This is a genomic window from Virgibacillus sp. MG-45 (assembly GCF_036409425.1).
In the GTDB taxonomy this organism is placed as follows: Bacteria; Bacillota; Bacilli; order Bacillales; family Amphibacillaceae; genus LDC-1.
On record NZ_JAXOFU010000006.1, the window covers coordinates 1 to 57,671 of the forward strand.

Sequence of the window (57,671 nt, forward strand, 5' to 3'; positions counted from 1 at the left end):
TAAGCTTGTACCACCGCTAGCTTAAAAGCCAAGTCATACTTTGCCATACTAAAACCCCCCTAGAGTTAGATTTTTTGGTCTAACTCTAGGGGTTCACATCATATCAAAAACGATAATCTGCCTTTTTTGTTATTTTTATCTTGTAAAAAGTTAGATATTGATTCATTCTATCGGCTCTAAGGTAAACGCTCAGAATATAGTATCTGAGCGTTTTGTAATGGTATTGCTGTGGATTTTATTCAAGGTTACTCCATAATTTTGAAAATACATTTTTATTTATTTCAAAGTATGCACCCATGAATCCATAATAGATATACCCCTCTTTTAATAGAGTAAGTCTAACCGTAGTACCGTCTTCTAAATGAATACTTAATTCTCTATACTGTTCGTCGGTCCGTGAATTACTTATTGGGTCTGAGTTTTGAGTGCGCGGGAAAGGTTTCGCCTTGTTTAGTTCTGTAACAAAGGTATTTATTGTTTCCATATCTGTAATAGATTGATAATTATCAATACTGTTATCCCAATCACTAAATGTTCTATATTGTGCAGAAGATATATTTCCAACCATATTTAATTTACCGAAAATATCTTGGCCACTATTTATTTTAATTCCATTGAGATTCTCAAAAAACTCGACATAAATCTTTCCGTTTTGCTCTTGATATGTCATTATTCTAAAGTTTTTATCGTAACCCTTAACAGCGTATACATCTGTCTTTCCCACTGTCGATGCAAACTCTTCATCATAGGCTTCTTTTTTGCTCCATTCATCTATTGTTCCTTTTGTAGTTCCGAGCTTTTCACCTAAAATATCCTTTGCAGCTTTGGCGTCTATCTCTGACCTTGTTTGTGTATAAATTTTACCGTTATATACAATTAAGCCAATCATGTCAGCATTCATATTTCCCTCTGATAATTGAATCTCCGGGATGTTCACTCCACCATCATCAGTAATAAATGGTGTAGCTGGATGATTTGCTGTATCATTTAATCCGTTATTAAACAAAGCGAAGGCTCCGATAGATATTAGTAAAGCGGCAGCAATACCAATTACTTTTACATTATATTTTTTCTTAGTATTTTTCATTTCTTGTTTTGCTTGAGAAACGCCCAGTTTAGTCTTTTCACGCAGTTCTTTTGGGATTTCAATTTTATTCATTTCTTGTTTAATATTATTACTCATAGAAACCATCTCCTTTCAATTTAGTACGGAGCTTGTCTAAAGCTCGATATAAAATTGTTTTTGCCGTACCTAAAGGAATAGTAAGTGTTTCTGAAATCTCTTTGAAAGTTAAACCTTCGTAAAATCTTAATATAACAACACTTTTTTCTTCTTCATTTAATCCTTCAATTAAGTCTTGGACTGTCACTTTTAAATCAGTATTTTCATTGATATCTCCTGATAAATTTCTCTCGAACTCTGGCTTTAATTGAACTACTTTCTTCTGCTTTCGAAGTAAATCGAATGAGCAGTTTATTGCTATTCTTAGTAACCACGTTTTAAAGTATTTTGGCTCTTTTAGATATTTGATGGTTTTAAATGAACGATATGCTGTTTCTTGAACCACATCGAGTGCATCACTTTGATTTTTCACATATACAAAAGCTATTCGATATATATCTTGTTCATATTCCTGAAATAAAGACAAAAACGCCTTATCATTCCCTTTTTGTGCCTTCCTTACTAAATTTAACAAACAGTAGCCACCTCCTTAATTACTTTCATTTATTAGACGAACAATGTATTGATTTGGCTTTAAATTTTTAAAAATAAGTTCACTATTAACTATCTTAGATAGATTATATCAATCAAACACGTTGTCAATAATTCAAAAGTGTAGTGCTGGTGTTTTTACCATTTTTCTTTTTTAGTTATAAAAGTCATATAGAAGTTATAATGGGGTCGAAGTATCGTTAGAGCCAAAATAAAAAAGACTGGTTATGTTCATTGGAAAGGTTTTAACCTCCAAACGAACCAGTCTTTACGCATATTGAGACGCTGAATATTAGCCGAAGCGTCCATTAATATAGTCCTCTGTTCTGCGGTCAGAAGGATCATTAAAGATAACATTCGTCTTATCAAATTCTACGACTTCACCATCAAGAAAAAATGCAGTTTGATCTGAAATTCGCGCTGCCTGCTGCATATTGTGCGTTACGATAACAATTGCATAATCATCCTTTAGCTCGCGAATTAATTCTTCTACCTTTAATGTCGATTTAGGATCAAGAGCTGATGTCGGCTCATCCATCAAAATAACATCTGGCTCTATCGCTAGACAACGTGCAATACAGAGGCGTTGCTGCTGACCACCTGAAAGGCTATAAGCATTTTCGTGTAATCGATCCTTTACTTCATCCCATATATAAGCTCCACGTAAGCTTTTCTCTACAATTTCGTCAAGCACCAATTTATTTCGAATACCATGGATTTTAGGACCATATGCAACATTTTCATAAATTGATTTTGGGAATGGATTTGGTTTTTGAAACACCATACCAACTCGTGTCCGTAACTCTTCCACCTGCATGGATTTATCCAAAATACTTTTACCATTATAATTAATCGTTCCACTCGTACGAACTCCTGGTACAAGCTCAACCATTCGGTTTAATGTTTTAAGATAGGTTGATTTTCCGCATCCAGATGGACCGATGATTGCAGTTACTTCCTTTTCATGAATCGTTAAATTGATATTTTTTAATGCGTGAACCTCACCATACCAAAGGTTTAAATCTTTTGTTTCAAATACAACTTCTTTTTCTACTACTGAATCTGTTAAAATACTTGTTTTATTTTGCATCGGTTTGACCTTTTCGTTATTCACAATGGTTAAAGCACTCATTTATTTCACACTCCTTTAAGAATTTAAGAACAAGCGGTGCACATCGCTTGCAAAGCTATTAATAACGTCTTTGGAATTTGTTGCGAATTACAATTGCTGTTGCATTTAATAGGAGTAGCACCATAAGTAACACGACAATCGTTGCAGCAGCTAAATAAGCATATTCGGTAACGAGTGATGAATCTAATGTCCAGTAATAAATTTGCATCGGTAGTACCGTAAATTTATCGAAAATACTGCCCGGAAAAGGGATTAGTAAAGCAGGAATACCGATAACTACTAATGGCGCTGTTTCACCAATTGCTCTTGAAAGTGAGAGAATCGCTCCGGTTAAAATGCCTGGTAATGAGGCAGGCAGGATGATGTTTTTAATTGTTTGCCACTTCGTTGCTCCCATTCCAAGGGATGCCTCACTCAAATAGCCTGGAACAGCCCGAATAGCTTCTTGACTGGCTACAATTACGATTGGAAGAATAAGCAGGGACATCGTTAATCCGCCAGCAAGCACGATATTGCCAAAATCAAGTGCACGAACAAACACGGTCATACCTAGAATTCCATACACAATGGACGGAACCCCAGCTAAATTCGCAATATTAGTTTGAATAAAGGATTGCAGCTTCCCTTTTTTTGCATAAAGCTCCAAGTAAATGGCAGTTCCCACTCCTAAGAACATTGTTACAGGGGCAACGACGACCATGAGCCATAAGGTACCAAGGATGGCACCCATAATTCCTGCTCGTTCTGGCTGTGTTGATAGTTTCCCAGACAGAAAATCAAGATTAATCCAGCTAATTCCCTCTGAGAAAACGCGAATAATTAAAATGCTAAGCACGATAATACCGAATAGGCTAGAGAGAAAAAAGAGTCCTTTGGCGACCGTATTCATGGTGACACGTAATTGCATTCTTTTTTGAACAGTTGCACTATCCATATGCTTCATATCAATATTCCTCCCTAAACTTCCGTGAGACATAGCGAGCAAATAAGTTCATCCCAAGGGTGAAAACAAATAGCGTCATCGCAACAGCATACAAGCTGTAATAAATAGTCGATCCTGCCGGTGCATCTCCGCCAGTAACCTCGACAATATATGCAGTCATTGTTTGCATTGATTGTGTAATGTCAAATGTGAAGTTTTTTGAGCTTCCACTAGCGATCGTAACAATCATCGTTTCACCGATTGCTCTCGATATACCAAGCACGAAAGAGGCGACTATTCCTGAAAAAGCAGCAGGAACAACTACTTTTAAGGCAACCTCCAGCTTTGTTGATCCTAAAGCAAGTGCACCTTCACGCATGGCGTTAGGAACAGCATTCATTGCATCCTCTGATAGCGAAGCAATCATTGGGATAATCATAATTCCCATTACAATACCTGGACTAAGGATGTTCGTTGCTTCTAAGCCAGGAATCATTTGTCGCAATAGAGGGGTGACAAATGTAAAGGCAAAAAAACCATATACAATTGTTGGAATGCCCGCTAACACCTCTAGCATTGGCTTTAGTACTTTGCGAACTTTTTCTGATGCAAATTCACTCAAATAGATTGCAGACATTAACCCAATTGGGGCAGCGACAAGCATTGCAATCAAAGATGATATGACTGTACCTGTAATAAGAGGTAATACACCGAATTCAGGGTTTTGACTTAACGGTTTTAAAACGGTTCCAGTAAAAAATTCTATCATCGATACATCTTTAAAAAAGGAAAGGCTTTGTGTTAATAGGATATAGATAATGCCAATTGTAGTCAGGATGGAAATGCCTGCTACGAGAAATAATATAACTGGAATTGCTTTTTCAAAAGATTGCTTTGTTTTTTTGGTATGCTTATTTTCTTCGATCATTTCTCTGACATTGATAGGATGCTTTGATGGAAGCCCACTTTTTAGAAACATCAGATTTTAATTCCTTTCTTTGTCAAATTCAATCATCATGCAGTTGTTCTCTATTTAAATGGGAGTTAAACCGATTCTTAAATCGCGCATTATAAAGGCGCAATAAGATGAGAACTATGAAGTCCTCATCTTATAAATGCATTTGATTGTCAGGCTGCTCGTTTTATAGTCCTTTCAGAAAATCAATGTTTTCCTGTACCTCTGTTTCCGGAATTGGTGCAAAGCCAGTTTCCCCTGCGAACTTGTTAATGTTGTTCATTACAAACAGGGCGTAATCCTTTACCTGCGCTTTTTCTTTTGCTTGATTTACGTTCAAGTAAGTGAAGACAGGTCGTGTAAAATCTGCATATGCTCCATCCTCAGCAATGGTATCTAACGATGGCTCCACCGCGCCGTTTCCGAAGTCCACATGCACAGCTTGCAAATTGTCTTGGTTGTTTACGTAGTAACCAAACCCGAAAAATGCAATGCCGTTTTTATCTTCCGAAACAAGCTTTACAAGTGTAGAATACTCTTGCTGTAAATTCACATCACTTACAAGATCCTTTTCTTCTAAAATATTTTCATAGAAGAATTCATATGTTCCATGGTTTTCGTTTGGACCATACGTATTTATTTTTTCAGCTGGCCATTCGGGATTAATATCAGACCATTTTGTCACATTACCATCTGCTAAGAAGATTTTTTTTACATCTTCTGCTTTCAATTCTTTTGCCCAATCATTGTCTTTATTAATAACAAATGTAAGTCCGTCTAACGCAACCTTCAGCTCTTTCACATCGATGCCAAGTTCTTTTGCTTTTGCTGCTTCTTCCTCTTTTATTTGGCGAGAAGCATCGTTAAAGTCTGTGCCGTCTTCTACTAGGAATTTTTTGAATCCTGCACTTGTACCAGCACGGCTTACTTCAACAGAAACGTTTTCTTGCTCTGTTGTCATATATTCTTCAGCTATACGAGCCATTAAAGGATAAACTGTCCCCGAACCGTCGATTACGACACTTCCTTCTAGCTCTGCTGTTCCTTCTGTATTTCCTTTATCTTCTTTTGCTTCTTTCTCTGCGTCTGTCTCCTGGCAAGCTACTAATGTAACCGCAAAAATAGCAATAACAAGAAACATGAAATATTTTTTTAACTGCATTCGAATTGTCCTCCCTTTTTATAGGTAAAACTAGTTTTGAAGGTTTCCCTTCTCAATTTCTAGTATAGGAGGTGTTTATTAAGCGAGTATGAGGGTAGTGTAAAGGTTTTGTAAATTTGCCTTTCATTAAGCTTTTTCCTCTGTAACAAGGGCATAATAAAAGACCCTTTTAAAAAGGGCCTAGTATCAAATATTCGTATGAAAGGTTACCAAATTTGAAGTACATCAAGCATGACGACAATAATTAACACTGGTGCGACATAGCGAATGAGGAAAAACCACGTACGAAACAATCCGTAGCTAATTCTACTGCCTTGCTTTAACTCTTCATATAAGGCAGATTTCTTCATTTTCATAGAAACAAAAAGGGCCATCAGTAAAGCGCCAATCGGCATTAAAATGTTACTGACTAAGTAATCAGCAAAATCAAAAATGGATTTATTAAACAGCGAGATGTCACTCCAAACACCAAAAGAAAGTGCAGAAGGGATACCTACGATAAAAATAAGTAAACCAATTATCCATGCCCACTTCTTTCGTTTTTGAATGTCCCCTTTTGAGATGACCGCAACAATAATTTCCAGCATCGAAAACGCAGAGGTTAGCGCGGCAAAAAGAAAGACGATTAAAAATGCAGCAAAGAAAAACATCCCAAATGGTAGTTGACTAAAAATAGTTGGTAATACGTGAAATAATAAAACAGGTCCAGCGTCAGGCTCAAGTCCAAAAGAAAAAACAGCTGGGAAAATAGCAAGACCTGCTAAAAGTACAATCGCAATATTCATTGCTACAATGGAAAGTGCTGATCGCGGTAAACTTTGATCTTTTGGTAAATAAGAGCTGTATGTAACCATAACAGAAACACCAATACTTAATGTGAAAAACGATTGGCCCATTGCTTCTAAAATCGTTTCTGAAGTAACCTTTGAGAAATCAGGGAAGAATAGAAAGTTCATTCCTAGACCTGCGTTTTCTAAGGTAACTGCACGAACAACTAAGATAATAAATAAAATAGATAATGCCGGCATCATAATAGTACTTGTTCGTTCAATTCCTTTTTGCACGCCTTTAGCAACTACAAGAATCGTCACTACCATAAAAATAAATTGCACGGTTAAACTGAACGCTGGGTTAGCAATTTTTTCACCAAACAGTGCAGCATATCCGCTCGTATCTAATGAACTTAAGTCACCTGAGAATACCATTCCAAGATAGCCTACGACCCATCCTCCAATAACACTGTAAAAGGATAGAAGAATAAAGCATGTTACCATCCCTAATATACCGATCCAAAACCATGGTGTACCAGGTGCAATCTTTTTAAACGAACGAACAGCATCCTGCTGCCCAGTTCTTCCGATGGTGAATTCTGCAATTAATAATGGAAGGCCGAGTAATAATGTAAATAAAATAAAAATGAGGAGGAACGCTCCCCCACCGTTTTGCCCTGTAATATAAGGAAATTTCCAAATGGCACCTAATCCAATAGCTGATCCAGCAGCAGCTAAAATAAAACCAAGTCTTGTTGTGAATTGTTCACGCTGATTCAAGATAAATACTCCCTTCTTTACGTTGAGACTAACGAAATATATTATTCCAATTTTCCTTTATTGATCATGGATTGTCAATCCTGAGTATTGTTGTTTCTGAATAATGGTTCGAAATCAGAAAGGAGTTAGGACAAAACAGTAGAATTTGTTTTAAAATACACATCATACCACCGCAGCTTGAAAATGGGTTCGCATTCACCACAATCGATCGAGAAAGCCCCAAACGATCAAGAAAGTGCGACAAACGATCAAGAATCGGGGCAACTCGAGCGAGAATACCCCAAAATCGAGCGAGAAGGACCCAACACGATCAAGAAACACCCAAACTCGATCAAGAAACCGCCTCAAACGATCGAGAAAGCCCCCAAACGATCGAGGAACCGCCGCAAACGATCGAGAACACCCCAAATTCGATCGAGAAACCGCCTCAAACGATCGAGAAAGTGCGACAAACGATCAAGAATCCCCTCAACTCGAGCGAGAATACCCCAAAATCGAGCGAGAAGGACCCAACACGATCAAGAAACACCCAAACTCGATCAAGAAACATCCTCAAACGATCAAGAATCCCCTCAACTTGATCAAGAAACAGACGTGGCTTGTTTATTTTGGATGCATTTTAAATTCCAAAAAGAGATCATTATAATACGAAAGCATTTTTGGCCCTAAATTTTTATATACTTCTAGTTTTTCGGTCAGCTCTGGTGGAGGATAGAAGCGTTCATCATTTACCATTTCTTCATCCATATAGGAAAGTGCTGCTTTGTTAGGTGTTGAATATGCCACATATTCCGTGTTTTGAGCAGCGATTTCAGGATCAAGCATAAAGTTAATAAATTGATGAGCTGCCTCTATGTTCTTAGCTGTCTTTGGAATAACCATATTATCAAACCATAGATTGGAGCCTTCCTTTGGAACTACATAGTCAATTGCTTCGTTTTCCCACATAATATCGGCTGCATCGCCAGACCATAGCACAGCAATTGCTGCTTCATTATTTTGCATGAGTAACTTATTTTCATCTCCAACAATGGCTTTAATGTTCGGTGTGAGCGTCTCTAGCTTTTGTGAAGCTTCCTGTAAATGCTGTTTATTCGTATCGTTTAAGGAGTAGCCAAGACTATTTAACCCCATCCCTATGACCTCACGTGCACCATCAACGAGTAAAATTTCATTTTTTAATGCTGGATCCCATAAGTCATTCCAGCTTGAGAATGTTTTGTTGGGCAATAGCTCTGGATTAAAAGCGATTCCTACAGTCCCCCAAAAATAGGGGATGGAATATTTATTGCCTGGATCAAAAGGCAAATCCATAAAACGATCATCAATGTTATTCAGGTTTGGAAGCTTTCTGTGATCTAGTGGGATAAGGAGATCCTCTTCCCGCATTTTATCAATCATATACTCGGAAGGAACGGCGATATCATAGGTAGTTCCACCTTGCTGTATTTTTGTTAGCATTGCTTCATTGGAATCGAAGGTTTCGTAAATAACATTGACCCCTGTTTCTTTTTCAAATTGTTTAATTAGATCCATATCAATATAGTTTCCCCAGTTATAAATGGTGAGTGTATTCTCACCACTATAGCCTTGTGATTCGTTCATCGCTTGTATCGCATATAAAAGGATTGCGGACAGGATAATACCTGCTATGAAAAGCTGCAGCAGTTTTTTCATTTTCTAATCCCCACTCCTTTCATATTCGTACGTTGCGTTATGAAATAATAGACAATCACGAGTAGTATCGTGACAACAAATAAAACAGCAGATAATGCATTAATATTTAATGAAATTCCTTGCCGTGCAAGCGAGTATATTTCTACAGACAAGGTAGAAAATCCATTTCCTGTGACAAAGAAGGTAACTGCAAAATCGTCTAAGGAATACGTCAATGCCATAAAGAATCCAGCGAATATCCCTGGCGTAATATATGGTAAGACAACCTTTGTAAGTACATTCCAATTGCTTGCTCCAAGATCTTTTGCAGCATCAACTAAAGAAGGACTCATCTCCATTAGCTTTGGCAATACGAGTAGCACAACGATCGGGATACTAAATGCGATATGGGAAAGCAGGACAGAATAAAAACCAAGCTTAATCCCAGCAAAAGTAAATAAGATTAAAAATGATGCGCCAATAATAACATCTGGACTAACGATGAGCACATTATTTAACGAAAGCAGTGTATTTTTCATTCGTTTTTTATATGCGTGAATACTTAAGGCGCCAAACACACCGATTATCGTAGCGATTAAAGATGATAATAGAGCGATTACGAGTGTGTTTAAAACAATGATGAAAAGACGTGTATCATGAAAAAGCTCCTTATACCAATCTAAGGTGAATCCTTCAAAATGACTCATCGTTCCTCCGCTATTAAACGAATAAAAGATAAGGAAGAAGATTGGTGTATAAAGAATCGCAAATATAATAAATAGAAATATTTTTGCAGTAGGAGTTGATTTATGATGCATGTTACACCCCTCGCTTTCTATCGCGGGTTAAGAACATAATGAAAAACATCGCGATAATGAGAAATACAGCGATAGTCGCCCCCATGCCCCAATCCTGTGTCACAAGAAAATGCTGTTCGATTGCGGTTCCTAGTGTAATAACACGGTTTCCGGCAATTAGTCTTGTAAGCATGAATAAGGAAAGTGCAGGGATAAATACGATTTGGCAGCCAGATTTAACACCATCAATAGTTAATGGGAAAATAACTCTCCGAAATGCGGTCCACTTGGATGCGCCTAAATCGTTTGCAGCATCTAAAAGCGAAGGATTCAGTTCGTTAAGCGCATTGAATATCGGCAAAATCATAAACGGAATAAAAATATAGACTGCGACAAATATAAAGCTAAAATCGGTAAACAAAATTTGCCTTGAGCCAATTCCGATCATTTCTAGGAGGCTATTTGCCATCCCGTATTGTCCGAAAATTCCAATGAATGCATATGCCTTTAACAAAAGATTTACCCATGACGGCACAATAATAAGTAAAAGCCAAAGCTGCTTATGCTTTGTTTTTGTTAATAAATATGCAGTTGGATAAGCAAAGAGTAAGGAAATTAACGTAATTAAAAAAGCATACCAAAACGAGCTTAATGTCATTTTTAAATAAACGGGTGTAAAAAACTTTTGATAATTAATTAGTGAAAAATTTCCTTCAATATCAAAAAAGGAATAATATAAAACAAGCATGATAGGCGCGATTACGAATAACACGATCCAAAGTGTATACGGAATCATATACAGGTTGCGAGTCAGCTTATTTTCCATCCGCTTCTCCCTCCGTGTAGGCTTCTAATCGTCGATCAAATTCCTCTTCTGTTTCGCCAAGACGCATTACGTGGATTGCTTCTGGATCAAAATACAAGCCGATTTTATCACCTACGCTTGCTTTTTTTGTAGAATGAACGAGCCATTCATTCCCAGCTTCATCCGAGCCAAAGATTTCATAATGAACACCACGGAAAAGCTGCGAATCGACAGTGATTTGTAGCTTTCCTTGTTCTGGCGCTGTAATTTGCAGATCCTCAGGACGGATAACGATCTCGACAGGCTCCTGTGCACTTATTCCTTGGTCCACACATTCAAATTCGCGACCTGCGAATTGAACTAAGAAATCTCGTACCATCGTTCCCTTCGCAATATTTGATTCACCAATAAAGTCCGCCACAAAGCGATTAATAGGTTCATCATAAATATCAATTGGCGTACCACTTTGTTGGATTTTTCCTTTGTTAATAACAAAAATTTCATCGGACATTGCCAATGCTTCTTCTTGATCATGTGTGACAAAAATAAACGTAATTCCTAGTCGGCGCTGAAGCTGGCGCAGCTCGTACTGCATTTGTGTCCGCAATTTGAGGTCAAGCGCTGATAATGGTTCATCAAGTAAAATAACCTCTGGCTCATTAACGATCGCACGGGCGATTGCAACACGCTGACGTTGTCCACCAGACATTTCACTTATTTCCCGATTTTCATAACCAGCTAGATTTACAAAGCTAAGTGCTTTCTTTACTTTTTCTTCGATTACTTTATTTTTAAGCTTTTTGATTCGTAAACCAAAAGCGACATTTTCAAAAACATTTAAGTGTGGAAATAGGGCATAATCCTGAAAAACAGTGTTAACCTGACGTTTGTTGGCTGGAATATGGTTGCATTTTTTCCCATTAAAATAAATGTCACCTGAGGTTGCCTCAATAAATCCTGCGATTAAACGGAGAATTGTTGTTTTACCGCAACCAGATGGTCCGAGCAATGTATAAAATTTTCCACGCTCTATTTCAAAGCTAACATTGTCTAGTACAGGTTGGTCATCCCCAAATTTCTTCGTAACATTCGTAAATTGAATCATTGGAATTGGCTTGTTCATTTACACTCTCCCTTTTGTTTTCTGTTTAAAATGCGAACATGTTATATGAAAGCTTGCGGGCTTTCTGGAAAATAGCTTTATAGAAGCTTGTTCCCGTATTCTTTATTCATTTAAACCCGGTCTACTTGTTAGTCATATGTTGTGATGCATTTCGGAATAATTATACAAGAAATTTTACGAATTGGAATCTTTTTTTTGCAACTTCAATTTCTTCGATTAAAATTTCTTGTTAAGCGTTGGTAAAAAAGGGATAGTTGGGAATGAAATAATCCGTTTATCTTATATACTGTTACAATAAAAGAAGAACATAATGCGATGCTAAACAGGGGAGGTATTTATGAGAACAGAACAAGAGATGATGGGCTTACTTATTCGAATTGCGAAAGACGATGACCGTATTCGAGCAGTGTATATGAATGGTTCTCGAACAAATCCGAATGTGCCGAAGGATATTTTTCAAGACTACGATATCGTGTACGTAGTGACAGAAACGAGATCTTTTATTCAAGATCAAGCATGGATTCACGCCTTTGGAGAATTGCTAATGCTCCAAGAGCCTGATAAAAACGATGCTGCGCTTCATAAGAACGATAATAATAACCTGTCCACCTATGGTTATTTAATGCTTTTTACAGATGGAAATCGAATTGACCTTCACATTGAAACGGAAGACCATATGCTTCGAAACTATGGAAATGATATGCTTACTGTTCCATTAGTCGATAAGGACAATATACTCCCAGATATTCCTGCTCCCACTGATCAGGATTACTTCGTGCAACGACCGACTGAAGCAATGTATAGTAGCTGTTGTAATGATTTTTGGTGGTGTTTACAAAACGTAGCAAAGGGAATCTGGCGGGATGAATTACCTTATGCAAAGCAAATGTTTGAATGTGTCGTGCGTCATCGCTTAGATGAAATGGTTTCTTGGTGGGTTGGAAGTAACTATAACTTTGAAATATCAGTCGGAAAAATGGGAAAGTATTTTAAAACCTATTTGCCCACGGAATATTGGTCTATGTATGAAAAAACATATGCGGGATTTGAATATAACGATATGTGGGAAGCAATCTTTATTTCATGTGAATTCTTTCGTACATTGGCACAGGACTTATCAGACCAATTATCCTTCCGCTATCCAGAAAAGGATGATAGCAATATGATGAAGTATTTACAAACGGTAAGAAGACTTCCGTCTGATGCAACGGAAATCATGTAGGATGCCCAAGTTAATAAAAAACGAGCACCTCCCCCGTTTAGGAGAAGTGTGCTCGTTTATTGTTCTTGATATAAGTCATAAATATAATCGAGAAAATCACTGGAATCATATACATCAAGCTCTTCGTTATCAACGGAAACAGAAAGGATATCAATATCTTCATAATCGTCACTATTCGCAAAATGAAAAGTAACTTCATGCGTTTCTTGGTCGATTGTTAGTTCTCCGTTGAAATCAACATAGTCTGTTTTATCAACTGTTTGAATAAAGGTCCATTCTCCTTTATCAAAAACAACTTCAAACATATCATGTAAATTAATATTTTCTTCTTCATCATATACTGCATATTGAACCTCATCGATAGGACTAACATTTAATGGAATGAACTGGGTCGGTATAACATATGCACCAATGAGAATAAGGAATGAGAAAAGCACACCAAGCCAGCTGGCCCCACCCTTTTTCTTATAAATGGTTAAGCGATTCTCATAGTTAGGAGTTGTGGCACGCGTTTTTTTTACGTGTCGTATGGCATGCTTTTTATAAAGCTTATTACCGAAAAAGCCAATAAGCACGAATGTGACAACGCTAATTACTTGGTCGACCGGATCATTTTCAAATGCTAGTAGGTTTGCTAAGTTATATGTATATCCACTTAAGTATAATAAAAGATCCATTACCAACCACACAAGGGAAAAGAGAAACACGAATAAATACATTTTGCGGTATCCGAGCCAGAATGGGCCGAATAAAAACGCGAAAATATTAAAAGAGATACCATTACGAGTTGCTGATTTTTCCCACTTTCGCGCATAGTAGCCTTTATCATCTTGAATATAATCGTATATTTCCTCTTCTAAGGATGGATTACCTTCATATGTTTGTTCATGTGTTGTTGCACTTAGCTGTTCGTCAGTACCCTCGTTAATAAACGAATTAGCCTTGCCGCACTTTGGGCAATATTGGTTATTTCTCTCCATTTGATTTCCACATTTACTACAAAACAATGATGACACCTCACTTTAAAATAATGGTTTGTTCCTTATATCGGCATACTTTCCCAGTTGATGTAATTTCTTTAGTTACATTGTGAATGACTGAAGAATAATTGAGGAATAGTGGATTGGCAATGCCCATATTTACGTTGTTTGCATAGTCTATAGAAACGATGTAAAAAGAGGTGGAAAAGCATGACTTTATATATAAATGCCAACGATCATCCAGGTGTGTTTAAAAATGAAGCGTCCATTAAACCAAACAATCAAGACTATTTTAAAACGGATTATATGTCTGACATGATTGGGGAACAAAGAAGGCTAAACGCGTCGTTTTCTCAATCGTTTACAATGCTTCAGGAAATGTATAAAGTGCAAGAGCAGTCCTTTTCCAATCAGTGGGAAAGTATTACTCAAAAGTTGCAGCAGCTTCTTGAAAAACAAGAGAAACGTGAAAACATGGAAACAAAGGCAGTACAGCAGCTTAAGGCTTTAGATGAAAAGCAAACGGCACTTCAAGGAATCGTTCAAGCTGGTGAAGATGAAATGGCAAGGCTGCAGGAAAATATTCAAACAATTATCGATGCGGAAAAGCTCCTAGCAGATCATTTTCAACAAATGCATGCTTCAGAAGAGGATATTGTCGCTCGATTAAAGCAATTGACGAGTGATGATCGAGCAGCAAAGGAAAAACTAAACGCAGTAGAAGAACTAACGATACAACTGGATCGTAAGGTCGATTCTATACAAACACAGCAAACGACAATGGCTGAACAAATGGCAGGTCAGCAAAAAGAGCAGCAAGTAATAAGAACGGAAATGGATGAACAGCTGGCATTGCTCCAAAAAGTAGGAAGACAGGTAGAACAAATGCGATCGATTTTATACGAGCGAGCAAACTATTTAGCGGAGAAGGTAGAGGAAGGATACCAGCTAACCTCCTCTTATATATACCAACTATTTACTGGTGCAGATAAGCCGATGTCATTTGTAATGAAGGAAAAAGAAACGAAAAAAGTGCAGCAGCATAATTAACAATGAAAAATGGACGCATATGACGAAAAAAGATGCGGTGTCACACCTGCAGGGGATAAGAAAATAGAGCCTGAACATCGGTTTCTGATGGGCGGGCTCTTTTAAGCTTTCGGTGTATTATATTTACCTCGTTACAATCCTAAAAAATCTTCAAGTTGGTAATCTATTATCCCCCCAGAAGTAATCTCTTCAATTAAATGAATTAATCTCTCGCCATTAACTAAATAAATAGGCTTATCTATAACATATGAAATCGCCTGATTTGTAAAGTCACTAGTTGTTATGAAGTACCCCTTTTCAGCTTTGCAGTCCATGATAGCACTATGAAATTTCTGAATTTGCGGGCGAGTAACCTTTGACTTGGTAAGGCGCTTGCACTCCGCAATCGCAAAGAAGTTATCTTTATAGATTAATATATCTTTACCACCATCACCGGTTGGCTTTGTGACGTGTGCATCATAGCCCATCTGTTGAAATAAACCACTTATGTAGTATTCAAACTGTAAGGAAGTCCTCTTTTTCAATTGATTTAATGTGCCAAGTCGTTGAAGTTCAAGTCGCTGCATTTCCATTTCTCTAACTTTTCTTTGTTTATTTCTATATTGTTTTAACCAAATTAGCCCAGTTATCAAAACTCCAATAGAAATCCAAGTAAGCAAAGACAATGAAGAGAGCCACATCAAGAAATTATAAGCCATTGTTGCTATGAAAAGAATGGCAATGCTTATTATTAATAATTTGAGTTCTGCCTTTTTTCTACGTCTAACCATAAGCGTTCACCTCACATCTTGCAGTATGTCCTTAAAAGAATATTTCCATAAATAAATCAGAAGCTAGTTTATCGTTTCCTAAAGTTTTTGAAAGAACCGTATGAGTAAAAAAATGAACTTCGTATAATAGACTTCAATACAGATCAATTTACAAATACTTCTTGCATTCACATAAACCGCTTGATATGTTAAGAACAGCAGAGATTTAAAGGGGTTGAAGGGATGAAAGAGGAGAGAGAATGTGTGCTTTCCTTACAAAACTTAATGATGAGTTTTGCGGGAAAACAGGTGCTTAAAGGAATTGACTTAGATGTTTATCGAGGACAAATTATCGGTTATATTGGTCCAAATGGAGCGGGGAAAAGTACGACCTTAAAAATAATGCTCGGTTTAATCGAAGGCTACAATGGCACCGTCGAATTGTTCGGTCAAAACATTAGAACCGATGGACATACATACAAACGAAGAATTGGTTATGTGCCGGAAAATGCCGAGATATATGATAATTTAACAGCCTGTGAATATCTCACTTTTTTAGGGGAGCTTTATGGGTTAGAGCAGGCAGTTGCAGAAAGAAAAGCAGAGGAGCTCATGACAGCGTTTGGAATGGAGGACGTATTTCATTCTAGAATTTCCTCTTTTTCCAAGGGGATGAAACAAAAAACGTTAATCATTTCGAGTCTTTTGCACGATCCTGACTTGATCTTTCTTGATGAACCATTAAATGGTTTAGATGCAAATAGTGTTATGGTTATTAAAGATGTACTTGATAAGCTGGCAGCGAAAGGAAAAACAATCTTTTATTCCTCGCACATAATGGATGTAGTAGAGAAAATTAGCAATCGAATTGTTCTTCTCGTCGATGGGAAAATTGCTGCAGATGGATCCTTTGAGGAATTGAAAGCAGAAAGTAAGCAAGGATCGTTAGAAGGTATTTTTAAAGGATTAACTGGCTTTGAGGCGCATGCGCATACAGCTGACAACGTCGTTCGCATTGTGATGGATGGTGATGAAGGTGAATAACTTTCGTTCGCTTAAATTGCTTGATTTCTTCCAACCAATCTTTCGAGCACTAAACATTGATTATCCGCTCATGCGAAAAATGGTTGCGATGAAGTTGCTAATGGATCAACGTCGAGTTCCATCTATTTTAAGTCAGAACATGGGGAAACCAAAGAAAGCAGGAAACCAATTTCTTAAATCATTATTTATCTATGTATTTTATGGGCTAGCACTTGTCCCATTTTTGTTTTTGGGAGAAAACTATATGTTTCAAATAAGCATCATGTTCGGGATTATGATGTTTATTTTAATGACGACAATGATCTCTGATTTTTCCTCTGTACTACTTGATGTGCGAGATAAGACAATTTTACATACAAAGCCTGTAAGCAGTCGTACGATTAGTGCGGCAAAGCTTGTTCATATTACCATCTATTTAGCAACGATTACAGGTGCATTTATTTTAATCCCATCCGCAGTGATGATTGCCGTGCAAGGTATTGCTTATTTTCTTCTTTTTTTGGCAGAAGTAATGTTGCTTATTCTGTTCATTTTAGCGTTAACTGCACTCACATACATTTTTATTCTTCGCTTTTTTAGTGGTGAAAAATTAAAGGATATTATTAACTATGTTCAAATCGCGTTGTCATTAGGTATTGTCATTGGCTATCAAATCGTAGCTAGAGTTTTTGATGTTGTTGATTTAACGTTTACTTATGAATTTAGCTGGTGGCATGCTTTTATCCCGCCAATGTGGTTCGGTGCTCCATTTGAACTGCTTTTTAATCAACAGTACACGAGTGTGATTATTATCTTTTCTTTGTTAGCAGTAGCTGCTCCGGTGCTATCTATTTATGTGTATTACCGTCTAATGCCTTCTTTTGAGCGGAATTTACAAAAACTGCTGGAGGAAGAAACAAAAAACAAACGCAAAAAAAGATTATTAAGTACATTTTGGGAAAAGCTCGTGTGTCGAAGTCGAGAGGAGCGCTTCTTCTATCGTTTTTCAACGTTGATGCTAAGTAGAGAGCGTGATTTAAAGCTAAAGGTATATCCTACCCTCGGCTTGGCGGTTATTTTTCCATTTGTATTTCTCTTTAATCAGTTGAGTTTCGGAACCTACGAAGAATTGGTACAAGGTCAATCCTATCTTAATATCTATTGGAGTAATATAATTATTGGTATTGTCGTTTACATGCTACAGTTTTCCAATTCATACAAAGGTGCATGGATATTCGAAACAACTGATATGGAAGATAAATCGCTTTTTTATAGTGCTGCTTTAAAGGGATTTTTAATGACGTACTATTTGCCAATTTTTTTGACATTATCGATAATATTTACGATTGTGTTTTCAAGTCGTATTATTCCAGATTTGCTCGTCGTCTTTTTGTCGACAGTTTTGCATACGTTGATCGCCTATAAGGTTGTTAATGATGGACGTATCCCTTTCTCTAAGCCATTTGAAAGTGTGCAACAAGGAGGGAGCTCGATGAAGACGTTTTTACTCATGATTGTTGCTGGTATCTTTGCAGGTATCCATTATGCTATAACACAGCTAGATTTTGGGGTGTATGTATATTTAGCATTATTGCTTATCATGACACCACTACTGTGGAAAATAGTGTTTAAGGAAAAAGCGACAATGAAAGTGTAACAGGTGTCTGTAATAAAGAAAATCAATGAAGGAATCGCCAGGCAGTGGCGGTTCTTTTTTTAGATTAGCCTAATCTCTATATGCTTACCTATCGCTTTACATTTAAGACTATTGATAGAAAAATAGATTCACTGCTCCATAAACAAGGAATTTCATCCAGAAATGGCGAATTAGTAAAGGATAACATATTGCGATAAGTAGCATAAAAGGGTGAAGAATCGAATGAAGATATACAAAATAGATAAAGGAAATCAGCCACCGATGGAATTGCTCCTGTTAGCTGATCCTAATAAGGACTATGTTGATTGGTATATTGATCGCGGAAGCTGTTATGTGGCGATAGAAAATGAGCAAATCATTGGCGTGTATGTGTTACTTTCAACACGACCTGGAACCGTTGAGCTAATCAACATAGCAGTAGCTGAAAAAGAACAAGGAAGAGGCATTGGGCGACAACTCGTTGAGCATGCCATTCGATGTGCAGTCGAGCAAGGCTATGAAACAATGGAAATTGGAACAGGAAATTCTAGTATCGGACAGCTAGCATTATACCAAAAATGTGGGTTTAGAATCACCGGTGTAGATCGCGGTTATTTTCAAGAAAAATATGAAGCGGAAATCATTGAGAATGGGATTGTTTGTCGTGATATGATCCGATTATCGATTTCTTTAGCTAGATAAAGAGCATGAAAAAGGCTTTTTATCATAACTTAATAGGCCACCAAGTTCCAATACATTGGAACTTTACCGCTAGTAAGACGTATGTAAGAGAGGCATGTGTAGAAAAAAAGAAAAATGCTACTTAAACAGTAGATACAATGGACTATCCTAGACATAGAGATGGGGGAGTATGATGATACGAATTGGCTTTGTAAGACACGGGTGTACTGCTTGGAATAAAGAAAGAAGGGCCCAAGGGAATTCAGATATTCCGTTAGATGAAGAAGGAAAACTACAAGCAGACTGTATTGGTCAGCGTTTAGCCGCAGAGAGCTGGGAAGTAATCTACTCAAGTGATCTACAACGAGCGAAGCAAACGGCAACATTAATTGGTCAACATATAAGAGAGGCAGAAGTTCATTTAGACGCACGACTTCGAGAGGTAAACGGCGGGCTCATTGAAGGAACGACAGAAGCAGAACGAATCGAAAAATGGGGAGAAGAATGGCGTGAGAAGGATTTAGGAATAGAAGACCGAGCAGCAGTTGTGACGAGAGGTATGGCGTTTATCCAAGATGTGCTTCAAAAGCAGGAAGGAAAGCATGTGTTAGTTGTTAGTCATGGCTCATTTATCAAACATATGTTACGCACGTTATTTCCTGGCATGGATATGGAGGCTTCCTTAGATAATTGTTCGCTAACATTGGTAACCTATCAAAAGGATGCCTGGGAGTTAGAGCTACATAATTGCACGAAGCATTTTCATGAAGGAATGGTTCGTTGATTAAATAGGTAGAGGAGATTCGTAAAAAAGGTCAATGTTGTTCCTGTTGCGCGAACCGTCCATATGGTAATATTTCTCTACATAGTAAATTTAGAGAAAAGAGATAGAGTATTTGGCTTCGATAGAGGAAGAAATGGGGACTATTAGCTTTTTTTGTTAGCTTGCTTAAGAAAGCTAGCAGAGGAAAGCTGAAAAAGTGCGTGAAGCTGTGCAAAGCTTGAAAACGGGGTAGGGGTGTTTACAATGTATGGTCAAAAAACGCAGGAAACAGATAACAGTGTTATCGAATTTATAGAAAACGGGGAAAGTATTGAGCGGCGAGAGGAAGCGTATATGCTCATTGATGTATTTTCAGAGGTGACGGGATACGATCCCAAAATGTGGAGAACGGGTATTATTGGATTCGGAAAATATAATTACTATTTTCCGTCTGGACACGAGGGAGAAGCTCCGTTAGTTGGTTTTTCACCACGTAAAGCAAAGATCGGATTATATATTGAGGTAGAAGATATACAATGTGGTGAGTTATTAAAGCAATTAGGGCCGTATACGGTAGGGAAATACTGTATGTACATTAATAAGGTAGAAGACATTCATCTTGATACCTTGAAAGCTGTAGTGAAACGGTCTGTTGCAAATTTGCAAGAAAAGCATCCTCATGGAGACTGATTCCAGCAGCAATACTTATTTATAGCTTTGAATAAATGATTGGAGGAAACAAATGTATATTAAATTTCCGCAAGAGAAAAAAGAGCAAGCAATGGATAAATTAAAGGATTACTTTTATACAGAACGATCAGAAGAAATTGGGGATATAGCAGCAGAAGGAATGCTAGATTTCATCATGAAGGAGCTTGGACCCTTCTTTTACAATCAAGGTGTTCATGATGCCAAAGACGTTGTCGAACAAAAAATAGCGAGCTTAGAAGAAGATATACAAGCATTAGAACGTCCAATTTCGCGTTCGGAGCGTTGACATATAAGTGTTTATTTCTAGGAAGTAAGGAGGGGAACAATGGATTATCAGGCTTTATCCAATCGATTTATGCGTTTTGCTGAAGAGTGTAGTGGTTCGAGTACATTATATGCATTCCTTTCAAAAAACATAGCAGCAAATAAGGAGTTACTGGAACTGAGTGCACATGCTGGAAAAGGGCAGCCTATTCCCAACTTATTTTTTGGAGCGGTGCACTTTTTGCTGTTAAACGGTACGGAGCATGAATTAAGAAACTATTATGCAAGTATCGTTTCAGAGCCGAAGACAGAAACAGAAGCATTTCCAGTATTCTTCGACTTTTGTTTGCGAAATCGACAAGCAATTATTCCTTTACTTCAAACGAAAATGGTACAAACAAATGAAGTTCGTCGCTGTGCTTATCTTCTTCCCATCTTTGATTCGATTTATCGTAAAACAAATAAGCCCTTGGCATTTATTGAGATTGGAACAAGCGCGGGGCTGCAGCTGTTATGGGATAAATATCGCTATACGTATTCCTTCAATAATCAGGTTTACGGTAATGAGCAGGAATCACTCTATATTCATGCAGAGGTTCGAGGAAATGGGAAGCCAATTATTTCAGAACGCTTTCCTCCGGTAGAACGACGTATTGGTATCGATTTACATATTAATGATGTTACAGACAAAGCCTCTTATCAATGGATGTATGCATTGATTTGGCCGGAGCACCATGAAAGACGAGCAATGTTTAAACAGGCAGTATCACTTGTGAGAAAACATAAGGAGAAGCTACAGCTTATTGAAGGAAATGCCATTGACATGCTTGTGGAGTTAGTTGAGGAAATTCCTATGAACAATACCGTATGTATTTTCCACACACATGTAGCCAACCAAATCCCTAAGCAAGAGAAGGAACGATTGCTCAGTGATATCGCTCAAATTGGTGAAAGCAGAGATATCTTTCATATTTATAATAATATGTGGGATAGAAAGCTTCATCTAGATGCATTTATGAACAAAGAAGTCGAATCAAGAGTCGTGGGAGAAACAGATGGGCATGGCAGATGGTTTACATGGGAGCTAGAGGAATGGTAGTAAGCGTGTTAAACATTGGTGCTAATCGTAGCGCTATTCTCTTTGAATAAGGAATTTGATAACGGGTTATAAGGATGGTGGGGAATGTGCTAATAAAACCAAAAAAGTTGCAGCCAGGTGATCGTGTTGCGACGGTAAGTCCTTCTTGGGGAGGAGCGGGGGAGCGTACACTTAGATGGCGGTATGAACAAGGAGTAAAGAGACTAAAGAAGGTTTTTGGACTAGATGTTATTCCTATGCCGAATAGTTTGAAAGGGGAAGCATATCTTTATAAAAACCCACAAGCCCGTGCGGAAGATTTGATGACTGCGTTTAAGGATGAAAGCATCAAAGGAGTCATTGCAAATATTGGCGGAGATGATAGTATATGCTTACTTCCCTATATCGATTTTCAAGTAATACGTGAAAATCCTAAAATTTTCATGGGTTATTCTGATGTAACCATTTCACATTTGTTTTGCTATAAAGCAGGTGTTTCTTCTTTTTATGGTCCGGCAATTTTAACTGATTTTGCTGAAAACGTGGAGATGAATCCCTATACGATTGAAATGGTGAAACGGACACTTTTTTCCACTGAAGTTATTGGTGAAATTACACCTGCTAATGAGTGGACGAGCGAGCGTGTAGAATGGATAGAAGAGAACAAGCACCGTCGACGGACGATGCGGAAAAATTTAGGGTACGAGGTACTTCAAGGATCAGGTGTAGCACAAGGACATTTGATTGGTGGTTGTATTGAAGTGCTAGAGTTTGCTAAAGGAACTGAACTTTGGCCTGAGAAAGAATATTGGCAGAATAGCATACTTTTCTTTGAAACATCGGAAGAAAAACCAGAACCAAATCTTATTAGATATTGGTTGCGAAATTATGCTGTACAAGGAATTTTACAAAAAACAAAAGGAATCATTTTTGGTAAGCCACAAGATGAGAAGTATTACGAGGAATATAAAAAAGAAATCAAACAAGTAATGGTGGAATTTGATTTAGAGGATTTGCCAGTGCTTTACAATCTGAATTTTGGACATACTGAGCCAAAATTTATTTTGCCATATGGCGCAATGGCAGAAATTGATTGCAATAAGAAGACATTTAAGATTTTAGAAAGTGGAGTGGAATAGGATTCGTTGCTTTTCCGACAATTGGCTAGTTTGTTGTCGAAACAAAAACATCAGTTTGAAAGAAATTCTTGGGTAAGTACGGTGTTACATCATCCATCTGGAATATCGAGACTCCTGTGGGAGGACAGGCCTAGATAAGACCCGTAGAGCGAAGCTCGAGGAGGCTTATCAGCCGCCCGCGGAAAGCGAGTATATTTCAGATGCGACGATAAGGAGCAAAACTATTTTTCGCTTTGAAACGATCAAAGGTAGAAGGTAGCTCCCGTAAATACGTAACAAACTCCTTACGATTTAATCCTATTGACATCAAGGTGTTTTTCTGCAATAATTCTATTAATTGAAAAGGGTACCTTTAATTCAGTCCTGTGAGGCTGACAAGGGCAGCGGATATCGATTCGGATGAACAATGCGCATCGCAAAATTTAGTTGAGATATTAAATTTGCTGTGTTCTGTGCATTCATCAAAATCAGGCTTCTTGTCATCGTGACAGGAAGTCTTTTTTTGACTTCTGCAACGGTTCTTGCTCTGGTGCCACCTATCAAATTTACTGTCTCGACTGTAATATTTAGCAGCCAAGACGCCTAAATAAGAGGAGGAACCTAAAATGAAAAAGATAGATCTTGAATTTTCGCTAGAGGCTGTGCCTCATACGCATCGGAATGGTTTTTGGAAAACACTTGTAGTAATGCTAGGACTAACGTTTTTCTCAGCAAGTATGTGGTCTGGCGGTGAGCTAGGACAGGGGCTTACTTTTATGCAGTTTATCGGCATTGTATTAGCAGGAAATCTTATTCTTGGAGCATACACAGGGGCATTAGCGTACATGGCTGCCAAAACAGGTCTTTCCACGCATTTATTAGCACGGTATGCTTTTGGTGAAAAAGGCTCTTATATCTCTTCATTTCTACTTGCGTTCACACAAATTGGATGGTTTGGAGTAGGGACAGCCATGTTTGCAGTACCAGTACAGAAGGTTACTGGAATCGACATTTATGTATTAATTGGAATTGCGGGCATATTAATGACGATTACGGCATTTTTTGGGATGAAGGCATTAGCGGTTATAAGCTTTATCGCTGTACCTCTCATTTCTATTCTTGGTACAACATCCGCGTTTAAAGCAACAGAAAGCCTAGGAGGTTTTCAATCATTACTCGATTATGAACCAACCGAGGCAATTGGACTGGCTGCAGCGTTAACCATTTGTATTGGTTCATTTATTAGTGCGGGCACATTAACACCAGATTTTACGCGTTTTGCACGGACAAAGAAGTCAGCGGTTATTTCTACGGTCATCGCCTTTTTTATCGGGAATTCCTTGATGTTTCTATTCGGGGCGATCGGTTCCATTGCAACAGGGCAGGCAGATATTTCTGAAGTTATGTTTATGCAAGGCTTATTAATCCCCGCAATCATTGTGCTTGGATTAAACATTTGGACAACGAATGATAATGCATTATATGCTTCTGGCTTAGGGCTCTCTAATATTACAAAAATTCCAAAGCACAAAATTGTCGTGATAAATGGTTTAATTGGAACGATCGCAGCAATGTGGCTATATAACAATTTTGTCGGCTTTTTAACATTGCTTGGTTCAGCGCTTCCTCCAATCGGGGCGATTATTCTAGCTGACTTCTTTATCGTGCATCGTGGACAATATAAAGCATACAAAGAAATGACATTCCAATCCTTTAATTGGATGGCTTTATTTGCATGGGCTGCAGGGGTAGCTGCTAGCTTTCTGCCTGGAATCCCGCCAATTAATGCTTTAGTTGGAGCAGCCATCATTCATGTAGTTGGAACAAAGGTAATCGCAAACGTTAAAAATAAAGAAGTTGTATTATCAAACGTGGAAAAGGTGAGCAATTCATGAGAATCGTAAATGCAGTGTTGCGTGGAAAACAAGGGCGTTGGGATATTGTTCTTGAAAATGGAAAAATTGCGGCTGTATTTCCTGCAAATGGTGAGGAAAAAGAGGGAGAAGTACTTGATGTGGATGGTGCGTTGGTGCTGGCTCCGTTTATCGAACCGCATATTCATCTTGATACGACATTGACAGCTGGAGAGCCTGCATGGAATAAATCTGGGACCCTATTTGAAGGCATTCAACGGTGGTCAGAGCGAAAAGAAACATTGACATATGATGATGTAAAGCAAAGAGCTAAAAAAGCGTTAACATGGCAAATTGCCCAAGGGATTCAGCATGTTCGAACACATGTCGATGTAACAGATGCGAAGCTGACAGCCTTAAAAGCAATGCTTGAGGTAAAGGAAGAAGTGGCTCCGTTTGTTGATTTGCAAATTGTTGCCTTTCCACAGGAAGGAATTTTATCCTTTCCGAATGGCGAAGCATTGCTAGAAGAAGCGTTAAAAATGGGCGCAGATGCTGTTGGTGGAATCCCGCATTTTGAGTTCACACGCGAATATGGTGTTGATTCACTGAAAATCGCTTTTGATTTAGCAGAAAAGTATGACCGACTCGTAGATATTCATTGTGATGAAATTGATGATGAGCAATCCCGCTTTGTAGAGGTGGTTGCAGCAGAGGCATACAAACGAGGGTTGGGGAAACGGGTAACTGCCAGCCATACAACTGCAATGGGTTCTTACAATGATGCATACGCATATAAGCTGTTTCGATTGTTACAAATGTCGGACATTAATTTTGTAGCAAATCCGCTCGTAAATATCCACTTACAAGGACGTTTTGACACATACCCGAAACGACGCGGATTAACTCGTGTTAAAGAGCTGCTTCAAGCGGGAATGAATGTTTGTTTTGGTCATGATGATATTTTTGATCCATGGTATCCATTAGGAACGGGTAATATGCTTCAAGTGTTACACATGGGAATCCATGCTTCACAGCTAATGGGATATGAAGAAATTGTAAATGCAATCGATCTAGTTACAACAAACAGTGCGAAGACAATGCATATAGAACAAGCGTATGGTATCGAGGTAGGCAAGCCGGCTAACCTGATTGTATTAGATGCCGAAAATGAGTTTGAGGCGATTCGAAAACAAGCAGCTGTTCGCTATTCAATACGCAATGGTCAAGTGATTGCCACCACAAAACCAAGTGAGACAACGGTCAAGCTTCATGAAGAACAAGTAATCGATTTTAAACGTGCATAATGATTTAAAAAGGAAGCCAAGGGAGAGTGTCCTACCACCACTGGCTTCCTTTTCTATGTGGTTGTTTTATATGTACACAGCTACCAAATAATCTGCTTACGTTTTCCACTTATTGTCCATAAACTATGGGCAATAAAAAACTGTGCTGCATAGTAAGTAAGCATAATTAATGAATCCGCATATTGGAGCGGAACGACAAATTTATTCCACGCTAAAATAGAATCCGAAATGACAAACAATAGGCTGCCAATGGTTGCCCATTTATTCCTTGTCATAATGGCTGTCCAAGCCATCACCGAAATGGTAAGCATGTAAAAAATGATTGGTAATATAAGTGATTGTTGTCCTTTATCCTGGACTGCCTCGATAATTTCTCGTCCAACGAGAAAGCCATAAATTCCAATTGGAACAATGGCTAGAAAACGTCCAATGGAGAACTTCCACTGCGTTATAAAACCAGCAATATAGAATAAGTGGCCAATTAAAAAGGCAGCCAGCCCGATAATAAACCAATGGATGGTAGCATCTCCGATCATACAGATAAATAATCCAATAAGAAGTAGCCGGTGTACAGGCTTTTTATTTTCATCCATCTTTGTTGCTGCATAATAAATAATCATGAGCATCGGAACAATTTTGAAAATGAGTTTTATGGCAAAAGGTTCAGCAGGAACGATATAAATATAAACAAGTCCCATAACAGCAATTAAAATGGGGAGACGATAAAGAATCAAAAGAATCCCTCCTTTATTTATATATAGAATGAAACGTGTACTATAGTCTAATTCGATACCTTTCTATCAATTCCCTCTAAAAATAGAATGAAAGTATGATAGACATTCGTCATAAAAGTGGTAAAATTTAAGTAAGGATCGATATATTGGGGGAATTCGTATGAAGCTCTGGATTAGAAAGATATTTGTTGCTTTTGTTGCAATTGTAACATTAGGAATGTATGTACCGCCAGCGGTACTAAATACGAATGCGGATGATAATAAGGATGCATTTGCTTCCAAGTCAAACTTCAACGAGACAGCCTCTCCTGTAAAGCTTGTCCATGAAGAGCAGGAGAAATCACAACTATCAGCCGTATTAACTGATACGGATTACCATATTATCGAGCTGACAGAAAAGGCTAGAGAGCAAGCAGTTGCGAAGTTAGGACCAAAAATAGCTAATCAAGTAGAGGACGAATTTACAACACTTATTTTACCAGCAATAGAGAATGTCTTAACTACGGTATTAACAGAGAATGAAGCGGCCGCTCCTTATTTTGCGATTTCTGAGCAGCCAGCTAAAGGACATGGCGAAAAAATCTTTCATGTATATGATGTGCGGAATGAAAAAGATATAGCTAGATTCCATGTTCGTCGTGATAACCGACCACAAGAAGGGTATTGGTTTAATTTTCATTATCATTTAAGTAAGGATAATTTTGAAACGCATCATGAAATCGGGGAAATTTATTGGGATAAGAATATCCCGCCAAATTGGATGACATAAATAGTAGACCAGGGATTTAGCGATAACTCGTTATTTCCCTGGTTTTTTAATACAAGATAATTTAGTTTAATAAAGAAATTATGAAATGCTTTTCCGATGTTCTTTAAAATGGGAAAGAAATGAAACAGCCACTGAAATAAGAAAGCTTATCCAAATGGCAGTAAGATAGCTCCCAGATAGGAAAATGAGAACTCCTGTACATGAAGCAATAAATATACCATAAACAGAGAGTGGATAAATACCTGTTTTGGAATAGATAACAAAGAGCATTGGTGCGATCATAGCACTATAAAGTATACCGAATAGAAAAATAATCTGAAATATATTTTCAGGCGAAATAAGGCTCACGAGCCATAAAACAAATAAAATAATAGCAACAATAAGATAGGATTGTTTATACTTCGTATGATCACTAGTTTTTGCTTTTTGATGGATGACATTGTTAACGATAAGCACTGTTGTAGCGTGAATTTCAGCTCCAACGGTTGATGTTGCTACGACAATACAAAAAGTAATAAACAGAATCGTCAACACAGGTGTTTGCAATAGTGAAACTAGTTCAAAGAAAATCGTCCCAGCATAGTCAAAGCTTTTATTAGATAGAGAAATTAGTGCCATCGATAAAAGTGCTAGTGGGATAGTGCCAAGGATCATCCCTGTGAGACTAAATGTAGCACGAGCCTTGCGTTTCTGCATAATACTTATTCGCTGCCAGGATACGCGATCAATCATTAGCATGCCAAATGTAATTAAAAACGAAGTCGCAATAAAGGAAATACTATCATGATTTTTCCAATAGAGAAGATAGGGGTGATATAGACGGACACCAGCATATACTGATTCGATTCCTTGTTGAATGAAAAAATATACAGGGATAAGAATAATACTTGAAAAAATAATCGTTACTTTTAATGGCTCAAGTTTTAATATGCGTTTTAATCCACCTAATCCGGCATAAATAAAGCAAGCGAGATAAAACAGTGCTTGGCTAATTGCTATAGGAATCGGAAACAAAACCTCGAGCATAATATGAATACCAAAAGCTTGAATTAGCAGTGCCCCAAAGCTTGCAAATAAGATGATATGCATCATCAATCTATGACTGATTCCATTCGTCTTTTGATGGATGATATCTCCAATTGTATCAAACGTTGGATATTTTATTTGAGTTGTTCCAGCAATAAAACCAAATAGTATAAAAGCAAGTGCGCTTGTTAAAATATAACCAATAATGCCAAGTAACCCATACTTTATTAGCATTTCAGAAATGTAAATCAACATAATGATAGAAACCCATCTTGATAATAAAGTAAGCACTCCAAAAGATGCTCCAAGAGAGGTGCTACCTTTTACATAGTCCTTGTACAATTTACTCATTTTCTTCACTGCTTCCTTCGATATTCACGTGGGGTTACACCAGCTTCCTTTTTAAATAAAGAACTAAAATAGTGCTGGCTGCTAAACCCGCAATTTTCTGCTACATAAGCAATGGAACTATGCTGTTTTTCTTCTAGCATGCGTTTTGCCATTTTAATTCGAAATTTGTTCAAGTAATCGGGAAAGCTCATTTGAAGCTCTTCGTTAAACTTTCTACTTAAGTATGCATGGCTAACATGGATCTGATTCGCAATATCCGTTAATGTTAGCTTTGTTCCATAGTCTTGATGGATAAGTTCGATAGCTTGGCTAATTACATCTGAATATGCTGTTTGAGGAATGTATGGTTGGATGATTTCTATTAATTCAGATTCCACAATTGGTTTTGTAATATAATCCTCTACTTGTATACGTAATGCTTGCTGTGCGTATTCAAATGATTGAAAGGCCGTTACCATAATTACTTTTGTGTTGGATGATTTTTTTAACATTTCAGCTAGTTCTAACCCGGATCTGCCAGGTAACTGAATATCTAAAAATGCAAGATGAATCGTATTCTTTTTGATGATATTCATTGCCTCAGAAACATCCTGTACTTTATAGATTGGTTGGTTATGAAAATATGGCTGTAATAAATATTCTAATTGCTCTAATTCTAATTTTTCATCATCTACTAATAGGATGTTCATCAAAGTTACTCCTTTCTGTTAGGTGGAAGCTGTATCGGCCATTCCATGAATACCTTCGTTCCGTCTGAATTATCAAAAAGTTTTAATTGAATCGTATTGTTTGGATAAAGTAGGTGCAGTCGGTCTTTTATATTTTTTAATCCGATTCCTTTCTTCTCATCTGCCAGTTCAGGAAGCCGCTGTGTAGGCATGGAACCTTTACTGTTCCAAACCTCTAATTGAATGGTTTCTGAATAAGGCTTGATCGTAATGATTAATTGCGCTTTTCCTTCATATTTTTCAAAACTATGCTTAAAGCAGTTTTCTGTAAAGGTTTGAATAACAAAGGTTGGGATCATCATTGGTAATGTATCGGGATGGGCATCAATTGTAACGTGCAGTCGATCACCAAACCGTAGCTTCTGAATATCTAAATAGTATTTTGTGTACAATAGTTCTTCTTCGATAGTTGCTAAAGAGCTGCTAATAACATATTTACGCTTTAAAAACTTGGAAAGCGTTTCAACCGCATGAATTAGCTCTGTTTTTCGATTGAGTCTAGCTAAGCCAGTTATGATGTTCAGTGTATTAAAGAAAAAGTGTGGCTGAATTTTTTGGCTTAAAATTTCGAATTTGCTTTTTTGCAGCTCTTGTTCTAGGACGAGTTTGTTTGTTTGTGTTTCGAGTGCCTCCATCTTTTTCTCAAAAATAAATAAAAATAGTATAGTAAAAGCTCCTATGAGAGGAGCTAGTACACAAATTGTAATATATAAAGAAAGGGTTTCATGACTAATCATTTTGCAAGCTTCCCTTATTCATTTTTTTAATAATTAATTATACAGTATACCGCCTTTTAATTAAAGAGCATTTTTTCAGCATAATGACAACTTACCATATGATTCGTTTCCCCGACTTTTCTTAACTCCGGCTCCACATTTTTGCAATGATCATCTGCAAATGGACATCTCGTATGGAATCGACAGCCAGATGGCGGGTCAATCGGTGAAGGAACATCTCCCTTGATTTGAATCTTTTCTCGCTTTACATCGAGGTCAGGAATGGGAATTGCTGAAAGTAAAGCCTTTGTATAAGGATGCTGTGGATTATCAAACAAATCCTGTTTTTCAGCAATTTCTACAATCTTCCCTAAGTACATAACCATCACTCGGTCAGAGATATGTCGAACAACACTCAGATCGTGGGAAATAAATAAATAGGTTAAGCCGAATTTACGTTGTAGCTTTTTTAATAGATTTAAGATTTGGGCTTGAATTGATACGTCAAGTGCAGAAACTGCTTCGTCACATACGATGATTTTTGGATTTACGGATAACGCTCTTGCAATTCCAATACGCTGACGTTGTCCACCACTAAATTCATGTGGCAATCTTTCCAATGCATCGGCAGGAAGTCCGACAAGTGACATTAGCTCTAGCATACGGTCTTCTCGCTTCGACTTATCCAGAACTTGTTGTATTTCCATGGCTTCATTTAACATACTTCGAATCGTTTGTCTTGGGTTAAGTGATGCAAATGGATCCTGGAAAATAACTTGAATGTCGCCTCGAACTTTTTTGAGCTCTTTTTTGGAAAGCCTTGCAAGATCAACATTTTGGTATAACACTTCTCCCTCTGTAGGTTCATCTAAGCGTAAAATTGCTCTTCCAGTTGTGGATTTTCCGCACCCAGATTCTCCGACAATGCTTAAGGTTGTCCCTTTTTCTAATGTAAAAGATATATCATCAACAGCCTTTACATATTTTTTGGCTTCAAATAGCTTTTCTTTTTTTACTGGAAAGTATTGCTTTAATTGTTTTACTTCCAAAAGAGTCTTGGGTTCATTATTTTCCATTTGTTATGTCTCCCTTCCATTAGGTTACTCTTCCTGATATTCGAAACAACGTACTTGATAACGGTCATATTCGATTAATTCTGGATGCTCCTGTGAGCATGCGGCAGTTGCTATCGGGCAACGTGCAGCAAATTTACAGCCAGTATGTGAAGTAAACGGACTTGGAATACTTCCTTTCATCGCAATTAATTCGTCCTGATCCTCGTGTATTTTTGGCAAAGAATTTAAAAGCCCTTTCGTATAAGGGTGCTTTGGTCTTCGGAATAGCTCCTCTGTTGTTGATTGTTCAACAATCTCTCCTGCATACATAACAGCAACACGGTCACATGTTTCCGCAACAACACCTAAATCATGGGTAATAAATATGATTGCCATGTTTAAGTCTTGTTGTAGCTTTTTCATTAACTCAATAATTTGTGATTGGATAGTTACATCTAGTGCAGTTGTCGGCTCATCAGCAATGAGTAGTGCAGGCTTACAAGCAAGTGCCATCGCTATCATAACGCGCTGCCGCATTCCACCACTTAACTGAAATGGCTCCTGCTGGGCTCTTTTTTCTGGAGAAGGAATGCCAACTAGCCGAAGCATCTCAATGCTTTTTTCTTTTGCCTCCTTTTTGTTTAACCCCTGATGTTCACGAATCGTTTCTGCGATTTGTTCGCCAATCGAAATAACGGGGTTTAACGAGGTCATCGGTTCTTGAAAAATCATCGATATTTGATTGCCGCGTATCTTTCGCAATTGTTTTTCACTTTTGGATAGGAGCTCCTCGCCATTTAATGTAATCGAGCCATCAACAATCTTTCCAGCAGCAGGCAATAGCTGCAAAATAGAAAGGGAGGTCATGCTTTTTCCGCAACCGGATTCTCCTACAATGCCTAATGTTTCGCCTTTATATACTGTTAAATCGATTCCATCTACAACTCGACCGACACCTTTTTTTGTTATAAAATGCGTTTTTAAACCTTTAATATCTAATACTTTATCTGCAGTCATATTTCTCTTCCTTTCTAATTAATGTCAATGCGTCGGTTAAAGAACTTATATAAAATGTCAACAAACAAGTTCACAATTACAAAAACTAAGGAAGCAACAAGCACACCACCTTGAACCATTGGTATATCACGCATGCGAATGGATTCTACGATCAGGCGACCTAACCCATTAATGGCAAAAATGGATTCCACAAGAACGGTACCGCCAAGCAATGCACCAAATTGAAGACCGACCACGGTAATAACAGGAATAAGTGCATTACTGAGGGCGTGCTTATAAACGACAAGGCTACTACGGAGTCCTTTTGCTTTCGCTGTTCGAATATAGTCCTGTCTAACTACTTCGAGCATGCTTGAGCGTGTCATTCTAGCAACAATTGCTGCCCCACCAGTGCCTAAAGTGAGAGCAGGAAGGATCATATGCTTGATGCTGTCCCAGCCTGCTACTGGGAGCCATTGTAATTCAACAGAAAAGATGTACATAAGGATTAAGCCTAACCAAAAGCTAGGAAATGAAATTCCTAATAAGGCAACAACCATAACTGACATGTCTGAAAAGGAATAAGGCTTGATTGCAGAAATAATTCCTGCAGTGACTCCAAGAAGGACAGTAATTAACGTACTATAAAAGGCAAGTTCTACTGTAATTGGCAGTCGGACCATAATCTCATCTAATACGGGCTGTTGGTTTTTTAACGAAACACCAAAATCTCCTTGAATAATCCCTTTCATGTATTCTAAATATTGAACATAAAGCGGTTGATCAAGTCCATATTCTGTTCTTAAAGCCTCAACGGTTTCTTTGGAGGCGCCTTCTCCTGCAAGAACTTGCGCAGTATCTCCAGGTACCATTTGCATGATCAGAAATACAACTAAAGTAACCCCGATGATAACGGGGATTGTTTGCAACAATCTTTTAATAAAAAATAACACCATTTAAATAGCCTCCTATGATTTCATTCTCGGATCTAAAGCATCCCGTAATCCATCTCCAAATAAATTAAAGCCCATCACAAGAATGGCAATCGTGAGCCCTGGAAAAATGGCGATGTATGGGGCGCTGAATAAAAAGTCTCGCCCACTTGAAAGCATCGTTCCCCACTCTGGAGAAGGAGGTTGAGCTCCTAATCCAAGAAACGACAATCCTGCTGCAGATAAAATTGCAGTAGCAAGTCGTAATGTTCCTTGGATAATTAATGGGGATAAAATATTAGGAAGAATATGCCTAAAAATAATGATTCGATCACTTGCGCCAAGGGATCGAATCGCATCGATGTATTCAAGATTGCGAACCTCCATTGTTGATCCACGTGCAATTCGTGCAAATAATGGGATAGAAAAAACACCTACGGCAATGGTGACATTAATCAAGCTAGGACCTAATGCACTTACAATTGCCAAGGCTAATAGAATTCCAGGAAAAGCAAGCATTACATCCAAAATCCTGCTAATGATGGAGTCTGTTGTCTTTCCATAGTAACCAGCGATCAAACCCATAATAATTCCAAAAAAGGCTCCAAACAAAACGGCAGCAAAGCCAACTCCCATGGAAAGACGAGAGCCATAAATAATTCTGCTTAATATGTCCCTTCCTTTATCATCCGTCCCCATCCAATGCTCTAAAGAAGGGGCCTGTAGCTTGTTTTTTAAATCAATTGCAAAAGGATCAAACGGAGCGATAAGTGGTGCGAATAATGCGATGAAAATATAGAAAAGAATAATTAATCCACCTATTGTCGCAATCTTGTTTTTAAAAATTGTAGTTAAAAAATCAGCATACTTTTCCCTTCTCTTTTGTTTACGTAATGAATGAAGGGAAGTATGTCCTTGAAGCTCTTTTGCATCTGCTTCCATATAGTTATCCTCCTTTTTATATGTTCTACAATAGAAACGAAAAATGATTTGTAATAAATTTAAAGATAGAAGATACGGAATATATGTGCAATCGGTTTTTTCTAAATTGTCAAAATTCCACAAAATAGAGTTAAGATTTTATAAAAAAATCAGAAATTTTTCTTTTATAATATTCGATAAGGTAAAAGCCTAATAAGAAAAGGGGAGTGTATAATATGCGTCGAAAGAATGGTAGAAAGAAATTTTTTAGTTTCATTATTTTATTGATCATGCTCGTATTTACGCTACAGGCATGTTCTACTGGTAGTTCAGAAGACGAAGGAGCTGCTACAGAAAAAACCGGTGGAGCAAAAGAAGGAGGAACGTTACGCATTGTAACGTTGTCTGATGCAACCAATCTAGATCCACACTTTATTACAAACATTCCAACTGCAAATATTCTTTATCAAAAGGTTTATGAAACGCTTGTAACTTTTGATAAAGACATGAACATCGTTCCAAAGCTTGCAAAAGAGTGGAAACAGGTAAATGATACAACATGGGAGTTTTCTTTAAATGAGGGTGTAGCGTTTCATGATGGAACCCCATTTAATGCCGAGGCTGTAAAGGTAACATTTGATCGCTTGCTTGACCCAGAAACAGGATCACCACAACGAGATAAGGTAAGTATGATTAAAGAGGTAAAGGTTGTCGATGATACAACCGTGCAATTGATTTTAGACAAGCCTTATGCGCCACTACTATCTATCCTGGCAAGTCAGGAAGCAAGCATTATTAGTCCAAAGGCAATTGAAGCTGGTGGAGAATCTTTATCCAAAAATCCGGTTGGAACAGGCCCATTTACATTTGATACTTGGAATTCTGGAAAAGATATTACCTTATCAAAGAATGATGCATATTGGGGTGAAAAAGCAAAAGTCGATAAGGTTGTATTTGAAGTAGTGCCAGAGGATGCGACAAGACTTGCGATGCTAGAAACTGGAGAAGCCCATATTACTGATCAAGTACCAATTGCAGATATTGACCGTATCGACGCATCAGATAGCATGAAGCTTCATCGCATCGAAGGGCTTGCAGTTGAATATGTTGGATTTAATACAAGAGATGAACCGTTTTCTGATATTAATTTACGAAAAGCTGTAAGTCATGCGATTGAAAGAGAAGCAATCATTGATGGGATTTACAATAATGTTGGAACACTAGCTAATTCAGCGATGAGTCCGAATGTGTTTGGATATAGTGAAAATGTAAAAGCTTATGATTATGATATTAATAAAGCAAAAGAATTGATGGCAAAAAGCGGTGTGAAAGAAGGAACAAAGGTTACTTTAATTACAAGTGACCGAAAAGAACGTATTGATATGGCCGAGGTTATTCAATCACAGCTCAAAGGAATTGGCTTAGATGTCGAAATTCAAGTGTTAGAATACGGGGCTTTTATTGATGCGTTGGACAGCGGAAAAAACGATATGTTCATTAGTGGATGGGGAAATGCTACTGGTGATGGAGATTATAACCAGTACAATTTATTCCACTCTGATTCACACGGGGCTGCTGGAAACACATTCTTCTACACAAATAGTGAAGTAGATAATATTATTACCGAGGCACGTAAAACAACAAATGATGAAGAGCGAAAGAAAATGTATGAAAAAGCTCAGCAAATTGAAATGGAAAGTGCGGTTTACGTTCCTATCCGTAATTACGAACAATTAGCAGTAACGAGTAAAGATGTACAAGGCTTTTGGCTTAGTCCAGTTGGATACTTGATGATCGGATCTGCTACAGTTAAATAAATCATCTAATTAGAGGAAGGAGACTTCCTCTAATTAATTGAGAGGAGTAGTGTTCATGGGGAAATTGCTTATACAGAACGCTCGATTGGAGTGTGGATTTCAAGAATATGCGGATCGCGCAACAGCTACACTAACAGAACAAAAGGATATTCTCCTAGAAAACGGCAAAATAAAAGAAATCAGTGACCAGATCAACCCAGTTCAAGATGTAGCAACTTTAGATGTAAAAGGACAGCTTATCTTACCGAGCTTTCGAGAAATGCATATTCATATTGATAAAACATATTTTGGCGGTCCTTGGAAAGCATGTAAGCCGATTACAAATGGAATTCTCACTAGAATTGAGGAAGAAGAAAAGTTGCTTCCAAAGCAGCTAGAAGTAGCAGAAGCGCGTGCGGATTTAGTTGTAAAGCATTTGATTAATCAAGGACATACACATATTCGTACCCACTGTAATATTGATCCTGCGATAGGCTTAGAAAACTTGGCAATCACGGTTCGAGTATTAGAAAAGTATAGCGAACAAATAACATACGATATCGTTGCTTTTCCGCAGCATGGGCTTCTACGAAGTAATGTGGAGCAGCTTATGCGTGAGGCAATGAAAAAGGGAGCTACCTTAGTTGGTGGGGTTGACCCTGCAACAATTGATCGTCATCTTGATCAATCGTTAGAATTGATGTTTGATATTGCCAAGGAGGCTAAGGCAGGACTCGATATCCATTTGCATGATCCAGATACATTAGGTGCGTTTACATTTTCTAAGCTTGCTACTCTTACACATAAACATGGACTAGAAGGAAACGTAACAATTAGTCATGGGATTGCATTAGGGGATTTAGTTGGAGAAGAGTTAATAGATATGATGGAAGTTTTAAAGAAAGCAGCCATTGACGTCACAACAACTGTGCCAATAAATCGTCCAACGATTCCGATTCTCACATTGGATGAGAATGGTGTTTCTGTATCCGTTGGTCATGATAGTTTAACAGATCACTGGAGTCCATTCGGTACAGGGAATACGGTAGAAAAACTCCATATTCTTGCAGAGCGTTTTCGAATTATTGATGAAAAACGGTTAAGTCAATTATGGAAATTTGCAAGTGGAGGAATTCGCCCGTTAAATTTAGCAGGAGAACAAGTATGGCCAAAGGTTGGAGATGCTGCAAACATGGTAGTCGTTGCAGCAAGCTGCTCAGCAGAAGCTGTGGCAAGACAAGGAAAGGTGCTTCATACCATCTCTAATGGAAATGTAATATCCGACTAATTAGCAAAGGTAGGGTTGTATGATGGAAGCAAAATGGTTATTAAATGTAAAATTAGAAACCGGTTCCTATACCGATGAAGAGAATTATTCCTATACGGAAACAAATCTATTTCATTTGAGGATTGAAGCGGGGAAAATCACGGCGATCCTTGAGAAAACAGAAGAATTACCACATGATGGACTCGATCGAAAGGACATGGGAGGCTTGCTTGCTGTTCCTACTTTTAAAGAAATGCATAATCATCTTGATAAAACATATATGGGATTAGGATGGCGTTCTAGTAGACCGGTGAAAAATTTAAAGCAACGACTTAAATATGAAGCAGAAGAGTTGAAGGAACTTGCTCCGAGTACAAAGGCTCGTGCAAGTAGGATGATTGAAACGCTACTATCGAACGGTTCAACTCATATCCGCACACATATTAATATAGATCCATATATTGGATTGAAAAATTTAGAAGGAGTACTTGCTGCACTTGAAGAATATAAAGGTCGTGTTACCTCCGAAGTAATTGCTTTTCCACAACACGGCTTGCTTCGAGAAAATGTTCCAGCTCTAATGCGAGAAGCAATGCGCTCAGGAGCAACGATGGTTGGTGGATTGGATCCTGCGGGAATTGATCAAGCGGTGGAAGAATCGCTTTATACAACAATGGATATTGCTACAGAATTTAATGTGGATGTCGATATTCACTTACATGATGATGGCCATGTGGGCTGGTATACGATAGATAAATGGTTGGATATTGTAGAGGAGGCTGGCTGGAAGGGAAGAAGTGCAATAAGTCATGCTTTTTGCATTGGTCAAATCCCTACTGCGCGAGCGCATGCACTTGCAGATAGATTAAAAGAGCAGGATGTTCGCATTATGTCAACGATACCATTGACAAAGACATTACCACCAATTGAGCTATTAGATCAGCATGGTGTTCAAGTTCATTTAGGGTGTGATGGCTTTTATGATTCTTGGAGTCCGCTTGGAACGGGAGATGTTTTAGAAAAAGCAACGACCTTTTGTGAAATTTCTGGAAGAAAAGATGAGATTCAAATTGCTCAATCGTTAAAGTGGATTACCAATGGAATTACACCATTAAATGAAGCTGGGGAAAAAGTATGGCCGAACGTACAGGATCAAGCCGATTTTGTGTTTGTTGATGCCGCTTCCTCGGCAGAGATGATTGCAAGAAAGGTTCCAAGAAAAGCAGTAATGATGAATGGAGCTTTTGTTTACCCTTTATCATAAATCGTATGAAATAAACCCACAGAGGATGCTGCACACTCTCTGTGGGTTTGCTTTTTTTTGGATTTTTTGATTAGGTAATCATTCGTTTTTTTGATAAACTATTAAGCATAATCTAAAATACAAAGTTGAATATATTCTACATATAGAAGGTGAATAGATGGAAGAATTAGCATTAATAAGCATTGTAGTCATACTAGGGCTAGGAATCTTTTCACAGTGGCTTGCTTGGCGAATTCAATGGCCATCTATTGTAATTATGTCGATAGCAGGGCTGTTAATCGGACCGATATTAGGATGGATGAATCCACAAGAGGCGCTAGGAGGTTTATATAGTCCACTTATTTCCTTAGCTGTAGCAGTGATTTTATTCGAAGGAAGCTCTAGTCTAGATATTCGAGAAATCAAAGGGGTATCTAAATCGGTTTTTAGAATTGTTACGGTTGGCGCTTTTATAGCTTGGATTCTAGGATCATTAGCTGCCCACTTTATTGCGGGTTTAAACTTAGAGATTTCCTTTATTATTGGTGGTCTATTTGTTGTAACAGGCCCTACGGTTATTATTCCATTACTTCGGAATGCAAAGCTAAAACCCCGTACAGCAGCCGTGCTCAAATGGGAAGGAATTATTGTCGATCCAGCGGGTCCTTTACTTGCGCTTTTTGCATATGAGGTAATTAAAGTAATGACAAACGAACATCTCAGCATGGATTACTTGCTGCAGTTTTTTGGTGGAGCCATACTTGCTGTTATTCTCGGTTATGTTATTGGGTTGATCATAAGTATCATGGCTAGTAAAGGGATGTTTCCGGAATATTTAAAGTCGCCAATTATTTTAGCGTTTGTTTTGCTCTGCTTTACCATTGCTGAAGTGATTATGCATGAAACAGGAATGCTTGCTGTAACGGTTATGGGTCTTACATTAGGTCGGACAAGAAAATACGTCTCCTCGATCGGAAATATTAGTCACTTTGTAGAGAATATTTCTGTCATGCTTACCTCAACCGTGTTTATTCTATTAACTGCTTCTTTACCACGGGAAACCATTGCCCAAATCTTTACCCTCCCAATTCTTGGCTTTGTACTCGCGATGCTGTTCATCGTACGTCCATTATCGATTTGGCTGCCAACAATCGGCACAGAGCTTACAAGGGCAGAAAAGACCTTAATTGGTTGGATAGCGCCAAGAGGGATTGTTGCTTTGACCGTCTCGGCTTATTTCGCTACGATACTAATGAATGACGGCTACGAGGATGCTTCTTTATTAACTGCTTTAACCTTTGCTCTTGTATTTATTACCGTATGTGCACATGGTTTTTCTTTAGGGCCGATAGCGAAAAAGTTAGGACTAGCAAATAATGAACCACCTGGTGTATTAATTGTAGGTGCAAGTAGCTTTTCGATTGCCATGGCCACATATTTACAAAAAATGGGGATTCCTGTACTAATTGCTGATTCATCGGGTGGTAGACTACAACCAGCGATTGATAAAGGGGTACAAACCTACCATGGTGAAATTTTATCGGAGCACGCCCAATTTGAAGCAGACCTCACCCCCTATGAAACGATTTTAGCAATGACAGGGGATAAATCTTATAATGCGCTTGTGGTGCAATCATTTGCACCTGAATTCGGGTATCATAATACATTTTCTTTACCATCTGTTTCATATCAACAAGTTGGACAAAAGGACTTACCCGTATCTGTAAAGACACGGTTGCTATTTGATGAACAGGCAACCTTTCCAGAGTTAAATCGAAAAATAAATACAACCTATTCGTTAACGACAATTCATATTGATGATAAAGCAAAAGTGGTGCAACCTTTATTAGCGGAGTCAGATATCCCGTTATTTATTAAGAAAAAGAATGCCGTGATATCCTTTGTCACGCTGCGTAAGAAATTACCATTGGATGAAGGAGATCAACTCGTACTATTAAGAAAAGAAACGAACGACGTGCGTTTTAATTAGCGATAAAAAAGGGGCTGGGATTTGTGGAGATAAAGCATCTGCAATATTTTATTGAAGTAACAGAAGTGGCGAGCTTTACAAAAGCAGCGGAGAATTTGTATATTACCCAGCCTGCAATTAGTCGTATTATTAAATCATTAGAAGATGAGCTTGGGACACCGCTTTTTATTCGGTCTCGCAAAAAACTTGCCTTAACGGATGCTGGTCGAGTATTGTACGAACGAGCAAAGCACATTGAACAGGAATTTTTATCATTACAGGAAGAGCTGGATCATCTATTGACGTTTAAAAAGGGCCATATTCGTATTGGCATTCCGTCGATTGTTAACTCAATCTTTTTTTCAGAGCTTATTGCTTCCTTTCATAAAGTATATCCAGAGGTAACCTTTCAACTAGAGGAAGATAGCTCGAAAGGGATTGAAGAAAAAATGCTCGATGCCAAACTTGATTTTGGTGTTATTGTTTTACCAGAAACACATGATGCATTTGATTATGTATCCTTTACAGAAGAAACACTTACCTTACTTGTTCCAGCATCTCACCGTTTAACAAAAAAGGAAGCGGTCGAGCTTCGCGACTTGGAAAAAGAAAGCTTTATTCTGTTTACACAGGATTTTACGTTAAGGAATATGATTGTTAGTGCATGTCGAGATGTTGGCTTTCAACCAAAGGTGATTTCAGAGTCTTCCCAGCTTGATTTCATTGAAGAGATGGTTGCAGCGAATCTTGGAATAACACTTCTTCCAGATAGTGTTGCACAAGGGCTTTCCTCTAATGTAGAGGCTCTACCCGTAACCGATTCCTCCATTGAATGGAAGCTCGCGTTTATTTGGCGTAAGGATGCCCATCTCTCTCAAGTGGAAAAGGAATTTATTAAACTTACAAAAGACAAGCTAGCAGATACCTTGTCATAACATAGGCTAGAATTAATCGAATTAGTGCTTCGTGCACTAATTTTTTTTGGGATTTACTTGTACGTATTGTCCATGTTCTACGCTAATCAACACAGCTTTGAATCTGTTATGCAATAAAACGTTTTCATAACAATGTGTTATGAAACACATGTGTAATCGGCATTGTACAGTCATTGAGGCTCCGTATTATAATAGTTCCATGATCCATTCAGCGGAATGGAAAATATTCATTTAGATAAGGTGATGGGCTTATGGAGCCAAAAAAAATTAAAGATACACGTGTTGTTCAGAACGATCAAGTATTAATCAATGATCTGAACAATTATCATACATTGTTTGGTGGCGTCTTAATGAAAAAGATGGACGCATGTGCAACGTTAACGGCACGAAGACATTCTCGAGTCACAGAATGCGTCACAGCATCAACAGACTCTGTGAATTTTATTGAACCTATTGTACAGGATGATTCCGTATGTGTAGAGTCGTACGTTACGTATACTGGAAAAAGCTCGATGGAAATATTTTGTAAAGTGATTGCCGAGAATTTGGATACAGGAGAAAGAAGAATAGCTGCAACTGCGTTTCTCACCTTTGTAGCCTTAGGGAAGGATCGAAAACCAGTAGAGGTACCTGGTGTAATCCCTGAATCACAGGAAGAAAAATATTTGTATGAGACTGGGAAAGAACGCGCCAAGATGCGTAGTATCAAGCGAAAACAAAATAAGGAGCTTGTATCTCATTTAACCCTAAATAAACCATGGGATTAACAAGTAACTGTTAAACTGTTAGCTCTGTCTGAGAGCACTATTATCCATAAAAACCGAGAGAGGAGAGATTATATGCTTACAACAACGAGCTTTAGTGAGTTGCTTCGCGCGCAAAAAGCGATCGAAAATATGCGACAAGCTAAACCTGCACTCTATCAGAAATTTGTCAATGTGATTCAATTAACTCGACAATTACAATATAAGCTACAATTCTTAGGCTGTCTTATCATGGATGAGAATCCAGGTAAGTGTACGCCAGCACATCAAAGTGAATTCGTACTTGCTCTATACCAAAAAGAGGTAGAGAAATTAAAGATGGACGAGACTGCTGATGATTTGCTCGAGCTTCTAGCTAGCTATCAAAAGCTAGGCTATGCTACAATTTGTCGACTTGCTTTAGGAACAAATCCAAAAGTGCTAGTTGGGCCTGCAGTCGTTCGTTAATCATATAGTAAGTCTCAAAAATGCCGTAGAGAAAGGATTTCTTGTCGGCATTTTTTGTACGATTAACTAACATGGGTACAAGAAAGGAACAATTAATGGAATATAACAAGACCAATAAGAGGTGCTGAGTAAGTAGCTTGAATCTAATTTACAAAATTGTAAATTGTTGGACTAAGTGAAAACGTTTGATATAATAGTGGTAAATAATTCCTTTTCAAAGATTGGTTGCAAGTTTTTTTTTAGCTTAAAATGGATATATAAGGGTATTAATGAAACAAAATGGCCCCTTTATTCGTATTATATATAGACGTTGCTATTAATTGGAAAGGGGAGTACCAATTGCTCCGTATAATAAAACTAATCTTGCAATTTGTCGTTCTTCTACTGGCTACTCTAGCATTAATAACGAACAATTTTCACTTTTTACCTTATTTAACAGTGGCTTTAGCTGCATTGACATTAATTATTGGGTTGGCTGAATATGAAAAGGGGCGAAAAGTATATGCGAATATTAATCTAGCTGCCTCTATTATACTTGTCTTTGTTTTTTTTCAATTGTTTATTTTCTCCTAATCCATATCAATCACCTTAGTAATTAGCGGTTCTAGGTTTTTATAGAACAAAATATGCCTATAAGAAAGCTGTAGTTATACAAATTCATAGAGTGATCTATTCATGAATGTCAGTTGACAATTCATGAATTTTTATTATATAGTGTATTCAACAAAGTTGAATACCAGTAAACAACAGTGAATATATATGGTATATCGGTGAACTGGAACAGGAAGAAGAAAAAATTAATATTATACAATGAAAGCGCATTCATTTTTTAACCTATTTGAATGGGAGTGATGATAATGGGGCGTTGGCCAGAGTTTGTGGAAATTAAAGAGGTTGGCCCGAGGGACGGACTGCAAAACGAAAAAAAGCGTGTGGCAACATCAGATAAGATTGCCTGGATCAATATGCTATCTGAAACGGGTGTGAAAGAAATTGAATACTCATCATTTGTTCATCCAAAATGGGTTCCACAGCTGTCAGATGCCCATGAAGTGGGGCGGAAAATAACTCGTAACCCCGATGTTCGATATTCCGCATTAGTACCTAATCAAAAAGGATTAGATCTTGCCTTGGAAGCGGGAATTGATGGTGCATCGGTCTTTATGTCAGCAAGTGAAAGTCATAATAAAAAAAATATTAATAAGTCATTGAGCGAGACATATCCAGTGCTTGGAGAGGTAATTAAAAATGCCAAAGATGCTGGAAAACATGTGACAGGATATGTATCTACTGTTTTTGATTGCCCCTATGAAGGAAAAATCAATCCAGAACAGGTACGAAAGGTTATTGATCATTTATTTGCATATGGCATAGACGATATCTCCCTTGGTGATACGATTGGAACTGCTGTGCCATCCCAAGTCGAAGCATTACTCGATGTTGTACTTAAGACATACCCAAAAGAAAAGATTATCCTTCATTATCACGATACGAGAGGGATGGCTATCGCAAACATTCTTACCTCCTTGGAGTACGGGATTACTCGTTTTGATAGCTCTGTCGGAGGATTAGGAGGCTGTCCATACGCCCCAGGTGCAGCAGGAAATGTCGCAACGAATGATGTACTTTATCTCTTACACGGAATGGGAATTAAAACGAATATAAGCGAACGGAAAATGCAAGAAGCAGGATTGTTTATGCAAAATAAACTGGGAAAAACACTTCCTAGCAAATCACTCGCTTATGCTATTGCACATCAATAAAATGGCAAAGCAGAGATAAAGGAATATTGAAATTTGCTAGGTGTTATCTTTTGGAAATCCATCATTTTATCCTCGGATAGATGATGGGTTTTTTATGTCACAAACAAAATAATTTAGATAATGCTAGCTGTGTAGAAATTTCTACGTTATCAAAGCGTGCTTGACGAGTCTTCAGCACTGTTCTATGATATAAACACGATTAGGACAAGTTGGAAAGGGGAGACTTCCAATCAATTTACAGCATATCGGAACGAAAATAAAACAGACTCGATTACGCAGTAAACAAACACAGCAGCAAATTGCAGATCAATGTGGGATCTCCAAAAGCTTACTTTCAAAAATTGAAAATGGCCAAACAGCTTCTGCTGTTGCAACGCTTTCGAAAATTTGTGACGCGTTAGAAATTCCGCTTTCTTGGGTGTTAGATGACCAACCGGAAAAAGATCTAGTCATGCTCGCAAAAGACGATCGAACATTCCAGGTTGGCGATGTGAATATGGGCTATTCCTATGAGCTTTTAGCCCGATCCCCATTTACAGGAGTAGAGCCAACAATCGTTCATGTGACACCAAAGGATACAAATTTAAGACATGATCCATACACGCATTCACAGGATGAATTTATTTATGTTCTCGAGGGCGCAATCTACTTGCTTTATGCCGACGAGAAGCATTTGTTGGAAAAAGGAGATACTGCCTATTTTAAAGGAACGAATCCCCATCTTTTCATCCCTGTCGATAATAAAGGTGCAAAAGTATTAACCATTTTTATTGATAGCGGCGTATGAATATATTCATAATAAAGAGTGAAAAAAGATTTGATATCAAGTCTTTTTTCACTCTTTTTTAAATAATAGAAGTGCATGCTGTGAAAAAGATTTATCTCTTATTAAATAGAAGGAGATGGTTATGTGAACAAGGCCATATTTTTAGATCGTGATGGCGTTGTCAATGAAGTGCTTACAGATCGGGTGAAATTTGTAAATAAGCCAGCTGATGTTTATTTATTACCGCGTGTTGGAGAAGCGATAAAACGGTTTAATGATGCTGGCTTCATGTCTTTATCGTCACCAACCAAGGTGGCGTTGGACTTGGTTATATGACAAAATCAACACTTCATGCCGTTCATGACCACATGCTGCGTGAACTAGCGGTATTCGGCGCACATGTAGATGATGTTGCTTATTGTCCACACAAGCCTCATGAAGGGTGTCTCTGTCGAAAGCCGCAGCCAAAAATGCTCTTTGATCTTGCTAAAAAGCATCACATTGATTTAGCAAGTAGTTATATGGTGGGAGATCGAGAACAGGATGTAGAAGCAGGAAGAATGGCGGGGACGAAAACCGTGCTCGTTGGAAAAAGAGAGGACAGATTAACATGTTGACATAAGAAAACCTTATAAAATAAACATTCTTAGGCAGTATTCAAGCGGGATTTGTACAAGTTTTAATTTTATAGTGTTTAATTAAAAGAATGATATTTCAAATGCATATTTGATGTTAGATAAAAGAACAGGAAAATAATTACATTAAAGCTGCTTTTATGCTCGCACATATCAGTCTATTAACCAAAGGCTAATTAAAGGCCGCCCAAGGCAGCGGTATGAGAAGCGAAAATCGCTGTTTTGGGTGAAGCCTGCGTGGCTTCATCCACGCTTTACCCCCCTTATCTAACAGTGGGGTAGAAAAACATTAAAAAAGAACTTCAAACCCATTAGGAACAATGGTTTGAAGCGAATGAAAATGTGAACCACCCCCCTTTGGTTGACATTTTTTAATTTAGTGATTTTCACTTAAATATTATGGATTAATCTTTATAACACTATTTCCATCACAGTATCGTTTAGTTAAAATCAATCAACAACTGTCAAATATCTATCTTCTTCCTACGATAAGTGAATATTAATTCGTTTCACGCAAACGAAATTCCCTGAAACAAAATCTTTAGCAACGAATAATGATCAACATATTTTAAGAGAATTGCCTATAACTACTATTGTAAGAGAAGGAGAAGTTTCTCTTGATTGGGGAAAAATAGAGGGTGTCGATAAATACAATATTTATCGAAATGAAAAACTTATAGCATCGGTAAATGATAGTGAATATAAAGATTCATCATTTAATCCTGATGAAAATTACATCTATACAATTAAAGCATCTAGAGAAGTATCAGAAAATGAATATAATACTTCCCTAGAGGAGTTGAAGAAGTATAATCTATCACCTACAGAAAAAGAATTAGAGCAATTAAAGTATCAAGAAATAGAAATCAGTAAAGAAATAGGTGTGGTCTCAGATCATTTATTAAGTGAAGAAGAAAGAGAACCTTTAATAAATACTATAGCATCAACTAAAAGTTACGATGTTGTATATAAAACATTTTTAAAAGACTATTGGGTTAAAAATCCAAATCCTCTTTCAAAATATAAATGGTTTAGAGGTGACAATAGAAGTTATAGCGCTACCAGTAACAAATATAGAACTAAGGTAAATGTAGCTGTGAACTTTACATCTAACTCTTCAACTGTGAGTATGCAAAAATATAGGGGTGTAACAAAGGCTTACAATTCAAATAAAGAATTTATGAAGCAAGGTTATGCTGACATAAGTGGAATTAAATTACACGTTGTAAGTAGGACTTCAAATAAGGCGAGCTTCTATGTGAATCACGCAGTTAAAGATCCATTGCCGTTCATTGCTGCTGATATTGACTATCGTGTTGAAGCTGATATTTATAAAAATGGAAAATATAGATTTGTTGGTACGCATGATCAAGCACCACATCATGAAGTTTATTTAAAAGGTTCATCTTATACTACTATCCATAGAGCGCCGATGATTAATATTTATCATTTACTTCCTACTCACCCAAATAAAGTTTGGAGTAAATCAAATCTGTAAATAGAGTCCATATAAAATTATAATATGTCTTTTAGACTACTAAATTAATAATATAAAAAGTTACTTCGTTTTTAATATTAATATTTTGAATTCAAAAACTCTCGCTTCTAGTGATTATACAGTTTTAATTCTAGAAGGAGAGTTTAAAAATCTTTCAAACTATTATTTGGATAATAAAGAAAAGAATTTAGAAATCGTATTATATTTTATATTTATTAATAAAAGGTGGTAATAAATCATCGCTGCTCCAAATGAAACAATAATTATGGAACTCCATTTAGCATCATTGAGATTATTAGCAATTAAAATAAGATAAGCTCCACCTAAAATTATTCCTCCTACACCATATAGAATTAGTTTAATTATATAATTAATGTTTTTTCCATCTAAATAAGCTTCTACGAAATATGAGAATAAAGCACCTCCAATAATAAAAACTGGAAGGGAGAATATTAAGTATACAAAAAAAGAACTTAACAGTGATGTTTGATCTCCCGAATCCATACTAAAAAAAGTGATTAGACCTAAAATTAAGCTAAATAAAACAGAAGAAACAATAGATATAATTATTTTTTCGAGCAAGTGATTTCCTCCTTAAATTGTTTTATATCTTTAAATTATTGCGATTTAAATTAATTTAATTGACTATGTTCCCAAGGAAAGATGCTAGTATAGTTTCATGGACACATCTTAGTTAAGTCCCTACAATAAATTTAGGAGGATGTGTCCAATGAAACATAAGAAAAATAGTCAAAGATATAATGATGATTTTCGTAAAATGGTTGTTGAATTATATCGTTCTGGTCAATCTGTTAGAGATTTAAGTGGCGAATATGGCGTTTCCGAAGTCACTATTTATAAATGAGTTAAAGATTTTACTCTTGTAGACGGCTCAGATCTTACACCCAAGGAAGTCGCTGAGATTCATAAGAAAAACCTAAGGCTGAAACAGGAGCTTGAAATCCTAAAAATGGCTATGACCATATTCGCAAAAAAAGAAATGACAATGTATTGACTGGTTTTATTAACGAACAAAAAGATAGTTGCTTTTATTTTAATAAATCACTATATACGAATAATTAATTATATGCAGTTGAGAATATAAATAAGCTAAACTGACATATTCAATTTATATTTCCTTTATATAATCATACTGTATTTATAACCTAAAAACAATTTAACAATATGATGCTAGTATAGGTTTTTTCGTCACATGGATCTTTATTATGAACATAAAAAGTCGGTGGAGTTGAATAACTGATAATTATATTTAATAAGGAGTTAACAAATGCCTATTATTAAGCATATACAAATAATACAAGCACCTATTAATTTATGTTTTGACCTTGCAAGAAATGTAGACATACATGTTAAAACTAGCTTTAAAACTAAAGAGAAAGCTGTAGGAGGGGTTACGGAGGGCTTATTAGAAAAGGGTGATACAGTCACTTGGGAAGCTATTCATTTTGGTATTCGACAAAGATTAACAGTAAAAGTGATTCATATGAAAAAGCCTACTTTATTTGTCGATGTTATGATAAAGGGAGCTTTCAGTTCTTTTAAGCATACCCACCAATTTATTGAAATAAATGATTTTACTGTAATGATTGATGTATTTGAATATAAGTCGCCTTTTGGTCCGATTGGTGTTATTGTAGACAAATTATTTTTAAAAAAGTATATGTCAGACTTTATATATTCTCGTGGAAAAGAATTAAAAAGAATTGCAGAAAATAATAGTTAACAATATCATATATAACCATTATAAAAAACTCCATAAGACGTATCTACTAAACGTGTTTTTTATCTTCCATCATCTCATCTTTGTGTTCATTAGAGGCTAAACATCAAAAGAATAATACTCAAAACTAAGACTAAACGTATCGTTGAATTAGATGTTATTTTCAAACGCTTTTAAGAGGATTAGATTTCTGGGAACCTCAGTGATCACCGATTTTTTCGCTTATCCGGTGAGTATGAGAAAGAACAAGAAAGATTAAAAGCGTCATGTCATACATTACAAAAAGAGTTAAAAGAACACGAGAAAAAGAAAACAAATGTCCGCAAATTTGTCCATATCGCTAGAAAGTTTACGAAACTGGAGAAGTTGGAAACGGCAATTTTAAAAGAATTAATCGACAAAATTTTAGTGTCAGCGAAAGGTCATCAAACCAAGACACAGGAGATTACCATTGTGTATAATTTTATTGGTGCGTTTGATTTTAATAGAGCGATTCATCAAACAAAAGGAAAAGATAAACATACAATAGTTGAGCTCATTTAATATTCCATCAACTTTGTATCCATGCTTTCTTAATTCAGAACACCTTATAAAGGCTGATTGATATTTTGAAGTTTTATATACCTTTTCAGAATGGCTTCTTGACAAGCGATTCCTCATAATCCGTGGTTCTATGCAAACATATGTGCTACGATAGAAGGACGAGGATTGCTGTAAAGAGGCGATTTCTTGATTGATAGATTAAATTAGGTGATGACATGACATATATAAATAGAATATCTGTGCGTGCCTTAGTAGAGCATGTGTTTCGTAGCGGAAGTATCGAATCAGGATTTCGAACGACAGCTTCACTAACAGAAGGAACAAGGATTCATCAAACCATCCAAAAAACGTATCGCGATCAAGACCAAAAGGAAGTGTATTTAAAAACAGAAATTTCCGTTGGGGATATTACACTCCTTGTTGATGGACGCTGTGACGGGCTACTTGTCGAAGAAGACGGTTCGATTATTATCGATGAAATAAAGTCTACAAAGCATGCCCTCGCTCAAGTTACTGCAGATTCCTATCCAGTTCATTGGGCACAAGCTAATTTTTATGGATACATGTATGCGAAGGACCATGCATTAGAACAGGTAACGATTCAGCTAACCTACGTCCAAACACAAACGGGAAAACAAAAGCAACTACAAAATGAGATGAGCTTTAAGGAGCTTGAGGACTTTGTTCATCAGGTTGTAAATCAGTATGCATCGTTTGCAAATCGGAAACAAAGCCATGCCGAGAAACGAACAGAGTCGAGTAAAGCGTTAGCCTTTCCCTTTGCATCGTATCGAGATGGCCAGCGAAAGCTAGCGGGAACTGTCTATAAAACGATAGAAAGCAATAAAAATCTGTTTGCGAGAGCAGCAACAGGAATTGGCAAGACGATGTCTACGATATTTCCGGCGATTAAGGCAATAGGAGAAGGCCATATTGAGCGGATTTTTTATTTAACGGCAAAAACGATAACACGCACTGCTGCAGAAGAAGCTTTAAAGCAATTAATCGCAAATGGCGTTCAATTAAAAGTTGTTACAATTACCGCAAAGGATAAAATTTGTTTTCAAGAAGAAATAGTTTGTGATAAAGCGAATTGCATTTTCGCAGATGGCTATTATGACCGGATTAATGGTGCCATGCTAGATATTTTAGAGCAGGAATGCTTGATGACTAGGAATGTCATTGAATCTTATGCTCGCAAGCATCAAGTTTGTCCTTTTGAATTTTCTCTAGACCTTGCCTATGAGGCTGATGTTGTTATTTGTGATTACAATTATATTTTTGATCCGCGCGTATCCTTAAAAAGGCTGATCGAGGAGCATAAAAAACAGACAGCATTGCTTATTGATGAAGCACATAATCTTGTGGATCGAGCACGAGAAATGTATTCCGCTACTTTAGTAAAGTCACATTACTATGATGTAGAACGCACGTATGAAGAAATAAACCCAGCCATTGCTAAATCTGCAAAAGCAGTGAGTGAGCACCTGTTTGTTAAAAAACAGGAGGGATTCGTAGTTGGAGAAGAGTTGGATATTGATTTAGTTGATAAAGTAGAAATCTTTTCCATGCATGCAGAGGATGTCCTTTTAGAGGATGATGGGAAAAATGAACGTTTGCTGGAGGCGTATTTTTCTGCGCAAGCATTTGTGAAAATTGCCCGGTTATATGATCATCGGTATACAACGTACTGTATGGTTGATCAAAGTGAGGTAAGTTTGAAGCTTTTTTGTATGGATCCATCGCATCTTATTAAACAGATGAGTAAGGGATTTCGTTCAAAGGTATTTTTTTCTGCAACATTAATTCCGGGTGAATATTATAAAAAGCTGTTAGGTGGAACAGCAGAAGATTATACGGTTTCCATACCATCTCCTTTCGAGCGAGAGAAGGTGAAGGTAATGATTAAACCATTATCTACGCGCTATCGAGATCGAAATCATACGATAAATCCAATGGTTGAATTTTTCGTTGATTTAATGAAAAAGCAATCGGGAAATTTTTTAGTTTTTTTCCCATCCTATCATTATATGCAGCTTGCTTATGCGAAATTTATAGAGCTTGCCCCTGAGCTAGAAACAATCGTTCAATCTGCAGGAATGTCTGAACAGCAACGCGAGGACTTTTTAGCGGCTTTTGATGCAGAACGGAAAGAACGATTAATCGGGTTTGCGGTGTTAGGGGGTATTTTTTCTGAAGGCGTGGATTTAAGGGGGAATCGCCTTCAGGGAGTAATTATTATTGGGGTCGGATACCCGCAAATTGGATTAGAAAGGGATATTATAAAGGATTACTTTATGAAGCTGAACCAAAATGGCCATGACTATGCCTACGTATATCCTGGCATGAATAAAGTGCTTCAAGCAGGAGGACGTCTAATACGAACGGAAGCTGATACAGGTGTAATCGCTTTAGTAGATGACCGGTTTTTACAACCAAAATACCAAGCCCTGCTACCACAGGAATGGCGTCATTTGACGGTGGAAAGAAATTAAAAGTAAAGCACCTGCGTGAATGCAGGTGCTGTTCAAGCGTTTAAGATAGGATTTGCAGCTCTTTTGGAAACTTCGTTAAGATTTCTATTTCTCCTGTTTCATTGATGTATACTTCATCCTCAATTCTTACGCCACCTAATTCAGGAATGTAGATACCAGGCTCAATTGTGAAAAGCATGCCGTTTTCTGCAAGTGCTTCATTATTTTCATGGATCGATGGTTCTTCGTGTAACTCAATTCCTAATCCATGCCCGACACGATTGTTAAAATAAGCGCCATATCCTTTGTCTTGTATTACCTTTCTTGCTGCAATATCAAAGGTCTTTAACGGAACCCCTGATTGAACAGCCTTAATTCCCGCTTGGTTCGATTGTAAGACAATGTCATAGATTTCTTTTTGCTTTTCAGAGGCTTCTCCAATAACAAAGGTGCGTGTTGTATCGGAACAATATCCCTCACTTATTTTTACTCCCATATCAATGAGGAGGAAATCACCGTGTTGAATGGTGCGTTCCCCTGGTACACCGTGAGGCAATGCAGACTTTTCTCCTGCTAGTACAATGGTAGAGAAGGAAGGTCCTTCAGCTCCGAACGCTTTCATTAAATATTCTAGCTCGGCAGCTAATTCAAGCTCCGTCATGCCAACCTTTACTTTTTTAATTCCTTCTGCCATGACTTTTTCAATAATATCCACTGCTTTTTGTAAATGTACAATTTCATTTCTCGATTTTTTCAAGCGCTGTCCATTTATAAAAGGTTGAATATCGAAATAGGTAGCTTCTGGAAATGCTTTCGATAATTGGTTGTGCTGATACATCGTAACGACTTTCATTTCAAGTCCAAATCGTGTAATTTGTCCATTTAGGTTTTCCTTCAGTATATGGTAAGGGTCTTGTTCATCAGAGATCGCTACAATGTTTTTTACGATGGAAGCATCAGCAGCCATATCTTTATCCAATGCCGGCACAAAGAGCATCATTTCATCTTTCCGATTATCAATGATTAATGCCATAAATCGCTCATGCGGGTCAGATTGAAAACCAGTATAATAGAAAACATTTGCAGGGGTTGTAATCATTGCAACCTCAATGTTTTGCGATTTTAAATGAGTTTGTAGTGTGTTCAGTCTGTTTGTAAAATCGATTGTCATGTAAATCCCTCCAACTAATTGTATTTTTCTATTGTATCATGTGTATTATTGATAAGGTAACATCGCGAGTTCACTTCATGTTTTTTAGAAATAATCAGAAAAAGCAATCCCTTTATACCGCGACATTAGACCTTAAATTTCATTCCTCTGTAATAAGAAAGCACTAGACCTCTGTGAAGCATCTTCTTAGTATTTTATCCATTCTACAAGCTTGTCCGACATTTCAACAAAAATAGTTTTTTTCTGACAGCTATTCTACATTATTTTGCAAACGAAAAAGTCTAGCAGGTTCTTTTAGACTATTCAATAAATAGTATAAAATTCCGATTTTTCTATTTAAATTTTCTGTTAATATAGGGACTGCGAGGGAAGTTGTACATTTTTGTAAGCTAAAATACTTCATACGAAAGGATAGGTGAGGTTGAAAAAAAGAATTTTAGTATGTTTTACAATTTCTTTATTGATCGTTTGTTCAGCAATCTATTCAAAAGCAACCACAGGACAACCAATAAAAGAGGCTTTTCGCACTTATTCCATAACACTTCATGCATTTAATCGTTGGTTTCCTGCGGAGTTAACACGAATAGATCAAGCATTAGAGCAAGAGCGGATGGAACAGGAGAAGAAATTAGAGCTACAAGCCTTTATTTCTTCAGTTACATCTGATGCAAATGCTGAAATTGAACAGTATCAGCTTGAATATTTAACACGATTAGCTGATCAGAAAAACGTTTCAATAGAACAGCTATTTAAAGCGTTTGAGGAACGCAAAAAGAAAGAGATCAACCTCGAGATTGAACAAGATGTAACGGCCTATCTAACGGAATTGATAGGGGAATAAAAAATGAGGGGGAATCTTGTAATGTTTAAAAAGTTGAAGGGTAAAGTAATCGTCGGCGTGCTCGTGTTTGGTCTAATCATGTCAGGAGCGGGGCTGGCTTTTGCTAACACAGATGCAGGTGCTGCTTTAAAAGCATGGTATGATGGGATGTTTAATCAGTCTGTAGATACGATTGAAGATGAAGTTACTGCGTATGGTGAGAGTAAGCTGCCTGAGCTGCAGGAGGAGTACGAGAACTTAAAAAGTGAAGCAGGGATAGACATTGATTTATCAAGGGAATTAGCTACAGGAGAGTCGCTAGAGAAAATTATTCAAGCAAAGCTTGACCATTTAGGATCACTGGATGAATCAAAGCGAGAAATTCTTTCCAACATTGGTTACCAGTATTACAATGTCTTTTTAGATGGGTATGGTGAGATTCAACAGAAGGCTGAAGAAGGGCTTGCATATGCGACAGACGATTTAACTGCTTATACAGGTGAGCTTGGACAGGCGGCAGTAGATGAAATGACAGGAGATTTAAACGCTGCCAAGGATGAAGCGGTACAAGAATTAGAAGAAGCAATAAGACAGGCGCAAGAAGAATTAGGCGCAGCGATATCTGAAAATGAGGAAATTACGATTCGGAATTTAAAAAACCAAGTAGATTGGTCTATCGAGGAGTTGCGTAATCAAGTAACTGAGCTTTTAGCTGGTCTAGTTGAAGAACAAAAAACGATTATTGTCGCTACTGCACAGCAACTAGAAGATGATGCGAAGGCTGCAATGGATGATGTTGTTTCGGGGATTAACAATTAACTAGAAAATTTGAACGCTGGCCTTATAACAATTAGGAAGTTACGCCGTCTAGGAAATGAACGCCCACATCCTAGACGGATTCTTCTAATAATGGGGGATACGAATGAGTAGACGCGATTTCCGGAAAAGAAACAAACGCAATCAACGAAGAAAATGGCTTGCTATTATCTTTTTGTCGGTTGTGATGACTTTCGGTAGTTATCAGCTCGTATTTGCAGACCAGGATATGCGTGCACTAATCGCCAATTGGCTGCAAAACAAAACCGCAGAAAGTATTGCGGATATCGATACGGTCATCAAAGACGAACAATCGAAGCAAACAGAACGATTAAAAAAAGAATTATATGAAACAATTAAAACCGTAGAAGGCGAGTGGGATTCCTTTGTAGAAAACGAGAAACAAGAGCGAGTTACAGCGTTAAAAGCGTATGCTGATAAACTCATTGAAGATCTACCGAGGGAAGCATCCGTGCAACAAAAAGAAGCTTATATTACCAACATAAACGCGATTGTGCAAGCAGCAAAAAAAGAATTAGAAGCGATATCGCTTGAGCAGTCACAGGCTTTTCCCACAGAGAAACAAGTAGAAGGGGAATAATAACATGTAAACTTATCCGCCCCTTATTCGTGTCCTAGTATTGTCTGAAGGTCGTGAGATAGTGTTATATGCTGTAACTGCTTCCCTTTTAAGTGGGTGATTGCCCCCTGTCCGCCCAAATAAAATTGAATATGGGGGAGTGTGCCAGCAAAGTTATCTAATTGTTGTAAAAGCTGTTCATCCATTTCAAACGGATACGTCGTTGTAGCTGATAATAGAACTTTTTTTGGTTGAAGCTGTTTGATTGTTGATTGAATCGCCATTGGTGCTGGTGATGCTCCAATCATAATCGTGTTCCATCCATGCAGCATACACTGCAGAAGAATAATGTGCAGCGGTATTTCATGTCGTTCTCCTGGAAGACAGGCTCCTAGAATGAGTGAATCATTATCGGTATATTGAAACCCGTTTTGTAATTGGATGAGATAGTCACGCACAACCATACTGGAAAATGCTTCTTGATATTCTCCCCACCGTCCATTCTCCCAATGGTTACCAACTTCGATAAGAAATGGGATGATGACTTCATCTAAAAACGTTTTGAGCCCATTTTCATGATAAGCCTGTTGTAGCAACTGAAGTAATTTTTTTTCATTACAACTGGCTCCACTATCTAAAAGGTGCTGTACATAAGTTGTTTGTACGGCTTTGTTAGGATTTGCAGACTTCGAAGGAGAGGTGTTCGGTACTATGCCGTGCTGCTTAACGTATGCAGCTGCCTGCTTAACGGTGTGTCCTTCATCAACTAACCCTTTAACAGTGCGTAATAGGTTCACTTCATGTTGGTTGTACACACGATATCGGTTATTCATTCGTTCCGGATTAACTACCCCGTATCTCTCTTCCCATTTTCGAATCACTTGTTTAGATAGTTTTGTCATTTCCGAAACTTGCTGAATCGTATATGTTATGGTGTTTTTTTGTTCTTCCATATTTCAACATCCTCTTTTATGAGTGATATTCACTAGCTTTTCTTTACCTTTATTTCCATTTTACTATATAACATTATACAACTTTGTACAATACATATTAAACATTATACAAACATTTGACAACGTATATACCTTCTGCCATAATAAAGCAAATATGGAGTGGGGGTGTGTATATGGATTGGGGAAAGCCGACCATCGCAATCCTTCAATGCGAACAAAAAGAGGAGCTTCATTCAAGTGAAGGTGAAGCGTTTTTAGGTTTAGAGTCGCTTTTGGAACGAGTGGCAGCAGTATTGAATATAACGGTTGATCACGAGGCGGTCTTTCAAGAAGACTGGGTAAGTGAAATTGATGATAAAAAGGTGGTAATTACAAAAGAAGTTCCAATGGTTGCGGCGGTTGTGACGATTGGGCGATTTTTGAGAAGTATTCCGTCCCTTGATGGCGTGATATACGAATGCTGTTCTATGGATTGTCCGTTACACGAGGCCTTTAATGAACTAGCAAGTGCCTGGAAGGATCGTTCGCATGAGCAAACCTTTTGTGTAGACCTGGATGTTCCAGCAGCGATTTTTATCGAGCGCAAGCAGCTACAAACTGCTCAGACTCAACGTCTTTTTCTGACTCGATTATATGCGTTAACAAAGTTTCATCAGGTAAAATCCTCTCCGTCTTTTGCATCATTAACCAACTTTCATCGTTCGCATAAGTATTTATTCATGAGCTTGCAGCCAATGGTTTTGAAAAAGCTAGGAGGGATTGTTGCCAATGCAGATAAACGCTCAATCAATGACGTATTTCAGCATTATGAGCAAAGCCTGCTGGCGTTGTTATCTTCTTCTTTTTCAAGAGGAAAACATATGAATGCCTTACAGCATATGATTGGTTATTTTTCTAAATACGTATCAACGCGAGAAAAAAAGAATATGGAGCACTTGTTACAAGAATACAAGGATGCGGAGCGAGAAGATAGAAGTATTTTGCATTTATTGTATGCATGGGCAAAGCGGT

At 37.6% G+C, this 57,671-nt stretch carries 58 protein-coding genes and 1 pseudogene (1 of these 59 running past the window's edge); 35 read left to right on the forward strand and 24 right to left on the reverse strand.

What is annotated here, in order from left to right; all coding sequences use genetic code 11:
* Positions 1-235: 235 nt before the first annotated feature.
* From SPK86_RS07905 to SPK86_RS07955, 11 genes are all read right to left on the reverse strand, one after another.
* Entirely contained in the window at positions 236-1,183 is a 948-nt protein-coding gene (locus tag SPK86_RS07905; protein ID WP_330949039.1) for a hypothetical protein, read from the reverse strand.
* A complete protein-coding gene (locus SPK86_RS07910; RefSeq protein WP_330949040.1) occupies positions 1,176-1,697 on the reverse strand; it encodes a sigma-70 family RNA polymerase sigma factor in 522 nt (173 codons plus the stop codon). Before SPK86_RS07910 ends, SPK86_RS07905 begins: the two co-directional genes overlap by 8 nt.
* Before the next feature lie 309 nt (positions 1,698-2,006).
* Positions 2,007-2,804: a phosphate ABC transporter ATP-binding protein PstB gene (pstB, locus tag SPK86_RS07915; RefSeq protein WP_330949139.1), complete on the reverse strand. Its 798-nt coding sequence runs from the start codon at positions 2,802-2,804 to the stop codon at positions 2,007-2,009.
* A 100-nt stretch (positions 2,805-2,904) separates the two neighbouring features.
* Positions 2,905-3,789, reverse strand: a complete 885-nt coding sequence (gene pstA / locus SPK86_RS07920) for a phosphate ABC transporter permease PstA (protein WP_330949041.1) — start codon at positions 3,787-3,789, stop codon at positions 2,905-2,907.
* A 1-nt stretch (position 3,790) separates the two neighbouring features.
* Positions 3,791-4,747 (reverse strand): phosphate ABC transporter permease subunit PstC, encoded by a 957-nt coding sequence (pstC, locus tag SPK86_RS07925; RefSeq protein ID WP_284140583.1) that lies wholly within the window; start codon positions 4,745-4,747, stop codon positions 3,791-3,793.
* A gap of 163 nt (positions 4,748-4,910) precedes the next feature.
* Positions 4,911-5,885, reverse strand: coding sequence for a PstS family phosphate ABC transporter substrate-binding protein (locus SPK86_RS07930; RefSeq protein ID WP_284140584.1), 975 nt, complete (start codon positions 5,883-5,885; stop codon positions 4,911-4,913).
* Positions 5,886-6,091: 206 nt separating this feature from the next.
* A complete protein-coding gene (locus tag SPK86_RS07935; protein WP_330949042.1) occupies positions 6,092-7,435 on the reverse strand; it encodes a sodium-dependent transporter in 1,344 nt (447 codons plus the stop codon).
* Positions 7,436-8,038: 603 nt separating this feature from the next.
* A complete protein-coding gene (locus SPK86_RS07940) occupies positions 8,039-9,112 on the reverse strand; it encodes an ABC transporter substrate-binding protein (protein ID WP_330949043.1) in 1,074 nt (357 codons plus the stop codon).
* On the reverse strand, positions 9,109-9,909 hold the full coding sequence (locus SPK86_RS07945) for an ABC transporter permease (RefSeq protein ID WP_284140587.1): 801 nt from the start codon (positions 9,907-9,909) through the stop codon (positions 9,109-9,111). Before SPK86_RS07945 ends, SPK86_RS07940 begins: the two co-directional genes overlap by 4 nt.
* Position 9,910: 1 nt before the next feature.
* Positions 9,911-10,714, reverse strand: coding sequence for an ABC transporter permease (locus SPK86_RS07950; protein ID WP_330949044.1), 804 nt, complete (start codon positions 10,712-10,714; stop codon positions 9,911-9,913).
* Entirely contained in the window at positions 10,704-11,816 is a 1,113-nt protein-coding gene (locus tag SPK86_RS07955; protein WP_330949045.1) for an ABC transporter ATP-binding protein, read from the reverse strand. The genes SPK86_RS07950 and SPK86_RS07955 overlap by 11 nt, the downstream gene beginning before the upstream one ends.
* 337 nt (positions 11,817-12,153) lie before the next feature.
* Between SPK86_RS07955 and SPK86_RS07960 the strand changes: the two genes are divergently transcribed.
* Positions 12,154-13,038 (forward strand): aminoglycoside 6-adenylyltransferase, encoded by an 885-nt coding sequence (locus SPK86_RS07960; RefSeq protein WP_330949046.1) that lies wholly within the window; start codon positions 12,154-12,156, stop codon positions 13,036-13,038.
* 56 nt (positions 13,039-13,094) lie between these two features.
* Here the strand turns inward: SPK86_RS07960 and SPK86_RS07965 are convergent, their stop codons facing one another.
* The gene (locus tag SPK86_RS07965; RefSeq protein ID WP_443089766.1) at positions 13,095-14,054 is read right to left on the reverse strand and encodes a DUF2628 domain-containing protein; all 960 of its coding nucleotides are present in this window, start codon (positions 14,052-14,054) and stop codon (positions 13,095-13,097) included.
* A 174-nt stretch (positions 14,055-14,228) separates the two neighbouring features.
* Here SPK86_RS07965 and SPK86_RS07970 point away from each other — a divergent pair, with 174 nt between their 5' ends.
* Positions 14,229-15,068, forward strand: a complete 840-nt coding sequence (locus SPK86_RS07970) for a hypothetical protein (RefSeq protein WP_330949048.1) — start codon at positions 14,229-14,231, stop codon at positions 15,066-15,068.
* Positions 15,069-15,199: 131 nt separating this feature from the next.
* Here SPK86_RS07970 and SPK86_RS07975 read toward each other — a convergent pair whose 3' ends face one another.
* Positions 15,200-15,838 (reverse strand): restriction endonuclease, encoded by a 639-nt coding sequence (locus SPK86_RS07975; protein WP_330949049.1) that lies wholly within the window; start codon positions 15,836-15,838, stop codon positions 15,200-15,202.
* Between the two features lie 222 nt (positions 15,839-16,060).
* Between SPK86_RS07975 and SPK86_RS07980 the strand changes: the two genes are divergently transcribed.
* The 10 genes from SPK86_RS07980 to SPK86_RS08025 all read left to right on the forward strand — a co-directional run bounded on the left by SPK86_RS07980 (position 16,061) and on the right by SPK86_RS08025 (position 26,251).
* A complete protein-coding gene (locus tag SPK86_RS07980) occupies positions 16,061-16,861 on the forward strand; it encodes an ABC transporter ATP-binding protein (protein WP_330949050.1) in 801 nt (266 codons plus the stop codon).
* A complete protein-coding gene (locus SPK86_RS07985) occupies positions 16,854-18,497 on the forward strand; it encodes a hypothetical protein (protein ID WP_330949051.1) in 1,644 nt (547 codons plus the stop codon). The genes SPK86_RS07980 and SPK86_RS07985 overlap by 8 nt, the downstream gene beginning before the upstream one ends.
* 222 nt (positions 18,498-18,719) lie before the next feature.
* A complete protein-coding gene (locus SPK86_RS07990) occupies positions 18,720-19,178 on the forward strand; it encodes a GNAT family N-acetyltransferase (protein WP_330949052.1) in 459 nt (152 codons plus the stop codon).
* Between the two features lie 172 nt (positions 19,179-19,350).
* Entirely contained in the window at positions 19,351-19,941 is a 591-nt protein-coding gene (locus SPK86_RS07995; RefSeq protein ID WP_330949140.1) for a histidine phosphatase family protein, read from the forward strand.
* 243 nt (positions 19,942-20,184) lie between these two features.
* Positions 20,185-20,610 carry a DUF1801 domain-containing protein gene (locus SPK86_RS08000; RefSeq protein WP_330949053.1) on the forward strand — a complete coding sequence of 142 codons (426 nt, stop codon included), beginning with the start codon at positions 20,185-20,187 and terminating at the stop codon, positions 20,608-20,610.
* Positions 20,611-20,662: 52 nt separating this feature from the next.
* Positions 20,663-20,917, forward strand: coding sequence for a DUF2164 domain-containing protein (locus tag SPK86_RS08005; RefSeq protein WP_284140598.1), 255 nt, complete (start codon positions 20,663-20,665; stop codon positions 20,915-20,917).
* 39 nt (positions 20,918-20,956) lie between these two features.
* A complete protein-coding gene (locus SPK86_RS08010) occupies positions 20,957-21,994 on the forward strand; it encodes a DUF2332 domain-containing protein (protein WP_330949054.1) in 1,038 nt (345 codons plus the stop codon).
* An 86-nt stretch (positions 21,995-22,080) separates the two neighbouring features.
* Positions 22,081-23,112, forward strand: coding sequence for a S66 family peptidase (locus tag SPK86_RS08015; RefSeq protein WP_330949055.1), 1,032 nt, complete (start codon positions 22,081-22,083; stop codon positions 23,110-23,112).
* A gap of 605 nt (positions 23,113-23,717) precedes the next feature.
* The gene (codB, locus tag SPK86_RS08020; RefSeq protein ID WP_284140601.1) at positions 23,718-24,986 is read left to right on the forward strand and encodes a cytosine permease; all 1,269 of its coding nucleotides are present in this window, start codon (positions 23,718-23,720) and stop codon (positions 24,984-24,986) included.
* Entirely contained in the window at positions 24,983-26,251 is a 1,269-nt protein-coding gene (locus tag SPK86_RS08025) for a cytosine deaminase (RefSeq protein ID WP_284140602.1), read from the forward strand. Before codB ends, SPK86_RS08025 begins: the two co-directional genes overlap by 4 nt.
* Positions 26,252-26,331: 80 nt before the next feature.
* Here the strand turns inward: SPK86_RS08025 and SPK86_RS08030 are convergent, their stop codons facing one another.
* On the reverse strand, positions 26,332-26,985 hold the full coding sequence (locus tag SPK86_RS08030; protein WP_284140603.1) for a lysoplasmalogenase: 654 nt from the start codon (positions 26,983-26,985) through the stop codon (positions 26,332-26,334).
* Between the two features lie 160 nt (positions 26,986-27,145).
* Here SPK86_RS08030 and SPK86_RS08035 point away from each other — a divergent pair, with 160 nt between their 5' ends.
* Complete coding sequence (locus tag SPK86_RS08035; RefSeq protein ID WP_284140604.1) at positions 27,146-27,754, forward strand: YpjP family protein; 609 nt, start codon at positions 27,146-27,148, stop codon at positions 27,752-27,754.
* A 78-nt stretch (positions 27,755-27,832) separates the two neighbouring features.
* On the opposite strand, the gene SPK86_RS08040 is transcribed toward SPK86_RS08035, so the two are convergent.
* The 7 genes from SPK86_RS08040 to SPK86_RS08070 are packed head-to-tail and all read right to left on the reverse strand — an operon-like array spanning position 27,833 to position 34,500.
* Entirely contained in the window at positions 27,833-29,131 is a 1,299-nt protein-coding gene (locus SPK86_RS08040) for a hypothetical protein (RefSeq protein ID WP_330949056.1), read from the reverse strand.
* A 5-nt stretch (positions 29,132-29,136) separates the two neighbouring features.
* Positions 29,137-29,820 carry a response regulator transcription factor gene (locus SPK86_RS08045; RefSeq protein ID WP_330949057.1) on the reverse strand — a complete coding sequence of 228 codons (684 nt, stop codon included), beginning with the start codon at positions 29,818-29,820 and terminating at the stop codon, positions 29,137-29,139.
* Between the two features lie 5 nt (positions 29,821-29,825).
* The gene (locus tag SPK86_RS08050) at positions 29,826-30,596 is read right to left on the reverse strand and encodes a sensor histidine kinase (RefSeq protein ID WP_330949058.1); all 771 of its coding nucleotides are present in this window, start codon (positions 30,594-30,596) and stop codon (positions 29,826-29,828) included.
* A gap of 56 nt (positions 30,597-30,652) precedes the next feature.
* Positions 30,653-31,651 (reverse strand): ABC transporter ATP-binding protein, encoded by a 999-nt coding sequence (locus SPK86_RS08055; RefSeq protein ID WP_330949059.1) that lies wholly within the window; start codon positions 31,649-31,651, stop codon positions 30,653-30,655.
* Positions 31,652-31,675: 24 nt separating this feature from the next.
* A complete protein-coding gene (locus SPK86_RS08060; protein ID WP_330949060.1) occupies positions 31,676-32,647 on the reverse strand; it encodes an ABC transporter ATP-binding protein in 972 nt (323 codons plus the stop codon).
* Between the two features lie 14 nt (positions 32,648-32,661).
* Positions 32,662-33,582: an ABC transporter permease gene (locus tag SPK86_RS08065; RefSeq protein ID WP_330949061.1), complete on the reverse strand. Its 921-nt coding sequence runs from the start codon at positions 33,580-33,582 to the stop codon at positions 32,662-32,664.
* Positions 33,583-33,594: 12 nt separating this feature from the next.
* Positions 33,595-34,500 carry an ABC transporter permease gene (locus SPK86_RS08070; protein WP_330949062.1) on the reverse strand — a complete coding sequence of 302 codons (906 nt, stop codon included), beginning with the start codon at positions 34,498-34,500 and terminating at the stop codon, positions 33,595-33,597.
* A gap of 215 nt (positions 34,501-34,715) precedes the next feature.
* On the opposite strand from SPK86_RS08070, the gene SPK86_RS08075 reads away from it, so the two are divergent.
* From SPK86_RS08075 to SPK86_RS08140, 14 genes and pseudogenes are all read left to right on the forward strand, one after another.
* Entirely contained in the window at positions 34,716-36,296 is a 1,581-nt protein-coding gene (locus tag SPK86_RS08075; protein WP_330949063.1) for a glutathione ABC transporter substrate-binding protein, read from the forward strand.
* Between the two features lie 55 nt (positions 36,297-36,351).
* Entirely contained in the window at positions 36,352-37,563 is a 1,212-nt protein-coding gene (locus tag SPK86_RS08080) for an amidohydrolase (protein ID WP_330949064.1), read from the forward strand.
* 19 nt (positions 37,564-37,582) lie between these two features.
* Positions 37,583-38,806 carry an amidohydrolase gene (locus SPK86_RS08085; protein WP_330949065.1) on the forward strand — a complete coding sequence of 408 codons (1,224 nt, stop codon included), beginning with the start codon at positions 37,583-37,585 and terminating at the stop codon, positions 38,804-38,806.
* 157 nt (positions 38,807-38,963) lie between these two features.
* Positions 38,964-40,775, forward strand: a complete 1,812-nt coding sequence (locus SPK86_RS08090) for a cation:proton antiporter (protein ID WP_330949066.1) — start codon at positions 38,964-38,966, stop codon at positions 40,773-40,775.
* Between the two features lie 23 nt (positions 40,776-40,798).
* Positions 40,799-41,689: a LysR family transcriptional regulator gene (locus SPK86_RS08095; RefSeq protein WP_284140606.1), complete on the forward strand. Its 891-nt coding sequence runs from the start codon at positions 40,799-40,801 to the stop codon at positions 41,687-41,689.
* A 251-nt stretch (positions 41,690-41,940) separates the two neighbouring features.
* Positions 41,941-42,456, forward strand: coding sequence for an acyl-CoA thioesterase (locus SPK86_RS08100; protein ID WP_330949067.1), 516 nt, complete (start codon positions 41,941-41,943; stop codon positions 42,454-42,456).
* Between the two features lie 72 nt (positions 42,457-42,528).
* On the forward strand, positions 42,529-42,900 hold the full coding sequence (locus SPK86_RS08105) for a hypothetical protein (RefSeq protein WP_330949068.1): 372 nt from the start codon (positions 42,529-42,531) through the stop codon (positions 42,898-42,900).
* A gap of 339 nt (positions 42,901-43,239) precedes the next feature.
* Positions 43,240-43,473 carry a hypothetical protein gene (locus SPK86_RS08110; RefSeq protein ID WP_330949069.1) on the forward strand — a complete coding sequence of 78 codons (234 nt, stop codon included), beginning with the start codon at positions 43,240-43,242 and terminating at the stop codon, positions 43,471-43,473.
* Positions 43,474-43,757: 284 nt separating this feature from the next.
* Positions 43,758-44,663: a hydroxymethylglutaryl-CoA lyase gene (locus SPK86_RS08115; RefSeq protein ID WP_330949070.1), complete on the forward strand. Its 906-nt coding sequence runs from the start codon at positions 43,758-43,760 to the stop codon at positions 44,661-44,663.
* A gap of 256 nt (positions 44,664-44,919) precedes the next feature.
* Positions 44,920-45,078 (forward strand): annotated as a pseudogene (locus tag SPK86_RS08120) (helix-turn-helix domain-containing protein); the annotation flags it as partial.
* Positions 45,079-45,114: 36 nt separating this feature from the next.
* Positions 45,115-45,450 (forward strand): cupin domain-containing protein, encoded by a 336-nt coding sequence (locus tag SPK86_RS08125; RefSeq protein WP_284140611.1) that lies wholly within the window; start codon positions 45,115-45,117, stop codon positions 45,448-45,450.
* Positions 45,451-45,573: 123 nt separating this feature from the next.
* On the forward strand, positions 45,574-45,765 hold the full coding sequence (locus tag SPK86_RS08130; protein ID WP_330949071.1) for a hypothetical protein: 192 nt from the start codon (positions 45,574-45,576) through the stop codon (positions 45,763-45,765).
* Positions 45,762-46,046 (forward strand): HAD-IIIA family hydrolase, encoded by a 285-nt coding sequence (locus tag SPK86_RS08135; RefSeq protein ID WP_330949072.1) that lies wholly within the window; start codon positions 45,762-45,764, stop codon positions 46,044-46,046. Before SPK86_RS08130 ends, SPK86_RS08135 begins: the two co-directional genes overlap by 4 nt.
* 595 nt (positions 46,047-46,641) lie before the next feature.
* The gene (locus SPK86_RS08140) at positions 46,642-47,562 is read left to right on the forward strand and encodes a hypothetical protein (RefSeq protein ID WP_330949073.1); all 921 of its coding nucleotides are present in this window, start codon (positions 46,642-46,644) and stop codon (positions 47,560-47,562) included.
* Positions 47,563-47,724: 162 nt separating this feature from the next.
* Here the strand turns inward: SPK86_RS08140 and SPK86_RS08145 are convergent, their stop codons facing one another.
* Positions 47,725-48,144, reverse strand: a complete 420-nt coding sequence (locus SPK86_RS08145) for a hypothetical protein (RefSeq protein WP_330949074.1) — start codon at positions 48,142-48,144, stop codon at positions 47,725-47,727.
* Positions 48,145-48,292: 148 nt separating this feature from the next.
* Here SPK86_RS08145 and SPK86_RS08150 point away from each other — a divergent pair, with 148 nt between their 5' ends.
* The 4 genes from SPK86_RS08150 to SPK86_RS08165 all read left to right on the forward strand — a co-directional run bounded on the left by SPK86_RS08150 (position 48,293) and on the right by SPK86_RS08165 (position 52,341).
* A complete protein-coding gene (locus tag SPK86_RS08150; RefSeq protein ID WP_330949075.1) occupies positions 48,293-48,427 on the forward strand; it encodes a hypothetical protein in 135 nt (44 codons plus the stop codon).
* Between the two features lie 423 nt (positions 48,428-48,850).
* Positions 48,851-49,306 (forward strand): SRPBCC family protein, encoded by a 456-nt coding sequence (locus tag SPK86_RS08155; protein WP_330949076.1) that lies wholly within the window; start codon positions 48,851-48,853, stop codon positions 49,304-49,306.
* A gap of 183 nt (positions 49,307-49,489) precedes the next feature.
* Entirely contained in the window at positions 49,490-49,846 is a 357-nt protein-coding gene (locus tag SPK86_RS08160; protein WP_330949141.1) for a DUF4368 domain-containing protein, read from the forward strand.
* A gap of 215 nt (positions 49,847-50,061) precedes the next feature.
* Positions 50,062-52,341, forward strand: coding sequence for an ATP-dependent DNA helicase (locus SPK86_RS08165; RefSeq protein ID WP_330949077.1), 2,280 nt, complete (start codon positions 50,062-50,064; stop codon positions 52,339-52,341).
* Positions 52,342-52,381: 40 nt separating this feature from the next.
* On the opposite strand, the gene SPK86_RS08170 is transcribed toward SPK86_RS08165, so the two are convergent.
* Positions 52,382-53,491 carry a M24 family metallopeptidase gene (locus SPK86_RS08170; protein WP_330949078.1) on the reverse strand — a complete coding sequence of 370 codons (1,110 nt, stop codon included), beginning with the start codon at positions 53,489-53,491 and terminating at the stop codon, positions 52,382-52,384.
* A gap of 421 nt (positions 53,492-53,912) precedes the next feature.
* Between SPK86_RS08170 and SPK86_RS08175 the strand changes: the two genes are divergently transcribed.
* From SPK86_RS08175 to SPK86_RS08185, 3 genes are all read left to right on the forward strand, one after another.
* Complete coding sequence (locus SPK86_RS08175; RefSeq protein ID WP_330949079.1) at positions 53,913-54,332, forward strand: hypothetical protein; 420 nt, start codon at positions 53,913-53,915, stop codon at positions 54,330-54,332.
* 21 nt (positions 54,333-54,353) lie between these two features.
* Positions 54,354-55,130: a hypothetical protein gene (locus SPK86_RS08180; protein ID WP_330949080.1), complete on the forward strand. Its 777-nt coding sequence runs from the start codon at positions 54,354-54,356 to the stop codon at positions 55,128-55,130.
* Between the two features lie 103 nt (positions 55,131-55,233).
* Positions 55,234-55,728: a hypothetical protein gene (locus tag SPK86_RS08185; RefSeq protein WP_330949081.1), complete on the forward strand. Its 495-nt coding sequence runs from the start codon at positions 55,234-55,236 to the stop codon at positions 55,726-55,728.
* A 23-nt stretch (positions 55,729-55,751) separates the two neighbouring features.
* Here SPK86_RS08185 and SPK86_RS08190 read toward each other — a convergent pair whose 3' ends face one another.
* Positions 55,752-56,660, reverse strand: coding sequence for a MerR family transcriptional regulator (locus tag SPK86_RS08190; RefSeq protein WP_330949082.1), 909 nt, complete (start codon positions 56,658-56,660; stop codon positions 55,752-55,754).
* A gap of 173 nt (positions 56,661-56,833) precedes the next feature.
* Between SPK86_RS08190 and SPK86_RS08195 the strand changes: the two genes are divergently transcribed.
* Positions 56,834-57,671 carry the 5' portion of a YbgA family protein gene (locus SPK86_RS08195; RefSeq protein ID WP_284141638.1) on the forward strand. Its footprint extends 134 nt past the window's final position, so only the first 838 of its 972 coding nucleotides appear in the window; its start codon is at positions 56,834-56,836; its stop codon lies beyond the right edge, outside the window.

Coding starts and splice junctions, on each gene's coding strand:
- SPK86_RS07905 (WP_330949039.1), bottom strand. CDS start 1,183: ATGAGTAATAATATTAAACAAGAAATGAATAAAATTGAAATCCCAAAA.
- SPK86_RS07930 (WP_284140584.1), bottom strand. CDS start 5,885: ATGCAGTTAAAAAAATATTTCATGTTTCTTGTTATTGCTATTTTTGCG.
- SPK86_RS08185 (WP_330949081.1), top strand. CDS start 55,234: ATGAGTAGACGCGATTTCCGGAAAAGAAACAAACGCAATCAACGAAGA.
- SPK86_RS08190 (WP_330949082.1), bottom strand. CDS start 56,660: ATGGAAGAACAAAAAAACACCATAACATATACGATTCAGCAAGTTTCG.
- SPK86_RS08115 (WP_330949070.1), top strand. CDS start 43,758: ATGGGGCGTTGGCCAGAGTTTGTGGAAATTAAAGAGGTTGGCCCGAGG.
- SPK86_RS08150 (WP_330949075.1), top strand. CDS start 48,293: ATGAAACATAAGAAAAATAGTCAAAGATATAATGATGATTTTCGTAAA.
- SPK86_RS08075 (WP_330949063.1), top strand. CDS start 34,716: ATGCGTCGAAAGAATGGTAGAAAGAAATTTTTTAGTTTCATTATTTTA.
- SPK86_RS08040 (WP_330949056.1), bottom strand. CDS start 29,131: ATGAGTAAATTGTACAAGGACTATGTAAAAGGTAGCACCTCTCTTGGA.
- SPK86_RS08180 (WP_330949080.1), top strand. CDS start 54,354: ATGTTTAAAAAGTTGAAGGGTAAAGTAATCGTCGGCGTGCTCGTGTTT.
- SPK86_RS08035 (WP_284140604.1), top strand. CDS start 27,146: ATGAAGCTCTGGATTAGAAAGATATTTGTTGCTTTTGTTGCAATTGTA.
- SPK86_RS08060 (WP_330949060.1), bottom strand. CDS start 32,647: ATGACTGCAGATAAAGTATTAGATATTAAAGGTTTAAAAACGCATTTT.
- SPK86_RS08045 (WP_330949057.1), bottom strand. CDS start 29,820: ATGAACATCCTATTAGTAGATGATGAAAAATTAGAATTAGAGCAATTA.
- SPK86_RS08165 (WP_330949077.1), top strand. CDS start 50,062: ATGACATATATAAATAGAATATCTGTGCGTGCCTTAGTAGAGCATGTG.
- SPK86_RS08125 (WP_284140611.1), top strand. CDS start 45,115: ATGCTCGCAAAAGACGATCGAACATTCCAGGTTGGCGATGTGAATATG.
- SPK86_RS07970 (WP_330949048.1), top strand. CDS start 14,229: ATGACTTTATATATAAATGCCAACGATCATCCAGGTGTGTTTAAAAAT.
- SPK86_RS08090 (WP_330949066.1), top strand. CDS start 38,964: ATGGAAGAATTAGCATTAATAAGCATTGTAGTCATACTAGGGCTAGGA.
- SPK86_RS08050 (WP_330949058.1), bottom strand. CDS start 30,596: ATGATTAGTCATGAAACCCTTTCTTTATATATTACAATTTGTGTACTA.
- SPK86_RS07975 (WP_330949049.1), bottom strand. CDS start 15,838: ATGGTTAGACGTAGAAAAAAGGCAGAACTCAAATTATTAATAATAAGC.
- pstC (WP_284140583.1), bottom strand. CDS start 4,747: ATGTTTCTAAAAAGTGGGCTTCCATCAAAGCATCCTATCAATGTCAGA.
- SPK86_RS08070 (WP_330949062.1), bottom strand. CDS start 34,500: ATGGAAGCAGATGCAAAAGAGCTTCAAGGACATACTTCCCTTCATTCA.
- SPK86_RS08080 (WP_330949064.1), top strand. CDS start 36,352: ATGGGGAAATTGCTTATACAGAACGCTCGATTGGAGTGTGGATTTCAA.
- SPK86_RS08105 (WP_330949068.1), top strand. CDS start 42,529: ATGCTTACAACAACGAGCTTTAGTGAGTTGCTTCGCGCGCAAAAAGCG.
- SPK86_RS08085 (WP_330949065.1), top strand. CDS start 37,583: ATGATGGAAGCAAAATGGTTATTAAATGTAAAATTAGAAACCGGTTCC.
- SPK86_RS07945 (WP_284140587.1), bottom strand. CDS start 9,909: ATGCATCATAAATCAACTCCTACTGCAAAAATATTTCTATTTATTATA.
- SPK86_RS07980 (WP_330949050.1), top strand. CDS start 16,061: ATGAAAGAGGAGAGAGAATGTGTGCTTTCCTTACAAAACTTAATGATG.
- SPK86_RS08170 (WP_330949078.1), bottom strand. CDS start 53,491: ATGACAATCGATTTTACAAACAGACTGAACACACTACAAACTCATTTA.
- SPK86_RS08025 (WP_284140602.1), top strand. CDS start 24,983: ATGAGAATCGTAAATGCAGTGTTGCGTGGAAAACAAGGGCGTTGGGAT.
- SPK86_RS07955 (WP_330949045.1), bottom strand. CDS start 11,816: ATGAACAAGCCAATTCCAATGATTCAATTTACGAATGTTACGAAGAAA.
- SPK86_RS07960 (WP_330949046.1), top strand. CDS start 12,154: ATGAGAACAGAACAAGAGATGATGGGCTTACTTATTCGAATTGCGAAA.
- SPK86_RS08065 (WP_330949061.1), bottom strand. CDS start 33,582: ATGGTGTTATTTTTTATTAAAAGATTGTTGCAAACAATCCCCGTTATC.
- SPK86_RS07995 (WP_330949140.1), top strand. CDS start 19,351: ATGATACGAATTGGCTTTGTAAGACACGGGTGTACTGCTTGGAATAAA.
- SPK86_RS07990 (WP_330949052.1), top strand. CDS start 18,720: ATGAAGATATACAAAATAGATAAAGGAAATCAGCCACCGATGGAATTG.
- SPK86_RS08100 (WP_330949067.1), top strand. CDS start 41,941: ATGGAGCCAAAAAAAATTAAAGATACACGTGTTGTTCAGAACGATCAA.
- SPK86_RS08055 (WP_330949059.1), bottom strand. CDS start 31,651: ATGGAAAATAATGAACCCAAGACTCTTTTGGAAGTAAAACAATTAAAG.
- SPK86_RS08010 (WP_330949054.1), top strand. CDS start 20,957: ATGGATTATCAGGCTTTATCCAATCGATTTATGCGTTTTGCTGAAGAG.
- codB (WP_284140601.1), top strand. CDS start 23,718: ATGAAAAAGATAGATCTTGAATTTTCGCTAGAGGCTGTGCCTCATACG.
- pstA (WP_330949041.1), bottom strand. CDS start 3,789: ATGAAGCATATGGATAGTGCAACTGTTCAAAAAAGAATGCAATTACGT.
- SPK86_RS07940 (WP_330949043.1), bottom strand. CDS start 9,112: ATGAAAAAACTGCTGCAGCTTTTCATAGCAGGTATTATCCTGTCCGCA.
- SPK86_RS07950 (WP_330949044.1), bottom strand. CDS start 10,714: ATGGAAAATAAGCTGACTCGCAACCTGTATATGATTCCGTATACACTT.
- SPK86_RS08000 (WP_330949053.1), top strand. CDS start 20,185: ATGTATGGTCAAAAAACGCAGGAAACAGATAACAGTGTTATCGAATTT.
- pstB (WP_330949139.1), bottom strand. CDS start 2,804: ATGCAAAATAAAACAAGTATTTTAACAGATTCAGTAGTAGAAAAAGAA.
- SPK86_RS08155 (WP_330949076.1), top strand. CDS start 48,851: ATGCCTATTATTAAGCATATACAAATAATACAAGCACCTATTAATTTA.
- SPK86_RS08135 (WP_330949072.1), top strand. CDS start 45,762: ATGACAAAATCAACACTTCATGCCGTTCATGACCACATGCTGCGTGAA.
- SPK86_RS08005 (WP_284140598.1), top strand. CDS start 20,663: ATGTATATTAAATTTCCGCAAGAGAAAAAAGAGCAAGCAATGGATAAA.